The organism is Corallococcus sp. NCSPR001 (assembly GCF_017309135.1).
Lineage (GTDB): Bacteria > Myxococcota > Myxococcia > Myxococcales > Myxococcaceae > Corallococcus.
The window spans coordinates 8,503,788-8,561,458 of the sequence record NZ_JAFIMS010000002.1; the positions used below are offsets into that span (position 1 = coordinate 8,503,788).

Here is a 57,671-nt window from a genome sequence, read left to right on the forward strand (position 1 = left end):
GCAGGCCACGGAGGTCCAGGGCGCGACCACCGTGTCCACCATCTACTCGGTGGGTCTGCACGAGCTGAACGTGGTGCAGAAGCAGCTGCTGAAGACGCACCCCAAGGTCAACATGCGCCTGAACTACCGGCGCAATGATCAGGTCTACGACGACGTGATTCTGGGCGCGGCGGAGATTGGCATCGTGGCCTATCCGCAGCCGCGCGCGGGCGTGGACATCCTGCCGTTCCGCGACGACAAGCTGGCGGTGGTCTGCGCGCCCAACCACTCGTTCGCCAGCAAGGCGAAGGTGAGCCTCACCGCGCTGTCCGGCGTGCCCTTCATCGCCTTCGACCGGGAAGCCCCCACGCGCAAGGCGTTGGACCGCCTGTTCCGCGAGAAGAACATCGACATCAATCCGGTGATGGAGATGGACAACGTGGAGACCATCAAGCGCGCGGTGGAGATGGGCCTGGGCGTGGCCATCCTCCCGATGGCCACGGCCCACGCTGAAATCAAGAACAGCTCGCTGGTGGCGAAGCCCTTCGCGGAGGGGCCCGTGTCGCGCCCCATTGGCCTGCTCATCCGCAAGGGCAAGTACCTGGACCGCGCGTCCGCCGCGGTGCTGGAGGCCTTCAAGCAGGCCGCCCTGATTCCGCAGGACGACTGAAGGCCCCCGCGGCGCTTCAGTAGAGCTTTCGCAGCCGGGCCGCGAAGAAGCCGTCGTAGCCCTCCGGCCCGGGCAGCGTGCGCAGCCAGGCCTGCGCGAGCGGCAGCTTGAGGCCGGGCAGCACGGGCGGCTCGGCCGTCCACTCCGGGTGGCTGCGCAGGAACATGTCCACTTGGTCCTGCCCCTCCTGCGGCTCCGGCGTGCAGACGGCGTAGACGAGCAGGCCGCCGGGCGGCACCGCCTCCTGGCAGTTCTCCAGGATGCGCCGCTGGAGCGTCGCCAGCCGGGCCACGTCCTCCTCCTTGCGGCGGTATCTCAGCTCCGGGTGCCGGCGCAGCGTGCCCAGCCCGGAGCACGGCGCGTCCACCACCACCGCGTGGAACTCGCCCCAGCTCTCCGGGAACGGCTCGGACGCGTCGTGCGCGTAGGCCTTCAGGCGGCCGGACAGCCCCAGACGGTGGGCCTCGGCCTCAATCTTCCGCAGCTTGTTCGCGTGCAGGTCCACCGCGACGACGTCGTGGCCTTCCGCCTGGTGGCAGGCCTTGCCGCCCGGCGCCGCGCACGCGTCCAGCACACGCGCCGTCTCCGGGATGGCGCCATAGACGCCCACCAGCTGCGCGGCCTCGTCCTGCACCTGCCAGAGCCCTTCCGAGTAGCCGTACACGTCCTCCACGCGGCCCACGGGCGGCAGGACGATGCCCACGGGCGAGGCCTCCGTGGCGCGCGCCTCCACGCCCACGTCCTTGAGCTGCGCGAGCAGCGCGTCGCGCGTCACCCTGGCGCTGTTGGCGCGGATGACGACGGCGGGCGGCGTGTTGTTGGCGACGAGCATCGCCTCCGCGCGCTCGCGGCCGAACTGGCGGATCCACCGCTCCACCAGCCAGCGCGGGTGGCTCTCGCGCACGGACAGGTACTCCACCGGGTCCTTCTGGGAGGGCAAGGGCGGCGAGGGCAGCTCGGACAGCTTGCGCAGGATGGCGTTGGTGAAGCCCGCGGCGCGCGCGAGCCCCACGTCCTTGAGGGCCTGGACCGTCTCCGCCACGGCGGCTCTCGCGGGCACGCGGGTGTGGAAGAGCTGGTAGGCGCCCACGCGCAGGGCGGCCAGGACCTTGTCCTCCAGCGCGTCCAGCTTGCGGTCCGCGAAGCGGGTGATGGCGTAGTCCAGCGCGAGCTGCCGGCGGGTGGCGCCGTAGGTCAGCTCGGTGACGAGCGCCGCGTCGCGGGGGTCCTTCGGCGGCGTCTCCGACAGGGCCGTGTCCAGCACCACGTTGAGGTAGGCATCCGTGGCGCGCACGCGCGCGAGGATGTTGATGGCGAGGATACGGGCGTTCATCCTTCTTCCAGCCGGGTCATCAGGTCCACCAGTTGCTCGTCCGACATCCGCGTCGCGGGCAGATGGGACAAAGTGAGGCTCTGGAGGCTGTCCTCCAGGAGATCGCGGTGGCCGCTCTCCGCCGGTTCACCACGCTGGACCTGCTGATACTTCGCGCGGGCCCAGGTGGCCAGCTCCGCTTCACTGAGCCGTCCGGCCAGCCGGTCCGCGATCTTCTGGCGCACGAGCGCCCGGGTGAGCAGGTCCGACGCGGGCGTGGATCCGCCCTTCGCCGCGCGGCCCAGCGTCTTGCCCGGCTTGCCGTCCGCCTTCACGACCGTGGGCACGGACTTGCGGCCCAGCGTCTTCAGCGGTCCCCCGGCCTCCGCCGTGCGCCTGAGCGAGCGCGCGGGCGTGGCCAGCGGCGTGGGCTCCGGCGCGTCGTCCTTCTTGAGCGGGTGCACGCGGCCCACCAGCTTGGGCTTCGGGCGGGAATCGTCGTCCTCCGGCCCGGCGGTCTTCTTGCGGCGGCCCAGCGACTTCACCGGCCCGGGGATGGCGGGGTGGAAGATGCCGCTCGCGAAGGTCTCCAGGGCCTGGATGTACGGGTCGAAGCCATGCAGCCCCAGCACCTGCATGGCGCAGGCTTCGGCCACCACGGACTCGCGCGCGGGTGGCTTGAGCAGGACTTCAATGGCGGGCAGCCCCACCGCCTCCAGCGCCTCCTTCAGCGCGTAGGACGTGAAGTACCCCGCGGGGTTGATGAGGATGCCCTCCACGTTCTTGCGCTCGGCGTGGATCGTGTCGATGAGGACGCCCTCGTGGTTGGACTGGACGATGGTCAGCGTCAGTCCCAGCTCCTTCGCCTTCGCGCGCAGGGCCGCGTCCAGGTCCGTCAGGCGGCCCCCCGCGACGTCCTCGCGCTCGCCCAGGAGGTTGAGGTTCGGCCCGTGCAACACCAACAGCTTCATGCCCATCCGTGAGACTCCATCGCGCTAGGATTCCACATGGCGCTCGATGGCGCGCTAAGACGTGAACGGCTGACTGCCCGGCTGCAATCTGTTTCCGGAGAGGAAGTCCGCCGCGCGCATCACCCGCTTGCCCTCTGGCTGGACCTCCAGGAAGACGACCGAGCCCTCGCCACAGGCGACCTCGATGCCCTCCGGTCCCGCGGACAACACCGTGCCGGGCGCGCCCCTGCCTTCCGCGGCCCGCATCCGGTGCACCTTGAAGACCTTGCCCCCCAGCATCGTGTACGCGCCGGGCCACGGCGTGAAGGCGCGCAGGCGGCGGTCCAGCTCCACCGCGCGCTTCGTGAAGTCCAGCTTGCCGTTCTCCTTGTCGATGATGGGCGCCAGCACCATGCCCTCGGAGGGCTGGGGCTGGGGCGTCAGCTCCCCGTTCAGGTAGCGCGGCAGGGACTCGCGCAGGATGTCGCCGCCCAGCGCGGACAGCTTCGCGTGCAGCGTGGCGCTCGTCTCGTCCGGCGCGATGGGCAGCCGCTTCATGGCCAGCACGGGGCCGGTGTCCAGGCCTTCGTCCATCACCATCAGCGACACGCCCGTCTCGCTGTCGCCATGCTCAATGGCCCACTGGATGGGCGCGGCGCCCCGGAAGCGCGGCAGCAGGGACGCGTGCACGTTCACGCAGCCTTTCACCGGAAGCGCCAGCAGGTCCTTGGGCAGGATCTTCCCGTAGGCCGTCACCACGCAGACGTCGGGGGCGTACTGGCGCAGCTCCTCGGAGAACGGCGGCGTGCGCAGCTTCTGCGGCTGGAGCACGGGGATGCCCTTCTCCAGCGCGCGCTCCTTCACGGGCGGCGCGGTGACGGCGTTGCCCCGGCCCTTGGGCTTGTCCGGCTGGGTGACGACGGCCACGACGTCGCCCACGTCGAAGCAGGCCTCCAGCGAGGCCACGGCGAACTCGGGCGTACCCATGAAGACGATGCGGGGTCGGCTGCTCATGTGAGGGAAGTCTCGTGTGGAAGAAGGGATGGGTCAGGCCACGGACTTGAAGGTGGCGGGCGGCGCGGAGGTGTCCACCGCCTGGCGCTTGCGCGCGCGCAGCGCCTCCAGCGTGGACAGGGCCTCGCGCGCCTCGGGCGTGGTGGCCACGTCCTTGAGCACGTCCAGCGCCTTCTCCAGCGCCAGGGCTTCGTCCGCCTCGCGCTGGCGGATGCGGTCCACCGCTTCGCTGAAGCGCGCGAAGAAGGCGCGCAGCTCGTCCTTGCGCCGCAGGGGGCGCAGGCGCGGATAGCGGCCCGCCGCGAGCGCCGCGACGTAGAGGCTCATCACGTGGACGGGGCCCGCCACACGGTGCGTGAAGAGCAGCCCGAACAACCCGAGCGCGACGCCCAGGCCCACGGTGGCGACGCCGGTGAGCCACCAGAGCGTCTCCTCGCCGGACAGGCCCCCTTCGGCGGACATGCGGTGCACCTGATGGGCGAGCACGCCGAAGAGCAACATGCTCCCGGCGCCCATGCCGGTGAGCAGGAGGATGTATTTGAGCTGGAATTCTCGGTCGAGCAGGTACGTCCGGCGCATGATGGTCGGACGCGACGCGTTACGACTGTCTTCGGCAGGGGCCATGTCGTTGACCAGCGTACCCCAGGAGGTGGAGGAGGTTTGCGTCCTTCGTGTGGACAGGTCTACACCCGACGAAAGCCCAGACGTTCGGACGTAAAGGAGCCCCATGTCCCGCTCATTCGTCGCCCTGTCCCTGGCCGTTTCCTGCCTTGCCCTGGGGGGTTGCAAGAAGGAGGACCCCAAGACGCCGGAGTACTGGCAGTCCAGTCTGGAGGGGGCGAAGCGCCCCGACGACAAGGTGCGAGTGATTGAGTCGCTGCGCACGTCGGGCAACGTGAACGAACAGTTCCTGCCCTTCCTGCACGCGCGGCTGTCCTCGGAGCGCCGGCCGGAGGTGAAGGCCGCGTTGGCCCGGACGCTGGGGGATTTGCACCACCCGACGTCGCTGGAGCCGCTGACGGCGGCGCTGGACCCCGGGGCGTCGGACGTGCCGGCGCAGCAGGTGAACAAGGCGGTGGTGGGCGCGCTGGGGCGGATCGGGGATGAGCGCGCGGTGCCGTCGCTGGTGCCCCTGTTGCGCAGCAAGGACAACTACACGCGCATCGAGGCCATCCAGGTGCTGGGCGCGCTGAAGGCGAAGCCGGCGGTGGAGCCGCTCATCCAGTTGGCGACGGACGAGGCCGCGGAGCCGTTCCTCAACAAGAAGGCCATCGAGGCGCTGGGGCAGATTGGAGACCCGCGCGCGGTGCCGGCGCTGATGCGCACGCTGACGAAGGAGCGCCGGGGCGTGTCCTTCTACGTGGAGAGCAGCTTCGCGCTGTTCCAGTTGGGCGCGCCCGCGGCGGACGCGCTCCTGCCGGTGCTGGAGGGCAAGGACGCGGAGCTGCTCACGTGGGCGAAGGCGCAGGGGGTGAACCCCGCCAGCTACCCGATGAAGGCCGCGCAGGTGCTGGGCGACCTCCGGGAGAAGCGCGCGGTGCCCATGCTGTTGAAGCAGCTGTCGTTCACGCACTCGGATCCGCAGATCCAAGCGCTGGTGCGGATGCAGGCGGCGGACGCGCTCGGGAGGATGCGCGCGCAGGAGGCGGTGAAGCCGCTCGCGGCGCTGGTGGGCGAGCCGGATCCGACGGTGCGCGACGCGTACGTGCGGGCGCTGGCGCTGCTGGGCAGCCGGGACGCGCTCCCCGCGCTGGAGAAGGCGGCGGGCACCGGCGACTGGTACTCGCGGGAGATCGCCGTGAAGGGCATCGCGCTCCTGGGAGATGCGCGGGAGCAGCCGGTGCTCGCGAAGCTGGCGGCGGCGGAGCCCGCGCGCACGGCGGCGGACTGCCAGGAGACGGGCGAGGACGGGTGCCAGGACGCCGCGGCGCTGGGCAAGAAGCGCGCGGATCAGGTCCAGGGATATGGCGCCGTGCTCGAAGCGGCGCAGGCGTGCAGCGGCAACGCGGGCTGCTGGTCGCAGCGGCTGCCCAAGGCGGACGCGGTGCTGTTGCAGCGCGCGGCGCTGGAGCTGGGGCGCTCCGGGGCGGCGGACCAGGGCCCGACGCTGGCGGGCCGGCTCAACGAGCGCGACACCGAGGCGCGGGCCACGGTCATCCAGGCGGTGGACTGGCTGGCGGACGCGCCCGGCGCGGCGAAGAAGCTGCGCGAGGCGTCCCTGCCCGCGCTGAAGAAGCAGCTGGAGGACGAGAAGGGCAACTCCAACTTCGTGCGCGTGAACGAGGACCTGCGCCGGCTGATGGTCAAGCTGGAGCGGGCGTAGCCCCATCCTCCGAGGCACGCAGCGCGGGCGGCATCCGCTCCACCGCGTGGTGGAGCACGCCCAGTTGACGCACCAGTCGCGACAGTTGCGTGCGCGCCAGCGCGTCCGTGCCCTCCAGGCCCGGCGCCTCGCGCTTGAGCGCTGACGGCACGCGGCGCGCCACCAGCGCCGCGGACAGCTCCTCCAGCGCGTCCGATGCGTAGCGCACCACCGGCCCCACGTCCGAATCCTGATGCCAGGTGCGACTCGCCGCCAGCGCCGTCACGGCCGCGGTGAAGCGGCGCGCGTAGGTAATCAACGCCATCCCCGGCTCCAATTCCTTCGCCGGGCCCTTCCACTCACTCAGCAGGCGCTGGAACGACGCCTCCGCGGACAGCAGCGCCACGCCCACCTTGCGGCGGGCCTCTCGCAGCGCCGGCTCCGTGGCCACCGGCGTGCGCGCCACCTCGCGCAGGTAGTGCTGGTCCGCCTTCAGCACGCAGGCCACCGCCTCGGCGAAGCGCGCGTGCTCGGGGCTCGGCCAGAGCAGCCGGATGCCCACCAGCGCCAGCGCGCCTCCCATCAGCGTGTTGAGGATGCGCACCCCCGCGAGCCGCCAGTCCCCCGTTTGAATCTCCGCGAGCAGCACCAGCGCTGGCACCAGCAGCACCTGGTACACCGTGAAGTTCAGCGGCCGCACGCTCACCGACACGCAGACCAGCAGCACGATGGCCACGAGCATCATCCCCGTCGTGGGCAGCACGTGCACCAGCCCCATGGCCAACACGCTGCCCAGGAACGTGCCCGCCACACGCTGAAGCCCCTTCTCCGTGGTGAGCCCCGAGTACGGCTGCAACACGACAATCACCGTGATGGTCACCCAGTACCCGTGGTTGAGCCCCAGCCCCTCCGCCAGCGCCGTCGCCACCGTCGCGGTGAGCCCCAGCCGCAGCGCGTGCCGGAAGACCACCGACTCCGGCGTCAGGTGGTCGCGCAGCACCTTCCACCCCGAACGCCCGCGCCCCGGCTCCACCCCCAGCGGCTTCATGTCCCGCTCCGGCAGCGGCTCGCCGCTCTCCAGCCGGGACGCCACGTCCAGCGCCACCCCGCTGTACTCCCGCAGCCGCCCCAACAGCCCCGCCACGTGCGAGTACTGCGAGCGCGCAGGCTCCGGCGGCCCCCCGTCCGCCTGGAGCACCCGCGTCACCCGCTCCGCGTCCCACGACGTGGGCGCCGGCACCGTGCCCCGCACCAGCGCACCCACCACGCCCCGCAGGTCCACCGCCAGCGCGCCCAGCGCGTGCTGCGCCTCGATGCGGGCCGTGCGGCACGCGCCCTGACGCGGCGCCTCGTCCAGCGCCTCCGACATCGCCGTGAGCAGGAGCGACAGCGCGTCCGCGTCCTCCAGCAGCACCAGCAGGTGCTCGCCCCGGCCGCTCTCCTCCTGTCGTCCCTGGCGCGTGGCGCCCAGCGTCGCGCGCGCCGTCTCCAGCGACCGCCGCATGCGCGCGGCCCGCTGCACCGCCTCCCACGTCCCCACCCGCGAGGGCCCCTCCATGGGCCAGCCCGCGACCGCGTCCGCGGCGTCCGCCAGCTCCTCGTAGCAGGCCGCGATGGCCAGCCGCGCCGGGCGGTAGGGCCTGAGCGGCCACAGCACCAGCGCCAGGAACATGGACCACAGGCCGCCCGCGACGAAGTACGCCGCCTGCATCAGCGCCGCCTCCGGCCCCCGCTGCGGCAGGGCCAGCGACACCACGAACAGGTTCGCCAGCAGCATGCCGACGATGCCCGGCGTGTCCCCGAAGCTGCGCGCGAAGCCGCACGCCGTCACCCAGAAGAGCGTCAGCGCCACGTCCACCCAGAAGGGGCTCGGCAGCGCGATGACGAGCCCCACCAACGCCCCCAGCACCGTCATCGCGCCCATGGCCCGGGCGCGCGTGCGGTACGGCCCGCCCTTGTCCACCAGCGCGACGAAGAGCCCGGCCATGCCCGCCCATGACGCCATCGGCTGCGACAGGAGCGCGGAGAGCAGCAGCGGCACGCCCAGCGCCAGCCCCGTGCGCAACCCCGAGGCCACCGCGGGCCGGCCCGGCTGGAAGCGGAAGAGGCCCGCGACGTGGCGGGGCAGGTGTCCCCGGGCCGCGCTTCCCCGTGGCGCCACCCAGCCCTCCGCCACCGTCTCGCCTCCGTCCCCGCGCATCCCCGAATATGGGGTGCGCGAGCGCCGGATTCCTCCCCTGCCCGCCCGCATGCACGGCGGACGGGCGGAAGGCGGCCAGCGTTCAGCTGCGCTGCGCGTAATACTCGACGATGAACGGCTCGTTCACGTCCACGGGGATCTCCTCACGCTCGGGCAGCCGCACGAAGCGCATGCCCTCCCCTTCGCCCAGGACCTGCACGTACGCGGGCACCTGGCGGGACTTCATCCGCCCGAAGGCGTCCTGCACCACCGCGAGCTTCTGGTGCGCCGGGAAGAAGCGCACCTCGTTGCCCGGCTTGAGCCGGAGGCTCGGGATGTCCGCGCGCTTGCCGTTCACCTGGAAGTAGCCGTGGCGCACGAACTGGCGCGCCTGCCGGATGCTCGTGGCCAGCCCCGCGCGCAGCACCAACGCGTCCAGCCGGCTCTCCAGCAACTGCAACAGCACCTTGCCCGTGTTGCCGGGGGCCTTGCGCGCCTCCAGGAAGGCGCTGCGGCACTGCTTCTCCAGCAGCCCGTAGTACAGCTTCAGCTTCTGCTTCTCCCGCAGCCGCTGCGCGAAGTCGCTCACCGACACGCGCGCCGTCGCCCCATGCTGGCCCGGCGGATACGGCCGGCGCAGCACCGGATCCTTGTCCGGGTCCTTCGCGCTGATGCGCGACAGGGGGATGCCCAACCGCCGACACAGCTTCCCTCGGGGTCCCAGTTCACGTGCCACGGTGCGTTCCTCCGGCCTTCCTGTTGGGTCGAGCCAAGTTGAAGTTGATAATCACTATCAATTTCAATACCCGCAAGGCGAGCAGCCGGTCAAGCTTCCAGACACGGCGTGTGGGTGGACGGGCGTGCACAACCAGGGTGAAAATGAACGGAAATACAACCCCGCGCACCTGCCTACCTACCGGTCGGAATGTGTTTCCGGAGCGGATGTAGGACGAAAACTTCACCTGTGAATTCATGAGGTTGAACCCACTCATGACCGTGTAAGCAGCCACCCACACGCAACAATGGGACGGCTGACACGAGAATCAATTTGTCCGCTGCACCTGCCCCCGAAAGCACGCCCCCATGGCCCTGCGCACCGACCTGTCGAAGCCCGTCGTCGCCACCCAGAACCGCACCGACACGAAGCCCGTGAACACCGTGAAGCCCCAGGGCCCGGTGGGCATGAGCTCGCAGTCCAGCTTCAGCGCGGGCGCGCCCTCCAAGGCGAAGGCCACGGTGGCGCTGAACGGCGTGGGCCAGAAGCTGACGCCGGGCCCGGTGGACCTCACCAGCCCCCAGGCGCAGCAGGCCATCCAGCAGACGGTGGCGTACGTGAACCAGAAGAACCCGCAGCTGTCCGGCGTCACGGGCGGCACGTCGTTCTCGCCGCGCACCGTGGAGCGCGACCAGCTGGGCATGACGCACGTGCGCATGGACCGCATGCACGAGGGCGTGAAGGTCGCCGGTGAGCAGATCATCGGCCACCTGGACGCGAAGGGTCAGTTCGACAGCCTGACGGGCAACGTGTCCGACATCCCCGCGGGCATCGGCAAGGCGCCCACGAAGCTGACGGCGAAGGACGCGCTGGCCGTGGCGCAGAAGGACTTCAACAGCGGCACGACGCGCGCCCCCACGTCGGAGAAGGTCATCGTCAAGGGCAAGGACGGCCAGTACCACGCCGCCTACCACGTGACGCTCACCGACACGTCCGCGGCCAACGGCAAGGAGCCGCGCTCGATGAACTACTTCATCGACGCGAACACCGGCGCGTCCATCAAGCAGTACAACACCATCAGCCACTGGAGCCGCGAGGGCGCCAAGGCCACCCCCACGAAGCCGGGCACGTCCACCCAGGCCCCCTCCACCCCGGCGACGCCGGCCCCGACGACGGGCGGCGGCGCGGCCCGCGTGGCGGACGACCAGACGATGTACAGCGGCAAGGTGGACCTGCAGACCACGAAGAACAAGGACGGCACGTACTCGCTGGAGGACAAGACGCGCGGCAAGGGCATCGTGACGTACGACGCCAAGAACCGCCCGGAGGCGTCCGGCACCACGGCCATCACCGACAAGAACGACGTCTGGGGTGAGAAGGGCGACCCGGCGCGCGCCCAGGCGGGCGTGGACGCGCACTACGGCGCGGCCATGACCTACGACTTCATGAAGGACGTCCTGGGCCGCGACTCCATCGACGGCAAGGGTGAGAAGCTCATCAACTACGTGCACACCGACAACAACCTGGTGAACGCGTTCTGGGACGGCGAGAAGATGCAGTACGGCGACGGTGACGGCGTGGACTCCGGCCCGCTCACCACGCTGGACATCGCCGGCCACGAGATCGCGCACGGCCTCACGGAGCGCACCGCCGGCCTGGAGTACGAGGGCGAGTCCGGTGGCCTCAACGAGTCCTTCAGCGACATCATCGGCACGGGCGTGGAGTGGTACGCGAGCCAGAAGAACGGCGCGGTGAAGTTCGACTGGGCCGTGGGTGAGGACGCCTGGACGCCCAAGAACGGCGACAACACGGACGCCCTCCGCTACATGAACGACCCGACGGCGGACGGCTACTCCATCGACAACTACAAGAACTACCCGAAGATGACGGAGGTCCACGGCTCCAGCGGCATCGCGAACAACGCCTTCTTCCTGCTCACCGAGGGCGGCAAGAACCGCACCTCCGGCATCGAGGTGAAGGACGGCATCGGTATGGACAAGAGCCTCAAGGTCTTCGGCCGCGCGCTCACCACGTACATGACGCCGCAGACGAACTTCTCCGAGGCCCGCGCCGCCACCATCAAGGCCGCCACGGACCTGTACGGCAAGGACTCCGTCGAGGCGAAGAAGGTCGCCGAGGCCTGGACCGCCGTCGGCGTGACCAAGTAATCCCCTGAAGTCTCCAGGCCCGGATGGGAGCCCTTCGCGCTCCCATCCGGGCCTTCTTCATTTCACTGCTTCGCCAGGGCGGCCTTCTGCTCGGCCTTCGTGTCCCGGACGTGCTCGCCGACGACGTCGACCGTCACCTCGTGGAGCGTGCCGGTGAACTCGAAGGGCGCGGCGTAGCGCTGGCTGACGGAGGAACACTCGTCCCGGCCGCAGGTGAGCCCCTCCCCCAGGCTGATGGCCAGCGGCATGGTCGCGTCGATGGTGCTCTGCGCCACCAGGTCGCCGTTGATGTAGAGCCGGCCGCGTCCGGGAGCGCCCCGCCCCACGCTCAGGTCGGGCTTGCCGGTGGGCTCGAACTCGAACCTCAGCTCCGAGCGCCCCTCCGGCACGTCCACCGCCGACTCGATGTGGAACTCCTGCTCCCCCAGGTAGTTGTAGACGTAGTGCAGCTTGCGGTCCTGGATGAAGAACGAGTAGCCGCCGGTGAGGCCGCCGTGGCACAGCAGCACGCCCTGCGTGTCCCGCGTCACCTCCGCGTCCGCGGTGAGGGTGTGGGGCCGGTTGAGCACGTGCACGGCCGCGTTCTCCGGCGCGGGTGACGTGTGCGGGCGGTACACGTAGCGCGTGCGGTCCTTGGTGAGCTGCGGGCGCTCCAGCGCGAACACGGCGCGGGTGGGCGACGCGAGCGGCAGCACCTGGTAGCGCCCGGCCTCGGCGTACCAGAGGGCGATCATCTCGATGAGCTTGCCCCGGTTCTCCTCCGCCACGTTCTTCGTCTCGGAGCAGTCCTCCGCCACGTGGTACAGCTCCCAGCCGCGCGAATCCAGCTCGCGCAGCCGGTCCTCATCGAGCTGCGACTCACCGAAGCCCTCTCCGGCCTCCGTGAAGGACGGGCCGGGGAACGGGCACACCGCGCGCCAGCCGTCGTGGTAGATGGCGCGCGAGCTGAACATCTCGAAGTACTGCGTGCGGTGGCGGCTCTCCGCGTTCCCGTCGTTGAACGTGTGCTTGAAGCTGACGCCCTCGATGGGTGACTGGGTGACGCCGCGGATCTCCGCCAGCGGCTCCAGCCCCAGGCAGTCCAGCACCGTGGGCACCATGTCAATGGCGTGCGCGTACTGCGTGCGCACCTCGCCCTTCGCCTGGATGCCCCGGGGCCAGTGGACGAGGAACGGGTCGGTGGTGCCGCCGCGGTACGTCTCCCGCTTCCAGCGGCGGAACGGCGTGTCCCCCGCCCAGGCCCAGCCCCACGGGTAGTGGTTGAAGTGCTTCGGGCCGCCCAGGTCCTCCATGGCCGCCAGGTTCTGCTCCAGCGACTCCGGCGCGTTGTTGAAGAACTTCAGCTCGTTCACGGAGCCGTGCGGCCCGCCCTCCGCGCTGGCCCCGTTGTCGGACAGCACCATGATGAGCGTGTTGTCCAGCTCGCCGGTGTCCTCCAGGAACTTCAAGAGCCGGCCGATGTGATGGTCCGTGTGCTCCAGGAAGCCCGCGAAGACCTCCATCATCCGCGCGTAGAGCCGCTTCTCCTCCGGGGGCAGCGAGTCCCAGTCCTGCACGTCCGGGTCGTGCCGGGACAGCCGCGTGCCCTGGGGAATCACGCCCAGCTCCAGCTGCCGCTGGAACACCTTCTGGCGGTAGGCGTCCCAGCCGTCGTCGAACTGGCCCGCGTAGGCGTCCGCCCACTCGCGGGGGACGTGGTGGGGCGCGTGCATGGCGCCCGTGGCGAAGTAGAGGAAGAAGGGCTTGTCGGGCGCGACCTGCTTGGTGTCCGCGACGCAGTCGATGGCGCGGTCCACCAGGTCCGGCGTGAGGTGGTAGCCCTCTTCCGGCGTGGCGGGCGGGCGGATGGCGTGGTTGTCGTGGATGAGGTCCGGGTAGTACTGGTGCGTGTCCCCCCCCAGGAAGCCGTAGAAGCGCTCGAAGCCGCGGCCCAGCGGCCAGCGCGAGTACGGCCCGGCGGCGCTCGTCTGCTCCGCGGGGGTCAGGTGCCACTTGCCAATGGCATACGTGTTGTAGCCGGCCTCCATCAGCATCTCGGAGAGCAGGCCGTTCTCGAAGGGGATGGTGCCGTTGTAGCCGGGGTAGCCCAGCGACGTTTCGGTGATGGTGCCCATCCCGTTGGAATGGTGGTTGCGGCCGGTGAGGATGCACGAGCGCGTGGGCGAGCACAGCGCGGTGGTGTGCATGTTGTTGTAGAGCAGCCCGCCTCTGGCCAGCCGGTCCAGGTTCGGCGTGCGGATGGGCGAGCCGTAGCAGCCCAGGTGCCCGAAGCCCGTGTCATCCAGGATGATGAACAGGACGTTGGGCGCGCCGGGCTTCGAGCGCAGGGGTGAAGGCCACGCGGGAGACGACTGCTCCCAGGTGCGGCCGATGACGCCAGGGAAGGGACTGCCAGGCTTGTATTCTTTGAGGGACATGGGCCTGAGGTGCATCGCCCCGGAAGACAGCGAATCTGCCCCCAGGACGGAGGCGGCCGGCCCCAGGCCCTGGCCGCCTCCTGCTTCACACCCGGCTCACGTCACGGGGAACGGGTTGCGCTCGTGGAACTGGCGCTGGTGGAAGTACGGGTAGGGCCAGGGCGTGGCGCTGGCGGCGTCCAGCGTGGCCACCTGCGCGGGCGTGAGGTTCCACCCGATGGCGCCCAGGTTCTGGCGCAGCTGCTCCTCCGTGCGCGCGCCGATGATGACGTTGGACACGGTGGGCCGCTGGAGCAGCCAGTTGAGCGCCACCTGCGGCACCGTCTTGCCCGTCTCCTGGGCCACGGCGTCGAGCGCGTCCACGACCTTGAAGAGGTACTCCTCCGGCACCTGCGGGCCGCCGGCCGCGGTGGCGGGGTTGTTGAGGCGGCTCAACTCCGGCTTCGGCGCGCCCCGGCGCAGCTTGCCGGTGAGCCGGCCCCAGCCCAGCGGGCTCCACACCACCGCGCCCACCTTCTGGTCCTGCGCGAGCGGCATCAGCTCCCACTCGTAGTCGCGGCCCACGAGCGAGTAGTAGGCTTGGTGGGCCACGTAGCGCGCCAGGTTGTAGCGCTCCGACACGGCCAGCGACTTCATCAGGTGCCAGCCGGAGAAGTTGGAGCAGCCGAGGTAGCGGATCTTCCCCGCGCGCACGAAGCCGTCCAGCGTGTTGAGGACCTCCTCCACGGGCGTCACCGCGTCGAAGGCGTGGAGCTGGAACAGGTCGATGTAGTCCGTCTTCAGCCGGCGCAGCGAGGCCTCCACGGCGCGCGTGAGGTGGAAGCGCGAGGAGCCCACGTCATTGGGGCCCGGGCCCGCGCGGAAGGTGGCCTTGGTGGAGATGATGGCCTTGTCGCGCCGGCCCTCCAGCGCCTTGCCGAGGATCTCCTCCGCGAGCCCCCCGGAGTAGCCGTCCGCGGAGTCGAACATGCTCACGCCCGCGTCCAGCGCGATGTCCACCAGCCGCGTGGCCTCCTTCACGTCGCTGGAGCCGAAGCCCTTGAAGAAGTCACCCGCGCCGCCGAACGTGCCCGTGCCCAGGCTGAGGACGGGGACCTTGAAACCAGAACCACCCAGCTGCCGGTATTCCATGACGTTCACCTCGTGACGAAACAGGAGGAAAGGCGGCCCACGTAACGGGCCGTGGCGCGGCGCGCAACCGTCTTTGCCCGGGTTGCGCGAAGTGCTTGATGCGGCGCGAGGGGCCGCCCATCATGCGCGCGCCTTCCCGGGCGGGGAGGCAGGGGTCCAGGTTCCACGTGAGCACATCCGCGACACCCGCATCCGGCCGCCCCCCCATCCTGCGGGCGCTGGGCTATCTGCGCCGCTACCGCCTGGAGGCGATGGGCGCGCTCGTGTCGCTGCTGCTCGTCTCCGTGGCGAACCTGGGCGCGCCACAGATGATCCGCATCGCCATCGACCAGGGGCTCGCGCGCGGGGAGGTGCGGCCCGTGTGGCTGGCGGTGGGAGGCCTGGTCGCCATCGCGCTGGGGCGCGGCCTGTTCAACTTCCTGCAGGGCTACCTGGCGGAGCGCGCGTCGCAGGGCGTGGCGTTCGACCTGCGTGACGCGCTCTTCGCGCGCATCCAGCGGCTGTCCTTCAGCTACTACGACCAGGCGCAGACGGGGCAACTGCTCACGCGGCTGACGAGCGACGTGGAGGCGGTGCGCAGCTTCGTGGGCGGCGGCATCGTGCAGTTCGCCGCGGCGGCGGCGATGCTGCTCGGCTGCGCGGGGCTGCTGGTGTACCTGGATCCGGTGCTGGCGGTGGCGGCGCTCGCGACGGTGGCGCCCATCCTGGTGGTGATGCGCACGTTCATCCGGCGGATGCGGCCGATGTACGGCCAGCTCCAGGCGCTGCTGGGCTCGCTCAACAGCACGCTCCAGGAGGACCTGCGCGGGCTGCGCGTGGTGCGCGCGTTCTCCGCCGAGGCGCGCGAGCTGGCGCGCTACGGGAAGACGAACGCGGAGCTGAAGGAGACGAACCTGAAGGTGGTGGACGCGCTGGCCAGCAACTTCCCCTTCATCACCTTCTTCGCCAACCTGGGCACGCTGGTGGTGGTGGGCGTGGGCGGCTGGCGCATCTTCCACCAGCGGCTGACGCTGGGGGAGCTGGTGGCCTTCAACAGCTACCTGGCCTTCCTGCTGATGCCCCTGATGACGCTGGGCTTCATCGCGGCCAGCATGTCCCGGGCGAGCGCGTCCGCGGCGCGCCTCTTCGAGTTGCTCGACACGGCCGTGGAGGTGTCCGACCGTCCGGGCGCATCCGCGCTGCCGCCGCTGCAGGGCCACATCGAGCTGCGCGACGTGCGCTTCCGCTACGCGGGCGGCGAGCGTGAAATCCTGCGGGGCGTGAGCGTGACCCTGGAGCCCGGGCAACTGGTGGCGGTGCTGGGCACCACCGGCTCCGGCAAGAGCACGCTCATCAACCTGCTGCCGCGCTTCTACGACGTCACGGGAGGCGCGGTGCTGCTGGACGGGCATGACGTGCGGGACGTGACGCTCGCGAGCCTGCGCTCGCAGATGGGCGTGGTGCTTCAGGACGCGCTGCTGTTCTCCGGCACGGTGCGGGAGAACATCGCCTACGGACGCCCGGAGGCGACGCAGGCCCAGGTGGAGGCCGCGGCGGAGGCGGCCCAGGCGGCGGAGTTCATCCGCGAGCTGCCCCAGGGCTACGACACGGTGGTGGGCGAGCGCGGCGTGGGGCTCTCCGGCGGGCAGCGGCAGCGCCTGGCCATCGCGCGGGCGCTGCTCACCGATCCGCGCCTGCTCATCCTGGACGACAGCACGTCCGCGGTGGACGCGCGCACGGAGACCGCCATCCAGGGCGCGCTGGACGCGCTGATGCGGGACAAGCGCCGGACGGCCATCGTCATCGCCCAGCGCATCAGCACCGTGAGGGACGCGGACCTCATCCTCGTGCTGGACGAGGGGCGCATCGCCGCGAAGGGGCGCCACGAGGAGCTGAAGGCCACCAGCGAGCTGTACAACGACATCCTCGGGTCGCAGCTGCTGCCCCCGCGTCAGGAGGGAGCGGCATGAGGCGGCCGGGGAGCCTGGAGTCGATGGTGGAGCTGGAGGCCGGCCACGCGAACCAGCGCGGCAAGGTCCTGCGCCGGCTCCTGGGCGAGCTGCGTCCGCACACGCGCACGCTCACCTCCGCGCTGGTCTTCATCCTGGTGGGCGCGGCGTGCCAGGCCCTGGGGCCGTACCTGGTGAGCCGGGCCATCGACCGCGACATCGGCGCGGGGGACGGCTGGGGGCTCGCGCGGACGCTGGCGGTGCTGTTCGCCGTCTACGCGGTGGGCGCGCTGTCGCAGCAGGCGCAGACGCGGCGGGTGGGCCACACGGGGCAGCGCGTGCTAGCGGACCTGCGCCAGCGCCTCTTCGAGCGGCTCCAGCGGCTGCCGCTGGCGTGGTTCGACCGCCGGCCCCTGGGCGACCTGATGAGCCGCCTGCTGAGCGACGTGGACACGCTCAACCAGCTCTTCACGCAGGGGCTGACGCAGCTGTTGGGGTCGGTGCTGGGGCTGGTGGGCGTCATCGTCGCGATGTTCGCGCTCAACGCGCGGCTGGCGCTGGCGTGCTTCTCCATCCTCCCCGCCGTCGTGCTCACCACGTGGTTCTTCGCGTCGCGGGCGCGCAATGCCTACCGCAAGACGCGGCAGACGGTGGGCGACGTGACGGCGAACCTCCAGGAGGAGATCGGGGGCGTGCGGCAGGCCCAGGCCTTCAACCGCACGGAGAAGAACATCGAGCGCTTCCGCGACCGCAACGCGGCCAACCGGGACGCGAACGTGGCGGCGGTGGGCATCACGTCCGCGTTCTCGCCGGCCATCGACCTGCTCTCCACGCTGTCCATGGCGCTGGTGATTGGCTACGGCGGCGTGCTGACGCTGAGCGGGCGGCTCACGGTGGGCGGCGTGGCGGCGTTCCTCATCTACGTGCAGCAGTTCTTCCGGCCGGTGCAGCTGGCCGCGTCCGTGGCCGCGCTGATGCAGTCCGCGCTGGCGGGGGCGGAGCGCATCTTCGCCATCCTCGATGAGACGCCGGAGCCGCCGGACGCGCCGGGGGTCGTGGAGCTGGGGCCGCTCCAGGGACAGGTGGTCTTCGACAGCGTGTCCTTCGGGTACGACGCGGCGAGGCCGGTGCTGCGCGACGTGTCCTTTCACCTGGAGCCCGGCCAGACGCTGGCGCTGGTGGGGCGCACGGGCGCGGGCAAGACGACGGTGGCCAGCCTGGTGCCGCGCTTCTATGACGTGACGGGCGGCACGGTGCGCGTGGACGGGCACGACGTGCGCCAGGTGACGCGCGGCAGCCTGCGCCGTCAGATGGCCATGGTGCTGCAGGAGCCGTTCCTCTTCAGCGGCAAGGTGGCGGACAACATCGCGTACGGGAAGCCGGACGCCACCCGCGAGGATGTGGAGGCGGCGGCGAAGGCGGTGCACGCGCACGACTTCATCACCCGGCTGCCGCAGGGCTACGACACCGTGCTGGGCGAGGGCGGCGCGACGCTCAGCCAGGGGCAGCGGCAGTTGCTCGCGTTCGCTCGCGCGGTCATCGCCAATCCGCGGGTGCTCATCCTGGACGAGGCGACGGCGAACATCGACACGCGCACGGAGGCGCTCATCCAGCTGGCGCTGGGGCAGCTCTTGTCCGGCCGCACGAGCATCGTCATCGCGCACCGGCTCAACACCATCCGCCACGCGGACCTCATCCTGGTGCTGGAGCACGGCACCGTGGTGGAGCGCGGCAACCACGCGGAGCTGCTCGAGAAGGGCGGGCTCTACGCGGAGCTGTATCACCAGCAGTTCCGCGACGCGCCGGAGCCGGCGGTCAAGTCGCTGGGCTGAGCGCGCGCGGGGCGGCTTTCCGCGCCTTGATTCCCGTCAGGGCCGTCTCTTGCTTGCACGGCCGGCCGCCCTTCGTTACCCAGCGGCCGAGGGTGCGGCCCCGGCGGCGTGCGCTTCGCGGGGGCGGTCCCCATCTCCAGCATTCATTGCGTCGGAGTCGGGCGCGTCCTCTTCACCCCCCTTTTCGGGAGCAGGCATGGCAGGCAGTCGAGGGACAGCGTTGGTGACGGGCACGTCCGCGGGAATTGGCGCGGTGTACGCGCGGAGGCTGGCGGCGCTCGGGTATGACCTGGTCCTCGTCGCCCGGCGGGAGGAGCGGCTGAAGGCGCTGGCGGCGGAGCTGACGGCGGCGCATGGCATCCGCGCGGAGGTGCTGCGGGCGGACCTCACGGTGCACGCGGACCTCCAGCGGGTGGCCGGGCGCGCGGCGGGCGAGGACCTCACCCTGGTCATCAACAACGCGGGCGTGGGCGGCTATGGCCCCTTCGCGCAGGTGGAGCCCGCGGCGCTGGAGGGGCTGGCGAACCTGCACATGATGGCGCCGATGCTGGCCACGCGCGCGGCGCTGCCCGGCATGCTGGCGCGGGGCAGGGGCGCCATCATCAACGTCGCCTCCCTGCTCGCCTTCTCCGGCGCGATGCCGCCGGGTCCCCTGCCCCACCGGGCCACCTACGCGGGCGCGAAGGCGTTCCTCGTCCACTTCACCCGCACGCTCGCGGGAGAGCTGCGCGGCACGCCCGTGGTGGCGCAGGTCGTCTGCCCGGGCATGACCTTCACGGAGTTCAACGGCGGCTATCCCGGCACCATGTCGCCGGAGGACGTCGTCACGGCCTCGCTCGTCGCGCTGGAGCGCGGTGAGACGGTCTGCGTCCCGGGGTTGGAGGCCGCGGAGGCCCTCACGGCCCTGGAGAAGGCGGAGGCCGGGCTCTTGCGTGGGGCGACCCACGCCCTGGCCGGGCGGTACCGGACGGCCTGAAACGCATGGGCCGCCCATGCATCGATTTGGGCATTCATCTGCACGGAGGAAGCACTCATGAGCGGAACCTCGACGCGACCCGCGGAGAAGAGCGGCACCTTCAAGCTGGGCGGCGATTTGCCCGTCCACCGGCTGGGCTACGGCGCCATGCAGCTCACGGGCCCTGGCATTTGGGGTCCGCCCAAGGACCGGGCGGAGGCGGTGCGCGTGTTGCGCCGCGCGCTGGAGCTGGGCGTGGACTTCATCGACACGGCGGACTCCTACGGCCCCTACATCAGCGAGGAGATCATCGCGGAGGCCCTGCACCCCCATGCCAAGGGCGTGGTGGTGGCGACGAAGGCGGGCCTGGTGCGCACGGGGCCCAACGAGTGGCATCCGGTGGGCGCGCCGAAGTACCTGCGCCAGGAGCTGGAGATGTCGCTGCGCCGGCTGAAGCTGGAGCGCATCGACCTGTACCAGTTGCACCGCATCGACCCGAAGGTCCCGGTGGAGGAGTCGCTGGGGGAGCTGAAGGCGCTGCAGAAGGAAGGGAAGATCCGCCACATCGGCCTGTCGGAGGTGTCGGTGGAGGAGATTGAGCGGGCGCGCAAGGTGGTGGACGTCGTGTCGGTGCAGAACCGGTACAACCTGACCGACCGCGTGCACGAGAAGGTGCTGGACTACTGCGAGAAGGAGAACCTGGGATTCATCCCGTGGTTCCCGCTGGCGACGGGAGGCTTGGCGAAGCCGGGGAGCACGCTCGACTCCGTGGCGAAGAAGCACGACGCGACGCCCGCGCAGATCGCCCTCTCCTGGCTGCTGGCGCGCTCGCCGGTGATGCTGCCCATCCCGGGCACGTCCTCCGTGAAGCACCTGGAGGAGAACGTCGCGGGCGCGGAGGTGAAGCTCAGCAAGGAAGAGCTGGCCGCCGTGGACGCCCAGGCGTCGGGGCGCTGACGCTTCCGCCCGGCTTCGCTTGAAGCACCCCATCGACCCACAAATGGATGGGGTGCTCGCGGCACCTCAAGCGGGAAGCGTCCGCCGGCCACGAATCTTCGTGAACGCGTGCGAGCTCAGATAGGCGTAGCTCTGGGGTGCGCGCAGCTCCGGGGAGATGTCCCCCAGCGGGAAGGGCTTCGCGAAGACGTGGACCTTCCCCACCTGGATCGCGACGCCGCCCTCGCACCGCGAGAAGTAGCGGTCGTAGTCCTCCTTCAGGATGCCCCCCACCCTCGAGTAGCGGCGCCAGAGCTGTTCGGGAGGGGCCTCGTCGATTCCAGCGATGTCGAAGAAGCCGACGACCTGCTTCACCGGGCTGGAGGAGTAGACGACGACATGTGAGACCTCCCGGCGGAAGGCGCGCTTGCGGAATTCGACGCGCTTGAGCCCTTCCAGGATGGGCGTCGCGTACCGGGGCTGGATGGGCAGCAGGACTACAGACCGAGGCGTTGGCGAAGCCACTCACGACCTCCCTGCTGGACCGTGGTGATGGACTGCGGAGCGCCGTTGAGCACTCCATGACGACAGAGGTCACCGAGAGGGATGGGCTCCTTCAGGATGGCCGCTTGTCGGAAGAGGATGGCGAGCACCTCGCCATTCGAGCACAGCGTCTGCATGTCGCGAAGGGAGAACACCGTGCGTTTTCCCACCGTGGCTGCAATCTCTTCGGCATTCGTGGACACCAGCGTCTGCTCGGCGATGCCCACGACCGTCACGGCCTTCTGGGAGTGGCTCAAGTAGAACAGCAGTGACGCACCGGGCTCTATCTGCCGGATCAACGCCCGGCACAGGTACGCCTTCCGCAGGCCATTTCCAAAAGGATGGAGGCCGGGCTCCAGCGACAACTGCGAGTCCGCGTCCGGGAAGAGCAGGTGATGGAACCTGGGCTCAATGGGGATGATGAAGGACGGCACATCGAACTTCATCGCGGGCGGACCGTGGCGCACGTGAAAGTCGAGCGGTGAAAGCGCTTCAGGCGCATCCCCCGCACGCATTCGTTTCACGAGAATGAGCTCGCCGGACTCCGTACGCCCTTCCACCTGGAAGCCGAAGTCCTCGAACACGGCGATGAGCGCGCCCTGCCGCTCGTAGGCCGTCACATAGACGAAGTCGTGCCCGTTCTTCGAGACGTGCTCGAAGACGCTCTTGAGCAGAAGCTCCCCCAGGCGGCGTCCCTGATGCTCAGGGGCGACCTTGAACGTACAGAGCTTCAGCGTGCGTCCCTTGAGGTCCAGGACGCCCTCTTCATCCTTGATGAGGCACAGCGCGGCCAGCTGACGCCCCTGTCCCCGCACCACCCAGCATCGTCGGTGCTCCATCTGGCATCGGCGCAACCAGCCATCGAACGGTGGGTAGTCCCCTCGGAGGCTGTCGAAGAACGGGTCTTCCGCGTCGACGTCATGCGCGAACGTGAACTCCACCGCGGGCGGAGGCCGGGCGAACCTGGCTCGCAAGCCCTGCACCATGGCGAGGGCTTCGCTGACCGTGACAACGCGCTCCTTCAGTCCGACGCGCTTTGCCTTCCGGTGGATGCGCAGGTCTTCAGTCACCAGGACGCCCACTGCGTTGGACCGAACGGCGGCCAACAGCTGGTGGTCCACCCAATCATTCGAGTGGAGCTCGGGGCGTCCCAGGATCTCGTCCCAGCTTCCGGGGACGGGAGGCGGCGCGGGAAGTGGGAGGTACTTGCCGAGCAGCAGCTCGCGAAGCCGGCGGCGCGCCTCGTCGCGATCCCGCTCGACATCCACCTTGATGGCTGGATGGATGAAGAGTTGATAGCCAGCCTCTTCAATGGCTCTCACCAGCCGGGCCGCGGGCTCCATCATCGCCTCAACCTGTTCAGGCGAGGTGGGCTCCAATGGAATCAAGACATTCGTATCGATCAAGAGCTTCGTGACATCCCCCTCACTGCTGTCATGAGGCGTGAAGCCTACTCACGCGTCTGACACCCGTCACTTCCGCTTCAGGTAGCGCAGGAGGAGTGTCACCAGCTCCTCCTGGAGCAGCCCCTGGGACAGGGACTCGGGGCGCTCCACCACGGCCCGGTGGATGACCGCGTGGGCCACCGTGTCGATGAGCCACAGGGCCAGCTCCGGATCCGGCACGTCCGTCTTGAATTGGCCCAGGGCCTCCAGCATGGGCGCGTCGTCCTTGTCCCACTTCCTGGCCGGACGCGCGGGCATTTCCTCCGTCAGCGCGTGGTGCAGCTTCGGATTCACCGCGTGCGCCGCGAAGCCCATCGCCACCAGCGTCCGGATGAGGTCTTCCAGCGTGGTGAACTTCCGCGTCGCCAGCACCTCCCTCGTGGCGGCGCGCTCCTTCTTCACGTGACGGCGTAACACCTCCGCCATCAGCGCCTCCTTGCCTGGGAAGAACTGGTACAGCGACGCCACATTGACGCCCGCCCGCTCCGCGATGCGGTTCGTCGTCAGCTTCGCGTAGCCGTCGCGCACCAGAATGTCAGCAGTCGCCTGCACCAACGCATCCACTGTCGCGCGTGAGCGCTCCTGCGTGGGCGTCTTCCGAGGGGAAAGCTTCGCGCGAGGCATGCCGGACTCCTGGGACGGGAACGCAAGCTGACAACATAAGCACTCCCTTACATTCTTGTCTCCGTCGCCGCTGGCTCGCGACAGGAGACCTTCCATGTCCCATGACATCCTTCCGGTGCTCGTCATCGGCGCGGGGCCCACGGGCCTGACGCTCGCTTGCGACCTGGCTCGCCGGGGCATTCGCGTGCGTATCGTGGACGCGGCCCCGCGCCCCTTCGCCGGTTCTCGCGGCAAGGGGCTTTCGCCTCGCACGCTGGAGGTGCTGGACGACCTGGGCGTGCTCGATGCCGTGCTGGCCGCCGGTACTCCCTACCCCAGCCTCCGCCTCCACTGGCGGCGCTTCGTCGTGGGTCGGTGGACCATGATGAAACGCCGCACGCCGACGCCGGACGTGCCCCACCCCAATCCCTGGCTCGTGCCCCAGGCCCGCACCGAGGGCATCCTGCGCGATCGGCTGACGTCGCTGGGCGTCACGGTGGAGTTGGGCACCGCGCTCACCGGCTTCACCCAGGACGACACCGGCGTCACCGCCACCCTCACCCGTGACGGCGTGGAGGAGACCGTCCGCGCGCGGTACCTGGTGGGCGCGGACGGCGGACACAGCCGCGTGCGCAAGGACCTGGGCCTGACCTTCCACGGCATCACCCACGAAGAGGAGCGCATGGTCGTGGGCGACGTGAGCGTGGACGGCCTGGACCACACGCACTGGCACATATGGCCCTTCGCGAAGGGCGGCGTGGTGGCGCTGTGCCCGCTTCCCGGCGCGGGCCGCTTCCAGCTCGCCCTCCAGGTGAAGCCCGGTGGCGTCGTGCCGGAGCTCACCGAGGCGGCTCTCCATCAGCGCATCCAGGAGGCCGCTCGCCCGGGCCGAAACTTGCGCCTGCATGACGCGAGCTGGCTGTCCCTGTACCGCCCCAACGTGCGTATGGCGGACCGCTATCGCGTGGGCCGCGTCTTCATCGCGGGCGACGCCGCGCACGTGCACCCGCCCTCCGGCGGCCAGGGGCTCAACACCGGCGTGCAGGACGCCTACAACCTGGGCTGGAAGCTGGGCCACGTGCTCCAGGGCGCGGACCCCGCCCTGCTCGACACCTACGAGGCGGAGCGGTTGCCCGTCGCGGCCCGGGTGCTCGGGCTGTCCTCGAAGCTGTTCGACGGCATGCGGCAGGGGCGCATGAAGGCCCTGAACCGCGGCGAGGAGCTGCTGCAACTGGGCTTGAGCTATCGCGGCGGTCCGCTCGCACCCGAGGCCCCCGGCGACACGGCCCGCGTGCAGGCCGGAGACCGCGCCCCGGATGCCCCCTGCGTGGACGCCCACGGAAAACCTGTCCGGCTGTCGGACAGGTTTCGCGGCCCCCACTGGACGCTGCTCGCCTTTGGGAACGCGCACACGGATGCCGGCGCATGGGCTGGTGATTCCGTGCGCGTCGTCCGCGTCCTCGGGAAGAGCAACGCCCCCGTCCCCGAGTCCCTGAACGACGTGGAGGGCCACGCGCACCGCGCCTACGACGTGGCCCCGGGCAGGGACGCGCTCATCCTGGTGCGCCCGGATGGCTACGTGGGACACGCATCCCGGCCCGGCGACCTCGCGGCGCTGACCGCGTTCCTCACGCCGCTCCTGCCCGCCCACGCGGAGGCCGCGCTGGATGTAACCGCCGTCAACCTTCCTGCGTAGAGGGAGCAACACCCCCGGGCTTCGCATTCAGGCGAGGCCCAAGGAGACTCCCGCCATGTCCATCCGCTCCTTCCGTGTTGGCGCCGCCCGAGCCGCGCTGGGCCTGCTCACCCTGTCCGCCTGCGGCTCCGGCGACGACACCGACCCGTCCTCCCGGCGCTTCCGCGTGCGCATTGAGAACGTGGCGCCCTTCCAGAACCTCAAGTCCGGCCGGTTCGACACGAAGGTGAGCGGCACCTCACCGGGCCCGCTGGCCCCGGGCGACACCTACGAGTTCAGCTTCACCGCGGGCGTCAACCACCGGCTCTCCTTCGCCGCCATGTTCGGGGCATCCAACGACTGGTTCTTCGGCACGGAGCCCCAGGGTATTCCCCTCTACTCCGCCCTCGGGCAGCCGCTGACCGGCGACATCACCTCGCAAATCCTCCTCTGGGACGCGGGCACGGAGGTGAACGAGGAGCCCGGCGTGGGCGCGCACACCGGTCCGAAGCAGGCCACCTCCACGGACGGCCCGGGCATCAACGACTTCAACTCCAGCAACGTGCGGCGCGTGGGCACGCAGCCCGTGCTCAGCAGCGGCCTGCCGTTCAATCTGCCCCCGCTCGCGTCGATGATCCGCGTGCAGTTGGCCCACGAAGCGGCCACGAACCGCTTCACCGTGCGCATCGAGAACGTCTCCGACGACCGCAACACCCTGAGCACCTCCGAGGGCATCAAGCCCGTGCGCATCTCCCCGGGAGTCTGGGTGGTGTCCGCGGGCAATGAGCCCCTCTTCACGGAAGGCCAGCCGGACCGGGGCCAGGGACTGGAGACGCTCGCGGAGGGCGGCGACGCCACCGCGCTGGACACCTGGCTCAAGCCGCTGAACGGCGTGGCCACGCCCCTGTCACCGGGCGTCTTCGCCGTGCACACCGCCGCCTCGCCGCTGTTCACCGAAGGCGCGCAGGACCGGGGCCAGGGACTGGAGGCGCTCGCGGAAACGGGGGATGCCTCGCGGCTGGCCAACGCCCTTACGTCGACGCCGCCCGCGGGCGTGAGCAAATCAGGCACCTTCAACACGCCCGTGGACGCGTCCGCGCCCGGTCCCCTCCTGCCGGGCCGTGCCTATGAATTCACCGTCAACGCCAGCCCCGGCGACCGGCTGTCCTTCGCGACCATGTTCGGCCAGTCCAACGACTGGTTCTTCGGCCCCGACGAGCAGGGCATCGCGCTCTTCGACAAGGCCAATGCCCCCGTGACGGGCGACATCACGTCCAGGGTGTACCTGTGGGACGCGGGCACGGAGCTGGACGAGGAGCCCGCCGTGGGCCCGCACCAGGGCGCGCCCGAGTGGACCGTGGACACCGACCAGACCGTGCGCCGGGTGCCCCCATCGCGCTACGGCACGCCGCTGACCCAGCACCTGCGCGTCACCCTCACGGCGGAGTAGTCCCGCGCCGCGCGTCCCACGGGGGCGTCAGACGGCCTCGCGCTCCAGGGTGTCCTCGTCGTCGGAGGCGTCCACCGCGGGGCCGTCCTGGAAGGCGCTGGGCAGCAGGCTGAAGGGCAGCACCTTCGCCAGCGCCGCCAGCAGCAGGATGCCGCCCGGCGCGGCGAAGATGGCCAGCGCGGGGATGGCCTTCGCCACGTCGATGAGCTGCGCGCGCATGCGCTGGCGCTCGTCGGCGGTGAGCTTCTGGCGCCGCGCCGCCTTGGTGAGCAGCACCGCCAGGTCGCCCGTCTCGCGCGCCTCCTGCATGAGCCGGTGGAAGTTCTTCTCCAGCGTCTCCTGCATGCCGCCCATGAGCTCCTCGCCCATGGCGCCCGCCGCGTCCGACACGGTGAAGACATCCACCAGCGAGCGGTGCCGCGCGTAGAACTCCGCCATCTCCAATTCCAGACGGCGCAGCTCCGCGTGGGGCACGTGCAGCGCGCCCGCCAGCGTGTCGATGAAGGCCCGCTCCCGCCGCGTCCGCCGGCCGTCCACCAGCGCCGCCAGCAGCGCCTGCTCCAGCAGCAGGTGGCGCATGTCCACGCTGCGCACGCGGCGCACCACGTCCCGCACGTCGCGCTTGCGCTCGAAGGACTGGCGCACCGCGGCCTTCACCTCGCCCTCCAGCGCGTGCGGCAGCTTCAGCCCCTCCACCTGCCGGAGGATGGCGCGGCGCGCGGGCGCGCTGGGTTCTCGGTCCACGCACGCGAGCGCCGTGAGCACGTCCACGAGCAGCGCCTTCTGCCGCGCCGCGAAGTCCCGCCGCCGCTCGGCCGTCGCGCGAGACAGCCGCCCGCTCGAGAACAAATCAATGGCCTGCCGGCAGAACAGCTGCGCGTCCGCGTACTGCGCGCCGTTGTGCAGCACCAGCCCGTACACCGGATCCCCGGCCAGCGACGGAGCCCGCTTGTCGAGCGCATCCTCCACCCGGCCCACCATCCGCCGGGGCACCGGCAGCCCCGCCTGAAGCCGCGCGTCCAGCGCCATGGCCAGGTCCAGCTCGCCCGCCAGCACCGCGAAGAGCACCAGCAACTGCTCCACCCGGGGGCCCTCCGGCGCGTCCATCACCCGCGCCAGGTCCAGCGCCATGCGCGCCAGCGTGCGCACCACGGCATGGAACAGCTCGTCCTCCACCGCGCGAGCGGGCACGTCGAAGGGCTCACCGCCGTCCACTGGCGACGGCAGCGGCACGGGCGTGCCGTAGACGAGCCCGGACGCGCGCAGCGTGCGGCGCAAGAAGGCGCGGCCCCGGGCCCGGCCGGAGGAGGCGGCGTCCGGAAGCGGAGGGGCAGGGACGGGCGAAGGGGAGCGCGCATGCGCGGCGACCACGTCCGTCAGGAGCGCGGCCAGCCAGGTCCCCCTTCCAAAAACCAGCACCGACACCGGTACACCCCTCGAAAGCGCGCGGCCGGAGCTTCCCCCTCGGGCGCGCTGAGGCGGGGAATAACCCAGCCGCCTCCGGGATGCCACTCGACCCCGGGCGCACGCAGGCGTCCGGCAACGGATGCTGATGCCTGGTGGAAAAAACAGAGCGCCCGTCCACCCAGGGCGGACGGGCGCTCGAAGTGAACCCGGAAGGCCTACAGCGCGGTGGCCTTGCCCGGCTCCAGGGTGAGCACCTTGGTGGAGGCCCGGGTCTTCTTCAGCTCGGTGGTGAGCGCGTCCGGGGTGCCGGCCAGGGCGGGGAAGGTGCCGTAGTGCATGGGCACCACGGTCTTCACCTTCAGCAGCTTCGCGGCGACGGCGGCCTGCGCGGGGTCCATGGTGAAGTGGCCGCCAATGGGGAGCAGGGCCACGGTGGGCTTGAACTGCTCCGTGATGAGGGCCATGGACTGGAAGGCCCCGGTGTCACCCGCGTGGTACAGCGTGGGGCCGTTGGCGATTTCGATGACGAAGCCCAGGGGCGCGCCCGCGTACTGCGACGCGGCCTTCGGGTCCGCCTGGTAGCTGCTGGAGTGGACCGCCTCCACCAGGTGGATGGTGGCGTCCTTCACGGTGAACGTCCCGCCCGCGTTGGCGCCCACGGCCTGCGCCTCCGGCAGCCCCAGGAGGTTCACCAACTCGAAGGAGCCGTACACCTTGGCGCTCGTCTTCTGGGCCAGGGCCTTCGTCTCACCCACATGGTCGAAGTGGCCGTGGGACACGAGGATGGCGTCCACCGCCTCCGGCCAGGTGGCGCCCTGCGGCGCCTTGGGGTTGGTGAACCACGGGTCGATGGCGATGGTCGCGCCGCCCGGCGTCTTCAGCACGAAGGCGGCGTGGCCCCACCACGTCACCTCCGTCTTGCCCGCCGTGGCCGCCGCCTTGCCCGCCGCGGCCTTGACCTGCGCCTTGGCGTCGGCCTTGGGCGCCGCCGGGGTCGTCGGCGTGCCCTGCGCGAAGGCCGCGCCCGCGACGCCCAGCACCGCGCTCACCACCACTGCCTTCAGCTTGTTGCCCATCGTTGTCCGCTCCAGGAGGAAGGAAAGAGACGACATGTCGCCGTGCCGCCCGGGGGCGCCGCACGGCCGGGGCGCGACATACCACCCCGCCAGGGAGGCGGAAGGGGGCTGGCGCGTCCGGTTGCCTTGGGAAGGACACATGCCTTCATCCACCCACGGCGGGGGATTGTGGCCCCGGGGAGGATGCAGCGCGCTACGCTCGACGGCCGCGTGGACCATCGATTCCAAGTCAGCCTCCGTGGGGTCATCGACCTCCTGTCCCACCACCTGTACAGCTCGCCCGGGGTCTACGTGCGGGAGCTGCTCCAGAACGCCACGGACGCCATCCGCGCCCGCCAGCAACTGGAGCCCCAGGTCACCGGCGCCGTGGGGCTGGAGCTGCGGGAGAAGCAGGACGGCGGGCCGCCCACCCTGCTCTTCATGGATGAAGGCGTGGGGCTGACGGAGGAGGAGATCCACCGCTTCCTGGCCACCATCGGAGAGTCCTCTAAGCGCGAGCAGCTGGAGGCCCGCCGCAACGACTTCATCGGACAGTTCGGCATCGGCCTGCTGTCGTGCTTCATGGTGTGCGACGAGCTGCTGGTGGTGACGCGCTCGGCGAAGGGGGACGGGCGGACGCTGGAGTGGCGGGGCCGGCACGACGGCACGTACGACGTGCGCGTCTCCGAGCACCCGCTGGACGCCCCCGGCACGCACGTCTACCTGGTGGCCCGCCCGGACATGGTGGAGTGGTTCACGCCGGAGCGGGTGCGCCAGCTGGCGAAGCACTACGGAGGCCTCTTGCCCTTCCCCGTGCGGCTCACGGTGGATGGACGGACAGAGACGCTCAACCCGGACGGGCCGCCCTGGCGCCGCGTCTACGAGACGCCGGGAGACCGGCGGCAGGCGCTGCTCGCGTACGGGCGAGAGGTGTTCGGCACGGACTTCCTGGATGTGATTCCGCTGCGCTCGGAGGCGGGGGACGTGGACGGCGTGGCGTATGTGTTGCCGGCGTCGCCGCACTTCAACGCGAAGCAGAAGCACCGCGTGTACCTGAAGCAGATGCTGCTGTCGGAGAGCGCGGAGAACCTGCTGCCGGAGTGGGCGTTCTTCGTGAAGTGCGTGGTGAACGCGAACGGCCTGCGCCCCACCGCGAGCCGCGAGTCCTTCTACGAGGACACGGTGCTGGCGAAGGCGCGCGAGGCCCTGGGGCAATCCCTGCGCAAGTACCTGATGGACCTGGCGAACGACGACCCCCGGGCGTTGCAGCGGTTGATTGCGTTGCACGGGCTGTCGGTGAAGGGATTGGCGCTGGATGACGACGACTTCTACCGGCTCGTCATCCACTGGCTGCCTTTTGAAACATCGCTCGGGGTGATGACGCTGGCGGACTACCGGCGGTCCTGGCCGGTGGTGCGCTACACGCCGACGTTGGACGGGTTCCGGCAGGTGGCGCGGGTGGCGGCGGCGCAGGGGCTGTGCGTCTTGAACGCGGCGTACACGCACGACACGGCGCTCTTGGAGAAGCTGCCGCACGTGGTGCCGGAGGCGCAGGTGGCGCCGTTCTCGTCCGCGGACCTGCCGCAGAGCTTCGAGGAGCTGACGCTGGACGAACGCGAGGCCGTCTACCCGCTGCTGCGCCTGGCCGAGCGGGTGCTGGCGCCGTTCCGCTGCGGCGTGGAGGTGAAGAAGTTCTTCCCGGCGGAGGTGCCCACGCTCTACAGCTCGGACGCGGAAGGCGCGTTCAAGCGGGACGCGGAGCGGGCGCGGGAGGAGTCGGATGATTTGTACGCGGGCGTGCTGGACGGGGTGATGGCGGGCACGGGCGGACAGGACCGCGCGCTGCTCTGCCTCAACCTGCACAACCCCGTGGTGCGCCGGCTGGCGGCGGTGGAGGGGCGGGAGTTGCTGAAGCTGTCGGTGGAGATGCTCTACGTGCAGGCATTGCTGCTGGGTCAGCACCCGCTCAACGCGCAGGAGATGGCGCTCTTGAACCACGGACTGCTGGGGCTCATCTCGGCGCGGCTGGATGACAGTGGCGGCGGCGGAGGTGGGTCGTCGGGCCCGGGCTCGCGGGGGATGCACTGATGGCGGACTGGCGCCAGCAGGTGGAGGCCCTGCGAGGGCAGGCGGAGGAGCTGCCGGAAGGCGACGCGAAGGTGCGCGCGCTGGAGGAGGCGGTGCGGCTGACGGACGCGCACGGCGACGTGCCGCTGGGGTACGAGCTGCGGGACGCGCTCATCGACGCGGCGACATTCGGGGGCCATCCGGACAAGGCGCTGGTGGCGTTCGCGTGGTGCCGGGGGCAGCAGAAGAAGGACCCGCAGCGGTTCGACCCGGAGGACATGCTCTGGAAGCAGAAGTGGGTGGTGGGCCGGCTGGACGAGTTCCCGCACATCAGCCGCAAGCAGATTTCAGACGCGCTGGATGACGTGGACCAGAGCTTCGCGAAGCTGGACGCGGGCAAGCGGGCGGCGCTGAAGCTGCGCTACCAGATGGCGCGCGACATGGGCGACACGGAGGACGCGGAGCGCCTGTGGGAGGCGTGGCTCGTCGCGCCCAGGGACCACCTGACGGACTGCCGCGTCTGCGAATTGGACGACGAGCTGGACCACCACGTGGACAAGGGCGAGTGGGAGCAGGCCATCCAGAAGGCGAAGCCCATCCTGGATGGAAGGCAGTCCTGCGCGGAGATTCCACACCTGACGTTGGGCACGCTGCTGTATCCGTTCTTCAAGCTGGAGCGGATGAAGGAAGCGCGGGACTGCCATGTGCGCGGCTACGCGATGGTGGCGAAGAACCGCGAGTTCCTCGCCACGGTGGGAGAGCACCTGGAGTTCCTGGCGCTGACCGGCAACCTGTCGCGAGGGCTCACGCTGCTGGAGAAACACCTGGGCTGGGCGCTGGAGCACTCCAGCTACCGGGACCGGTTCAGCTTCTACACGGCGGCGTCATTCCTGGTGGGCCAGGTGGTGGCGGACGGCCGCGACGAAGTGAGCCTGCGCCTGCCGCGAGCGTTCCCGCTGCACGCGGTGGACGGGGGCTACGGGACGCGAGCCCTGAAGGATTGGCTGGAGTCGCAGGCGCGCGATATCGCGGCACGATTCGACGCGCGGAACGGGACGAAGCGGTTCACGGGATTGCTGGCGCGCAATGAAGTGCTGGCGAAGGAAGCGCGGCTGTTCCCGCTGGATTGAGCAGTTCAGTACCCGGTGATTGGAAATCCGAGGGCCTTGAGGGCCTTGAAGTAAGGCATGGAGCGCATCTCAGGGCATTTGAGGACTGCGTCCTGAAACTCTCCTGGCGGCACGTACCCGTGCGCGTCGATGTAGTGGACGATCATCGTCGGAGCGATGAAGACCTTCGTCTCTCCGGGGATAAAGACGTTCGCTGTGCCGGCGGCGCCCCCCGCACCAAAATAAGACGTGCCCGCGATCCGTCCCCCGAACTGGCAAAGCGAGCACACGTGGATGCCTGCGGACACCACCGGAGGCTGCCAGGGCTTCCCACACAGGCGGAGCAGCGCCTCGAAGAACTTCTCGTCCACGGTGCCCTGGGGATATGCGTGTCCCCTTTCGAGCCAGCCCACCGCGAGCGACGACTGCTCCCACTCGCGCAAATAGCCGCAGGGGGTCAGGTCTTGAAAGTGGGCCATGTGCGTCAGCGCTTCAACTTCGAGAACGGGTTGTTGAACGGCTCCGGCTTCTTCTGCGGCGGAGCCTGCGTCGCGGGCTTCTGCGCGGGCCGCTGCTGCTGTGCCGGTGCGCTCGCGGGCTTCGACTGCGCCGGCCTCCCGGACGGCTGCGCCGCCCCACCCTCCAGCACCGCACGCACCGACAACGCCAGACGCTTGCGCGCCAGGTCCACGGTCAAGACCTTCACCGTCAGCCGGTCGCCCACCTTGGCCACCTCCGATGGGTCCTTGATGAAGCGCGCCGCAAGCTGCGACACGTGCACCAGGCCGTCCTGATGCACGCCCACGTCCACGAACGCTCCAAACGCCGTCACGTTCGTCACCACGCCCTGCAACACCATCCCCTCCTTCACGTCCTCCAGCGTGCGCAGGTCGTCCCGCGTCGCGTGCGCCGTGAAGTCTCCTCGCGGGTCCCGGCTCGGCTTCTCCAGCTCCGCCAGGATGTCCTTGAGCGTCAGCTCTCCCAGCTCCGGCCCCAGGTAGCGCTTCGCTTCAATCTGTCGCACCAGCGCCGCGTTCCCCACCAGCGACGCCACGTCCACGCCCAGGTCCTTCGCCATCCGCTCCACGACCGTGTAGCGCTCCGGGTGCACCGCGCTTGAATCCAGCGGCTCCGGCCCGCGCACCCGCAGGAAGCCCGCCGCCTGCTCGAACGTCTTCGGCCCCAGGCCGCTCACCTTGAGCAGCTCCCGCCGCGTCGTGAAGCGCCCCTTCGCCGCCCGGTGCGCCACCAGCTTCTTCGCCAGCGACGGCCCCACACCCGACACGTGCTCCAACAGCTGCGGTGACGCCGTGTTCACGTCCACGCCCACCGCGTTCACGCACGAGTCCACCACCTCACCCAGCTTCTTCTTCAAGAGCCCCTGGTCCACGTCGTGCTGGTACTGCCCCACCCCGATGCTCTTCGGGTCGATCTTCACCAGCTCCGCCAGCGGATCCTGCAAGCGCCGCCCAATCGACACCGCCCCGCGCAGCGACACGTCCAGCTCCGGGAACTCCTCTCGCGCCACCTCCGACGCGGAGTAGATGGATGCGCCCTGCTCGCTCACCGACACCACCGGGACCTGCACGCCCATCGCCTTCAGCGTGTCCCGCGTGAAGACCTCCGCCTCGCGGCTGCCCGTGCCGTTGCCCACGGCGATGAGCTCCGGCTTGTGCTTGCGCACCACCGCCTCCAGCAGCTTCGCCGCGCGCGCCCGCTCGTCCGCGCTCCGCTCCGAATAGAGCGTCGTCGTCTCCGCCACCGTCCCCGTCGCGTCCAGCATCACCAGCTTGATGCCCGTGCGCAGCCCCGGGTCCAACGCCAGCACCGCCCGAGCCCCGGCCGGCGCCGCCAGCAGCAGATGCCGCAGGTTCTCCCCGAACACCCCGATGGCGCCCTTGTCCGCGCGCTCCTTCAGCTCCGCGCGCAGCTCCGACTCCAGCGACGGCCCCATCAGCCGGTCCCAGCCGTCCTCCACCGCCGCGCGCAGCTCGCCCGCGAACAGCGACTGCGGCCGCGTCACCACGCGCGCGCTGAAGAGCCCCTTCACCTCGTCGTCCGGCAGGCCCAGCTTCACCTTCAGCACGCCCTCCTCCTCCCCGCGCAACAGCGCCAGCACGCGGTGGGACGGGGCCTGGGACAGCGGCTCCTCGTGGCCGTAGTAGTTCTCGAACTTGGTCGTCTCGCCCTTCTTCGCGGGCACCACGTCCGAGCGCAGCGTGCCCCGCCGCGTGCAGAGGTCGCGGGCCTCGCGGCGCAGCTTCGCGTCCTCCGCCACCCGCTCCGCGCAGATGTCCCGCGCGCCCGCCAGCGCCTGCGCCACGTCCGCCACGCCCTTGTCCGCGTTCACGTAGGGCTTCACGCGCGCGTCCAGGTTCTCCCCGCGCTGGCCCTCCTGCTTCCACACCAGGTCCGCCAGCGGCTCCAGCCCCTTCTCCCGGGCGATGGCCGCGCGCGTGCGGCGCTTGGGCTTGTAGGGCAGGTACAGGTCCTCCAGCTCCGCGCGCGTGCGCGCCGCCTGGAGCGCCTTCTTCAGCTCCGGCGTCAGCTTCCCCTGCTCCTCGATGCCGCGCAGGATGGTGTCGCGCCGCCCGTCCAGCTCCGCGCGCTCCGTGGCCTTGTCCAGGATGGACTGGATTTGGACTTCATCCAGCCCCCCCGTGGCCTCCTTGCGGTAGCGCGCGATGAAGGGGACCGTGCCTCCCTCTTCGTGCAGTGCGAGGGTCCGGTCCACCTGCTCCGGCTTGATGCCCAGCTCCTGGGCCAACGCGGCGGCATAGACGTGCATGGCGCCCGTCTATACCCCGGTCCGCCCGCGCCTCCCAGAGACGCGCCGCTCGCCTACTGCCGCACCAGACGGATGACGTCCAACGCCACGTTGTAGCCCGTGCTCGCCGCGTTCTTGCCCACCGTCGTGAACGTGAACGCCTGAGGCTCCAGGTCCGTGAACGTCACCGTCCCCAGCTCCACCTCCACATACTGCGTGGTGGCGGAGTACTCGTCCCGCGTCCCGCCCACCGCCACCCCGTTCACGTCCAGCCGGTACTGCCCCCGCCCGTTGTTGCGCTTGGTGCGCACCCGCACCGCGAACGTGCCCACCGTGCGCGGATACAGCGTGTACGTCACCTTCGCGCCCACGGCGCTCGTGTTGTGGTAGCGCACCCCGCCCAGCTCCGGCCCGGCCTCCACGCCGGTGGACGACGGGTCCGGGGTGCTCGTCGGCTTCAGGTTCTCCGCCTGGTACACCAGCACCCGCGCGTCGTGCTCCACCGCGCGCCCCAGCCGCCTCTGCACCTGGTCCACGTAGAGCGACTGCGGCACCAGCTCGTTCCCGGACTGCGCCACCTCCACCAGGTCCGCGGGGGCCGTCTTCGTCGTCACCACCGCGTTCACCTCCGTCGCGCTGCCGCGCATCCCAATCACATACCCCTGCCCGTACTGCTGCGAGCGCACCACGCTGTTCCCACCGTACGGAGGCGGCTTCGCCCCGTTGGTGTTCCAGAACACGCTCTCCGTCGTGGTGACGCCGTGGCTCGTGGTGCCGTAGGGCGAGCGGTCCGCCGCCTCGAAGCGCTCCAGGTACAGCGTGGTGTTGTCCACCAGGTTCGCCGCGCTCAGGTGCATGTGGAAGTCAGACACCTTCTCGCCATTGGACACGCGGTTGTTGAACAGCACGTTGCCGGTGGTGTGCATGGAGCGGAAGTCGAAGTTGTGCCGCCCGCCGTACGCCACGCTGTCCTTCACCAGGCTGTCGCTGCCCCGGATGGAATACAGGTAGCCGTTTCCGCCACCGCCCTTGTACTGGGGCTTGTCGACTTCACACCCCTCCACCGTGACGTTGCGCGCGTAGTTCAGGTCGATGCCATTGGACGTCACGTGCACGTCCTGCGTGTTGGACGGCGGCCGGTAGGAACTGACGCCGCGCACCCACCCGTCCACCACGTGGTTCATCAGGAGCGCCGTGGACTCGTGCACCTGGTACGCGCCCGTGCCCGGCACCGAGTAGTCCTCCTCGGCCAGGCCCGGCGTGGGGTTCTCCCGCATGCCGATGGCCAGGTGCTCCACGCCCACCTCCGACAGGTGCGCGGGCACGCGGTACACCCGCGCGTTGTCGCGCATCAGCAGCCCCTGGCGCAGCGGGATGTCCAGCGTCAGCATCCGCGTGGCCGCGTCCACCGCCACCACCTGCCGGTAGAAGGACGGGCCGGGCAGCGACGTCCACTCCGTGCCCATGTTCAGCTCCGCGCTGCGCGTCGCCGTCAGGTCCGCCCGCACCACCACCCACGTGCCCACGGTGTAGCCGGACACGCTCGCCACCTGGATGCGCGTGGCCTGGTTGGGCGCGTCCTGCGTCAGCGCCACCGACGCCGTCGAAGCCGACGTCCAGGACACCGTCGTGTCGCGCGGGCTCACCTGAACCACGCGCTTGCTGCGCATGTCCGTGGCGGAGTTGTAGAGGAACGTGGACGTCGCGCCCTGCCCGCGCAGCACCACGTTGCTGTACCGGATGAGCAGCGCGTACGGCTTCCCCGCGGGCGGTGCCACCCGGTACGTGCCCCGGGGCAGGTACACCACCCCGCCCCCCGCCACCGCCCCCGCGTCATCGAGCGCCTGCTGCAACACCGCCGTCACGTCCGACGCCCCCGTGTTGTCCGCGAAGTACGGCGCCTGCGTCACGTCCAGCACCCGGTCCGTGCGCACTGGCGGCTCCGCCTGCCGCATCCGGTAGCCCGCGTAGGAGAAGTCATGCAGGAACCGCGACGCGTTGCCCGGCTGCGAGTACCCCGGCGTCCACGTCTCCGGGTACAGCACGCTCCGCCACGGCGCCGCCTCCGCCGCTCCCACGGCCATCATCAGCCCTGCGCCCAGCACTCCCTGCCATCCCTTGCGCGCGCCCACGGTGTGCTCCTTCCCGGTGTCCCAGACTCCCTAATGGGAGCCCTGTCCAAGAAAAACAGCACAAACCTGTAAAATCTCAAAATCCCCCAGCCACGAAAAAGGGCCGCGCGGGGAGCACCCCCACGCGGCCCTTCCTCTTCACCTCATGACCGTCCAGCTCAGGCCGGCTGGATGTCGCTGTTCTTCACGCGGAAGGTCTTCGAGGTGAACTTCGCCTCCAGCTCGCTGTCCGCGCGCTTGGAGTAGTCCTTGGCCACCTCCGCGGCGGGGATGAGGTGGAAGGTGGCGAGCGTCTCATCCGCCTTCACCTCCACCATCACGAAGCCGTGCGAGTCCGCGTCCGCGAAGCGCAGGCCCGGGTTGGACGCCTGGAGCGTCTTCTCCATCTCCACGACGGCGTGCTGGTACACCGGCGCGCCCGCGGCGTAGCCCGCGCCAATCAGCGCCAGGCTGGCCAGGCTCTTGATGGAGCCGGAGGTGATGCCCGGCGCCGTCAGCACGGGCACGCCCTCCTCCACCGACGCGAACGACGCGTGGATGTCCCCGGAGATGAACAGCGTGTTCGTCACGCCCGCGGCCTTCAGCGTGTTGAGCATCACCTTCTTCTTCGTGGGGAAGCCGTCCCACTGGTCCACGCTGAAGTAGAAGCGCTGGCGCAGCGTCGGGTCGCTGATGTCCGCCTGCTGCCGGAAGTCCCAGATGAGCGCCGACAGCGACGTGGAGCTCACCACCATCTTCCACGTGTTCGTCGCCGTGGTGAGGGTCTGGTTGAACCACGCCTCCTGGTCCGGGCCGAACACGTCCTCGCTCTTGCCCTTGGACAGCTGGAACTTCACCGCCGCGAACAGGTCGAACGTGTCCTTCACCACCACGTAGCGCGAGCCCTGGATGTTGAAGAGCGCCGCCTTGCCCATGTGCGCGTATGCCAGGCCCCGGGGCTTGCCCGCGGGGGCAATCACCAGCGCCTTGTTCACCGCCGCCAGCACCTGGTTCACGTAGTAGAGCGCCACGGGCCCGGCCACCCACTTCGCGGCCTTCTGCGCGGCCTCCTCGTCCGTCAGGCCCGCGGCCTTCGCCTGGCTCAGGTACACGCCCTGGAGCACCTGCTTGTGGTTCGCGTACGCCGCGTCGTCGATGTTCACGTACGCGAACGTGTCCGTCTGGAACGTGGCCTTCACCGCGTCCGGCTGGCCCTGGAGCGCCGCGCCCAGGAGCGTCTCGTCCAGCACCACGCCGCCCGGATACGCGTCCTCCGGGATGAGGTGGTCCGGACGGTAGCTGCGGTAGTCCGTCACCAGCAGCTTCAGGTGCTTGCCGTACTCGAAGTCGCGGTAGATGCGCGAGTTCGGGAAGCGCGGCTCACTGCCCACGTCGATGGCGCCCTCGGGCGACTGCGCCGTGTCCAGCGGGATGTACTCCAGGAAGGCCTGCTCCGCGTTGAGCTTGCGGTCCAGCTGCGTCTCGTCCCGCTTGCCGTCCTCGTACGTGGCCACGTCCTGCCAGCAGTCGTCGGAGAACTCGTGGTCGTCCCAGACGATGATGAACGGGTAGCGCTCGTGCACCGCCTGCAACTGCTTGTCCGTGCGGGTCGTCTTGTAGAGGTCGCGGTAGTTGGACAGCGAGTTCGCCGCCAGGTACGCGGTGAGGCCCGCGCCCTGCGGCAGCGCCTCGTCCGGCGCGCTGAAGCGAATGGCCCGGCCGCCGTCGCCGGACTGGAAGGACGTGTCGCCCGTCGTCTCGTAGACGTAGTCGCCCAGGAACACGATGAAGTCCAGGTCCGCGTCCAGTTGCAACAGCCGCTGCCAGGCGTTGTAGTAGCGGCCAATGAAGTCCTGGCAGCTGGCGAAGACGAACTTCACCGGCACGTCATCCCCCGCCGCGGGCGCGGTGCGCGTGCGGCCGGTGCGCGTGGTGTGCTTCTGGCCGTCCTTCTCGTAGGAGAAGCGGTAGTAGTACGTCGTGCGCGCGGACAGCCCGGTGACCTTCACCTTCACCGCGTGGTCATGCGCCGCCAGCGCGGACAGGTCCTTCTTGTCCAGCACCAGCGTCTTGAAGTCCTCCGTCGGGGAGACCTCCAGGCGCAGCGGCAGGTCCGACCCGGCGCGGTCCTTGTCCTCCACGCGCACCCACAACACCACGCTGTCCGGACGCGGATCCCCCGACGCCAGCGACTGCGGGAAGTAGGGCGAGCCATCCGACGCGTCCGTCGACTCGTCGTCGGAGCATCCAAAGGTCGTCGTCGCCGCGACAGCAACCACGGCTTGCAGGAACGTGCGGCGTTTGAAGGGGTTGAACAAGGCGATGGACTCCAGCGGGGAGCAGGGGTGAAGGGGCTCCCAGGTCGCGAAGTCTAGAGGCGCTCCTCCCTCCACACGAAACATCCCGGCGACAGGCCGGTGATGACGGTGCGCGTCACGCGCCCAATCCCTCTCACGGTGAAGAAAAAGGGGCCGGCCCCATCGCTGGAGACCGGCCCCTTCTCTCTGCTTCACCCGCCGCGCCGCTCCCCCCGGAGGTGCGCGGCGGGCCCTTCCACGAAATGCCCGGAGGGCTACTTCACGGCCTTCACGCGCGGGCGCTTCTCGCCTTCCGCCGGCTCGCTTGCTTCCGCCGCGGGGGCCGCCGCACCGGCCGTCTTGCCAATGCCGTACTTCTCCAGCACCAGGCTCTCGACCTCCTTGTAGGTCTCCGGGTGCTCGCGCAGGTACTCCTTCGCGTTCTCCCGGCCCTGGCCGATGCGCTCTCCCTTGAAGGAGAACCAGCTGCCGCTCTTCTCGATGATGTTCTCGTTGGAGGCCAGGTCGATGAGGTCGCCCTCCTTCGAGATGCCCGCGCCGTACATGATGTCGAATTCGACTTCCTTGAACGGCGGCGCCACCTTGTTCTTCACGACCTTCACGCGGGTGCGGCTGCCCACCACGTTCTCGCCGTTCTTGATGGCGCCCACGCGGCGGATGTCCATGCGCTGCGACGCGTAGAACTTCAGCGCGTTGCCGCCCGTCGTCGTCTCAGGGTTGCCGAACATCACGCCAATCTTCATGCGGATCTGGTTGATGAAGATGACGCACGTCTGGCTCTTGGAGATGGTGCCCGTGAGCTTGCGCAGCGCCTGGCTCATGAGGCGGGCCTGCACGCCCATGTGCGCGTCGCCCATCTCGCCTTCCAGTTCCGCCTTCGGCACGAGCGCGGCCACCGAGTCCACCACCAGCACGTCGATGGCGCCGGAGCGCACGAGCATCTCCGCGATTTCCAGGCCCTGCTCACCGGTGTCCGGCTGGGACAGGAGCAGGTCGTCGGTGCGCACGCCCAGCTTGCGCGCGTAGCCCACGTCCATGGCGTGCTCCGCGTCGATGTAGCCGCACACGCCGCCCTTCTTCTGCGCCTCCGCGACGATGTGGAGACACAGCGTCGTCTTGCCGGAGGACTCCGGCCCGAAGATTTCGATAATGCGCCCGCGCGGCACGCCGCCCACGCCCAGGGCGATGTCGAGCGAAGTGGACCCCGTCGAAATGGCCTGGACGTCCTTCATCATGGGCTCGTCGTTGCCGAGCCGCATGATGGACCCCTTGCCGAACTGACGCTCCACCGCCGCCAGCGCCAGCTCGATCGCCTTTTCCTTCTCCTGATTCACGGCCATTTCTCGTCGCTCCTTGGAAGAGTGGACCACCCCGGTCCACCTGAACGCGCTTTTAGTACGCGATGGGTAGACCCTAGTCCACCCCTCTGACATCCGTTTCGGGTCCTGGCGGTCAGCTCTTGCGCAGGGCAGCCAGGAAGGCGGCCACCAGCCCGCCCAATCCGGCCGCCCAACCCGCCGGAACCTCTGGCACCAGCACCATCCCCAACCCGACCCCGGACACCACCGTCAGCAGCGCCAGGGCTCCGCGATACAGGGGAGAGCCCACGGAGGCAACCGTCAGCACGGTCAGGGACAGCAGGGTCAGGAGCCCCTGCAGGATGAGCAGCCCGCCAGGCACGACGACGCCTGTGAGTCCCAGCACCACCTGCAACGCCAGCGCCCCCAGCCCCACCGCCAGGGCCGGGAAGGGGCCTCCCCGGGGGGGCGTCAGCCGCGTGCCCGGGGCGGGGGCGTGGGTGAGGTGCTCCAGGTCCTCCGGGCGCACCTCCAGCGCGTAGGGGAAGCCCAGGGACAGCAGGGACTCCACCGCCGTGGCCCGACAGGAGCGCCCGTCCGAGTCCACCAGCCCGTCCAGGTTCCCCCCCTCCAGCAGCCGCTGGAAGGCGTCCGCCTCCGCCCGGCCTCCGCCCTGCGCCGCCATCTCCTCCAGGAGCTGGTTGAGGTTCCAGGCCAAGCGCTTCTGTTCGTCGCCCTGGGCGCGCCGGGCCTGCTGCGCCAGCAGGTACATGGGCAGCGGCGAGTCCGTGGGAGGGGTGGGCGTGCCGCCCTGCGCCAGGGGCTCCGACGCAGGCTCCCAGGCCGCCAGGTCCGACGGGGGCTCCGCCTCTCCTCCCGGGTGGGGGGCCGGTGTGCGCGAACGTGGGCGGAAAGCATCGGACACGGTGGCGAAACTGTAACCGGGGCGCCCCGTGGGGTTCAAAGTGGGGGTGGCCCGCAACTTCCAGCGGGCAACGGGGTTTGGGGCCTCACGGATGGATTGGGACCCGGACACGCAGGCGATGCTGAAGGTGGCGGCGGGCGACAAGCAGGCCTTCGCCTGGCTCTTCGACCGGCACCACGCGAGCGTGGCGCGCTTCGCGTTCCGCTTCGTGGGGGACGCGGCGCGGGCGGAGGAGCTCACGCAGGACATCTTCGTGAAGCTCTACCGCCACGCGCGCTCCTACAAGCCCACGGCGAAGTTCAAGACGTTCCTCTTCCGGGTGGCGACGAACCATTGCCTCAACGAGATGCGGCGCGGCGAGTACCGCGTGGCGCGCCTCACGGCGGAGGCCCCGGCGGAGGAAGACGTGGGGGCGATGCGGATGCCAGGGCCCGACGGAGACAGGCCCGACCAGGCGTTGAGCGGCCGCGAACTGGAAGCGGCGGTGGGCCTGGCCTTGAAGGATTTGAGCGACCGCGAACGGGCCGCGTTCACCATGTGCCGCTTCGAGGGCATGGCGTACCGGGACATCGCCGAGGCGCTGGAGGCGAGCGAGGCCGCCGTGAAGAGCCTCATCCACCGGGCCACCCTGGCGGTGGCGCGCAGGATTGAAGCGTTGCAGGCGGGCACCGTGCCCGCGAGGAGTCGGGCATGAGCTGTTCCTACGAAGAAGACCTGACGGCCTGGGTGGACGGGGAGTTGCCGCCCCCGCACCGCGCGCGCATGGAGGCCCACCTGGGCACCTGCGTGGAGTGCCAGGCGACGGAAAGGCTCCTGCGCCTCACGGTGGCGCGGATGGCGGAGCTGCCCGCCTTCACGCCCTCCCCATCCGCCCGGCGCGAGCTGCTGGCCCGGGTGGACGCGCTGCCGCCCACCTGGCGCGAGCGGTTCGCGCACCTCTTGAGGCCCGGCGTGCTCGTGCCCTCCGCGGGCGTGGCCGCCGCGGTGGCGCTGACGCTGCTCGTGGCCGGGCGCACGCGCGTGGAGGCGCCCGCGCTGGAGGAGTGGGACCCGGGCGCGCTGGAGGTGGCGGCGAACCTGGAGCTGGTCGAGGACTACGAAGTGCTGGGGCTGGACAGCTCCGAAGACCTGGAGGTCGTCGAGAACCTCCACGAACTGGGGGTGCCGTGATGCTGGGAAGGATGACCGCCGGCGTGCTGGCGGTGGCGCTGCTCTTCGGCATGCCCGCCCGCGCCGCCAACGCCCCCGCGCCCACCGCCGCGGAGCGCTTCGAGAAGCTTTCGCCGGAGCAGAAGGAGGCCCTGCGCGCGAAGCTGCGCGAGTTCAAGGCCCTGTCCCCGGACGAGCAGGCCCGCGTGCGCGCGAACCTCCAGCGCTGGCGGCAGCTGCCCCCGGAGGAGCGCGACCGGCTGAAGACCAACCTGCGCGACTTCCAGAAGCTGTCGCCCCAGGAGCGGCAGGCGGTGCGTGAGCAGGTGCGCGAGCTGCGCGGCCTCACCCCGGAGCGCCGCGCGGAGCTGCGGGGCCGGATGCGCGCCTATCTCAAGGAACACCCGGAGCGCCGCGAGCAGATGCTGGAGAACATGCGCCGCTGGCGGCGGATGTCCCAGGAGCAGCGACAGGAGGCACGCGAGCGGCTGCGCGAAAGGCGGCGCGACAAGTGAGGCCCGCGCCCTGTTGGCTGCTGCTGTTCGCGCTCGCGGCGGGCGTGCCCGCGTCCGCCCAGCAATCCCCGCCCGACGAGGCTTCCCCGCCCGCGAAGGCCGTGCACCCGGAGGCCCCGCCCCCGCCCGCCGAGCCCCGCCGCCCCCAGCCCCCGCTCACCGACGAGGATCGCGAGGTGGTGGAGAACCTGGAGCTGCTGGAGTCGCTGGACGCCGCCGCGGACCTGGAGGTGCTCCTGGAGCTGGCGGACGAGCAGTAGCGGAAACGAAGAAGCCCGGGCCCCCTGGTGAAGGGAGTCCGGGCTCTTTCGCGTTCAGGCGTGGAAGCCGTGAAGCGCTACTCGACGGTCACGCTCTTGGCCAGGTTGCGCGGCTGGTCCACGTCGTTCCCGCGCATCTCCGCCACGTGGTACGCGAGCAGTTGGAGCGGGATGGTGGCCACCACCGGCGCGAGCAGCGCGCAGGCGGCGGGGATGCGGATGACGTGGTCGGCCAGGGTGTCCGCCTGGTTGTCGTCCTCGTCGAGGATGGCGATGACCTTGCCGCCGCGCGCGCGGACCTCCTCGATGTTGCCGATGATCTTCTCGTAGGCGATGTGCGGCTGCTTCGGCGCGATGACCACGACGGGCATCTTCTCGTCGATGAGCGCGATGGGGCCGTGCTTCATCTCACCGCCCGCGTAGCCCTCCGCGTGGATGTAGGAGATCTCCTTCAGCTTGAGCGCGCCCTCCAGCGCCACCGGGTGCATGGGGCCGCGGCCGAGGAAGAGGAAGTCCTGCGCGTTCATGAACTCGCGCGCCACGCGCTTCACCTGCGGCTCGCACTTGAGGACCTCTTCAATCATCTTCGGCACCTGGGTCAGGTGCGTCAGGTGCTCCTGCGCGCCCTCCACGGACAGCGTGCCGCGCATGCGGCCCAGCTTCACCGCCAGCAGGTACAGCGTCACGAGCTGCGTGGTGAACGCCTTGGTGGACGCGACGCCAATCTCAGGGCCCGCGTTGGTGAGGACGTGCAGGTTCGCCTCGCGCGTCATCGCGCTGCCGATGACGTTGCAGATGGCCATGGTGTGCGCGCCCAGCCGCTTGGCCTCCTTGAAGGCCGCGAGCGTGTCCGCCGTCTCGCCGGACTGGCTGATGGCGATGACCAGGTGGCTCTTCTCCACGATGGGGTCGCGGTAGCGGAACTCGCTGGCGAGCTCCACCTCCACCGGCAGCCGCGCCAGGGATTCAATCATGTGCTTGCCGGCCACGCCCGAGTGCCAGGACGTGCCGCAGGCCAGGATGGTGACCTTGGTGAAGGTCTGGACCTGCTCCTGCGTGAGGTTCCAGGTCTCGAAGTGGACGTCGCCTTCGGTGAGGAGCATCCGGCCGCGCAGCGTGTCCGCGATGGCGCGGGGCTGCTCGTGGATCTCCTTGTGCATGAAGTGCTTGTAGCCGCCCTTCTCCGCCATCATCGGCGTCCAGTCGATGCGGCGCGTGGGGCGGTTCACCAGCTTGCCCTCGCGGTTGAAGATATCGACCTTCGCCGCGGTGACGACCGCCAGGTCGCCCTCCTCCATGTAGACGAAGTCACGCGTGTGCTCGAGCAGCGCGGGCACATCGCTGGCGATGAAGTTCTGGCCCTGGCCCAGGCCCAGCACCATGGGCGACGCGTCCTTCGTGCACACGATGCGGCCCGGGTCGTTGGAGCACACCACCACCAGGCCGTAGGTGCCCTTCACCTGCTTGATGGCCGCGCGCACCGCGTCCGGCAGGTCCACGCCGCGCTCCACCTCCGCGGAGATGAGGTGCGCGAAGACTTCAGAGTCCGTCTCCGAGGAGAAGACGTGGCCGCGCGCGCGCAGCTCCGCCTTGAGCGCCAGGTGGTTCTCGATGATGCCGTTGTGCACCACCGCGACGTTCTTGTACGTGTGCGGGTGGGCGTTCTCGTCGGAGGGACGGCCGTGCGTGGCCCAGCGCGTGTGGCCGATGCCCGTGGTGCCCCTGGGCAGGTCCTGCACCACGCGGTTCTCCAGGTTGCGCAGCTTGCCCGTCGCGCGCACCACGTTGAGCTGGTTGCCGCCGACCACCGCGACGCCCGCGGAGTCGTAGCCCCGGTACTCGAGCTTCTTCAGGCCCGACACCAGGATGGGAGCAGATTCCTTGTCACCGACGTAGCCAACAATCCCGCACATGTTCTTCCCTGCCTCTTTCTCGTCCCGCGGCGCCGGAGCAAACCACGGGCAACCCGTTCACGCCCAACACGCCCAACCCCGCCCCGCCGACCGACCAGCAGGCGAGCACTCTTGCTAACCAGCCTTCACCTTCACCTGCCGTGCCTTCTTCGCCGCCACCCACCCCTCCTTCACGACCTGTGGCGCGCGGGACACAGCGAGGCTCCCAGGAGGCACATTTTTCGTCACCGTGGTGCCCGCGCCGACATACCCGCCGTCCCCCACCTTCACCGGCGCCACCAGCTGGCTGTCCGAGCCGATGAAGACGCCATCGCCCAGTTCAGTCAGGTGCTTGTTCACCCCGTCATAGTTACAGGTGATGGTGCCCGCGCCGATGTTGCAGCCCGCGCCGATGTTCGCGTCGCCCAGGTAAGTCAGGTGGTTGGCCTTGCTGCCCTTGCCGATGCGGGCCTTCTTCGTCTCCACGAAGTTCCCCAGATGCACTTCCTCTGCCAACTCCGTGGCGGGGCGCAGCCGGGAGAACGGGCCGATGATGCAGCGCTCGCCCACACGCGCCTCCTCCAGCACGGAGTAGGGCTTGATGTGGGTGCCATCCGCCACGTGGGAGGCCGTGAGCACGCTGCCCTGGCCGATGATGACGCCCTTGCCGATGACGGTGCCGGCCATCAGCGAGACGCTGGGGCCTACTTCCGTATCAGTACCAATGGTGATGCCCTCTTCGATGTACGCGGTGGCGGGGTCCTGGATGGACACACCCGCGCGCATGTGGGCTTCGTTGATGCGCTGCTGGAGGACGCGGGCGCGCGCCGCCAGCTCCACCTTGTCGTTCACGCCCGCGGTCTCCGTGGCGTCCGCGTCCACCGCGCCCACGGGGCCCACCTTCGCGGCCATCTCCACCAGGTCGGTGAGGTAGTACTCGCCCTGCGCGTTGACGGGCTTGATTTCGGCCAGCGCCTTCCAGAGGAAGGCCGCGTCCACGGAGTAGATGCCCGCGTTGCACTCCTTCACCGCGCGCTGCTCCGGGGTGCAGTCCTTGTGCTCCACGATGCGCGCGACCTTGCCGCCCTCGCGGATGACGCGGCCGTAGCCGGTGGGGTCCTCCAGCGTGGTGGACACCAGCGCCAGCACTCCGCCCGCGGCGTCATGCGCGGCGAGCAGCGCCTGGAGCGTCTCCTTGCGCAAGAGCGGCACGTCTCCGTAGAGGATGAGCACGCGGCCGTCGTGGCCCTTCAGCGCGTCTTCCGCGGCCTTCACCGCGTCCGCGGTGCCCTTCTGCTCCTTCTGGAGCGCGAAGCGCAGGGGCGCGTCCGGGAAGTGGGCGCGGATGGACTTCTCCACCTCCGAAGCCTGGTGGCCCACCACCGGCACCACGTGCGTGGCGCCCAGTTCCAGGGCCCGCTTCAAGGGATAGGCGCAGAGGGGACGGCCGAGGATGGGGTGAAGGACCTTGGCCTTCTCCGACTTCATCCGCGTGCCCTTGCCCGCGCACAGCACAACCGCCGCCAGAGCTGTCATATGCGGCGGAGAATTAGGGACCGCCGATCAACTCGTCAACCGCGCCCGGACGGCAAAACAGATCGCGGGGCATCCGGAGGGGGCCGTGCGCTGACTGCTACACACAACGTGTTGCATTGGACCGTGATGCCGAAGCGCGGCTTCAGGAACGTCGTCAGCCGTGCCGTCGTGGGGACCGGAGTCGGAACCGACGCCGGGTTTTCCACGGGGTTCGGAAGACTCATGAGCACCGCCAGTTGCTGCGCATTCCCCGAGAGTGCCCCGCCTTCGCTCACAATCCAAGGAAAAAAATGTTGCCCAGTTGAAACCCTGGTCCGGGCGCGGCGCATGGTGCATTAGGGAACGGCCGGAAATCACAAGGAAAGGCGTCCAGGTGGGGAAAGCACACATGGGAGCCGTGGGACGGAAGTCGTTCCGCGCGCTGGGACTCGCGGTGTTGCTGGTGGCGACTCAGGCGGGTGCGGCACGTCCCTACCGGGGAGGTGCGGTGGCCACGGCGTATCCGCCCGCGAGCGAGGCCGCGCTCCAGATGTTGGACAAGGGCGGCAACGCGGTGGACGCGGCGGTGGCGGCGGCGTTCGCGGCGGCGGTGGTGGGCCCCTACCACTCCGGCGTGGGCGGCGGCGGGTTCGCGCTGGTGCATGACGCGAAGTCGGGCGGCACGCAGGTGCTGGACTTCCGGGAGGTGGCTCCGAAGGGCGCCTCCCGCGACATGTACCTGAAGGACGGCGCGCTGGTGCCGGGGCTGTCCACGGACGGCGCCCTGAGCGTGGCGGTGCCGGGCGCGGTGGCGGGCTACCTGGAGCTCTTGTCCAAGCACGGCAAGCTCAAGCCCGCGGTGGTGCTGGCCCCGGCCATCCGGCTGGCGAAGCAGGGCTTCTGGGTGACGCCCAAGTACCAGCAGATGGCGAAGGGCCGCGTGCAGTGCCTGAGCCGGGACGCGGAGGCCGCGCGCATCTTCCTCGTGCCCAACGCGCAGGGCACGCCGGACGTGCCGCCGGTGGGGCACCTCATCAAACAGCCAGACCTGGCGCGCACGCTGGAGCGCATCGCCAAGGGGGGCGCGAAGGCCTTCTACGCGGGCCCGGTGGCGCAGGCGGTGGTGAAGACGGTGCGGGACGCGGGCGGGCTGCTCACGCAGGAGGACCTGACGAACTACCGCACGCGCCCGGCCACGCCGCTGGAGACCACCTACCGCGGGCACCGCATCCTCACCATGCCGCCGCCCAGCGCGGGCGGGCTGGCGGTGGTGCAGGTGCTGGGCATGCTCCAGCAGCTGCGGCCGCAGGGCGTGCCGTACCGCGACCCGGAGTCGCTCCACCTCTACGTGGAGGCCGTGCGGCGCGCGTACGTGGACCGCGCGAAGTACCTGGGCGACCCGGCCTTCGTGCAGGTGCCGCTGGAGCGGCTGACGTCGCCCGGCCACATCGCGGACCTGGCGGGCGGCATCGACCCGAAGAAGGCCACGCCCAGCGCGTCGCTGCTGGCGCCGCTGAAGGGCGGCCCGGCGTCCACGCTGAGCAAGGACGCGCAGCCCCTCACGCCGGAGCCGGAGAAGAAGAACACCACGCACATCTCCGTCATCGACAAGGACGGCAACGCGGTGGCCATGACGACCACCGTCAACTACAGCTTCGGCTCGTGCCTGGTGGCGAAGGGCACCGGCGTGCTCCTCAACGACGAGATGGACGACTTCGCCGCGCAGCCGGGCGTGCCCAACGCGTACGGGCTCGTCACGGGGGAGCCCAACGCCATCCAGCCCGGCAAGGTGCCCCTGTCCTCCATGTCGCCCACGCTGGTGTTCTCCAAGGAGGACCCCAAGCGGGTGATGCTGGCGGTGGGCAGCCCCGGCGGCTCCACCATCCCCACCACCGTCATCCAGGCCATCAGCAACGTGCTGGACCACGGCATGGACGTGACGCGCGCGGTGGGCGAGGGCCGGCTGCACCACCAGTACCTCCCGGACGAGCTGTGGGTGGACAAATGGGGGCTGGAGCCGGCGACGCTGTCCACGCTGGAGGCGAAGGGCCACAAGATTCGCCGGGTGGACGCATGGGGCGACGCGGAGGCCGTCTACAGCGACCCGAGCACCCACCTGCGCTATTCCTCCAGTGACCCGCGCAATGAGGGCGCCGCGACGGGCCAGGACTGAAACGAAGGAGAGACACTGCCCGTGGCCGAGCCGCTCCCGCTCTTCGATGCGCACCTCCACCCGGAGGCCCTGACGGACCAGGACCTGGAGTCCATGCGCTTCTTCGGCGTGGAGCGGGCCCTGGTGGTGGCGCACCACTTCCCGGAGCCCACGGCCAAGGCGCTGCGCCAGCACTTCGACCAGCTGGTGGAGAAGCAGCTGCCGCGCCTGGAGCGGCTGGGCATCCGCGCCTGGGCCGCCCTGGGCGTGCACCCGCGCTGCATCCCGCGCCGGGGCCTGTCGGAGGTCCTGAGCCACCTGCCGGACTACTTCGAGGGCGGCCGGGTGGTGGCCCTGGGAGAGACGGGCCTGCACGCGGGCGGCGAGGAGGAGGAAGAGGCCTTCCTGGAGCAGCTGGCCCTGGCCCGTCAGCTCAAGCTGCGCGTGGTGGTGCACACGCCGCTCAAGGACAAGGAGCGCCACACGCGGCGCATCCTCACGCTCCTGCGCCAGTCGGGGCTCGCGCCCTCGCGCGCGCTGGTGGACCACGCCAACGCGCGCACCGTGCGGACCATCCTGGAGGTGGGCCACTGGGCCGGCCTCACCCTGCACCCGGAGGCCCTCCAGGCGGACCGGGCGGTGGCCCTGGTGCGGCGGCTGGGCAGCGAGCGGCTGGTGCTGGACTCGGACGCGGGCGACGGCGCGGGGGACATCCTGGGGCTCGCGCGCACGGCGAACCTCCTGGGCAAGGCGAAGCTGTCCGAGCGCATCGTCCGGCGGGTCACCCGGGACAACGCCGCCCGCTTCTTCCAGATCCACGACTGAGCGCGGCATCCACGCGCCGTGCGGGTGGCGCGCGGTGCGTTGAAAAGTGGACGCAAGGCCCGAGCTGTCAGCGCTGTAAATGCGACGGGCCCCACGCCGTGAAGCGCGGAGCCCGTGGCTCTACAGCCTGTGTCCCTGGAGGGGGGCCTAGTTCAACGAGACGGAGACCTGGGCCTCCGGGTGCAGGGTGAGCCCCTGCGCGTCCGGCGCCAGCCGCACCTGCACGGGGACGCCCTGGGAGCGGTACTCCGCGAGGGAGTCCGCCGCCTCGTCGAGCAGCTGCTGATAGCGCTCCTCCAGCTCCACCGCGATCAGGAGCATGGTCTCGCCAGCGTCCGTCACGCCCGGCCGGTACACCTGGCACCGCTGGAATCGCGCCCAGCGACCGTTCTGCATCTTCACAAGCTCGCCGTCGTAAGCCATGCGCAGCACCCTCTTGAGTGAAATCCGACGGACGCAATGTAGAGGCGAATCCCCGCGCTGTCATCCCCCCGCTTGAAAATTCGTAAACCCATCGGGATTACAGGAGGTTGCCAACGCTCAAGGGCGTGCCCAGGGGTGCCTCGGGGGCGGGGCCGGCGCAAAATGTAAACTGGAACACTGTCAACGCCGTTAACCCGACCCTGGGGGCGATGGCGCGTCGCGCTGTCAACACTGTGTGAACCGGGCGGCCCGGGGAGGGGCGGCCAGGGGACGGGGCGGGACTGACGCGTGGCACCCCGGTGGGGCATCCCTTAGATTCCAGCGAATGAAGTTGCCCCTGCCGTTCCGTCGCGACCGTCCCATCATTCCGTCCGCCAACGCGCAGGATCACGCGGAGCGGTTGATCGCCGAGTCCCTGCGCATGCTCGGCCAGGTGTGCTCGAAGGTCGCGGACGCCATCGAGGCGCAGCGGCTGGAGCGCCAGGGCTACGCGCACAACAGCTACCTGCGGCGCCTGGACCTGGACCCGAACGAGGACGCCGACGCGAAGAAGCCCTCCGGACCGGGCACGGGCGGATGACGGTCCGCCAGGAGCCTCCTGGAGCGCACGCCCACCCCGGACACGAGGACGCCGACGCGCCAGCGCCGTGCCTGGCGTCCTCGCCGGCCGCGACCTGGCGGGAGCAGGGCATCCAGATGCCCATGCCCGCGCTGGCGGACGAGGAGGGGCCCCGCGTGGACCCCGGCCTGCCGCCCGTCGTGGACGCGCACGTGCACCTGTTCCCCGATCGCGTTTTTGAAGCCGTGTGGCGCTGGTTCGATCGCTACGGCTGGCCCATCCGCTACAAACTGCACACCCCGGGCGTGCTGTCGTTCCTCCTGTCCCGGGGCGTCGAGCGCGTGGTCGCCCTGCACTACGCCCACAAGCCGGGCATGGCGCGCGCGCTCAACGCCTTCATGGCGGAGGTGGCGAAGGCCGAGCCCCGCGTCATCGGGCTCGGCACCGTGTTCCCGGGCGAGCCCGGGGCCGTCGCCATCCTGGAGGAGGCGTTCGCCCTGGGGCTGAGGGGCGTGAAGCTGCACTGCCACGTCCAGGCCTTCGCCCCGGACGCGCCCCCGTTGCACGAGCTCTATGAAGCGTGCGCGCGGGCGGGCAAGCCGCTCGTGATGCACTCGGGGCGGGAGCCGTCCAGCTCCCAGTATCCGGTGGATCCGTACCAGCTCTGCGCCGCGGAGCGGGTGGAGCGCGTGCTGAAGGATCATCCCACGCTCAAGCTGTGCGTGCCGCACCTGGGAGCCGACGAGTTCGACGCGTACGCGCGCCTCCTGGAGCGCCACGACACGCTCTGGCTGGACACGACCATGGCGGTGGGCGGCTACTTCCCCGTGCCCCTCCCCCGGAAGGCGCTGGAGGTCCGCCCCGGGCGCATCCTCTATGGGACGGACTTCCCCAACATCCCCTATGCGTGGGACCGGGAGCTGCGGGCGCTGGCGGGGCTGGGGCTGGACGAGGCCGCGCTCGCGGGGGTGCTGGGCGGTAACACGCTGTCGCTGTATGGGGAATGTTGAAAAGAAACGCAGGCCCTTCCGCAATGGAAGGGGCATTCCCATCTTCGACCCCATAGAATCGCGGTCCCCAAGCAGACGCCGCCACTCCAGAGGCTCAAGCCCATGTCGAACTTCATCCTGGTCGTCGACGACGACGCGAGTCACCGCACGCTCATCTGCGATGCCCTCCAGGAGATGGGCTATGCCACCATCGAGGCCAAGAACGGCCGTGAGGCGCTGGATCTGTTGGAGGACGACATCCCGGGCGCAGTGCTCCTGGACCTGCGCATGCCCGTCATGAGCGGCTGGGGCCTGCTGGACGCGCTCAAGAAGATGCCCCGGGCGCGCAACCTGCCCATCATCATCATCTCCGGCTACGGCTTCGAGTGGGAGGCGGAGCTGGTGGGCGCCGCCGGCTACATCTCCAAGCCGGTGGACCTGGACAAGGTGCGCACCACCGTGCAGCAGATCGTCGGGCCGCCGGAGGTGGCCATGGTGCACTGAGTCGGGAAGCGCCGGCGGGCCGCACCATCCGTCAACCCGAGGATTGTGGGCAGCCCCTGGGTGCATGGTGTGATGGCGTCCTTCATGACGCCCCCCTCTTCAGAACCGGCCGGCTCCGAGCTGGCCATCGACGCTCACGGCCTCGTCAAGCGCTTCGGTACCTTCACCGCGCTGGACGGCCTGGAGCTTCAGATTCCACGGGGCGCCTTCTACGCGTTCCTCGGCCCCAACGGCGCCGGCAAGTCCACCTCCATCGCGTTGCTCACCGGCGTGTACGGGCCGGACCAGGGCACCATCCGCATGCTCGGCGTGGACGCCGTGGCGAAGCCCCTGGAGGTGAAGCAGCGCGTGGGCGTGGTGCCGGAGGAGCTGAGCCTCTTCGAGCGCCTCACCGGCCGCCAGTACCTCACCTTCTGCGCGCGCATGTACGGGCTGGACGGCGCCCAAGCCGCGTCGCGCGCGGTGGAGCTCCTGGAGCTGACGGAGCTCACGTACAAGGCGGGCGCGCTGGTGGCGGAGTACTCCAAGGGCATGCGCCGCAGGCTCGCCATCGCCGCGGCGCTCATCCACGCGCCGGAGCTGGTGCTGCTGGATGAGCCCTTCGAGGGCATCGACGTGCTCGCCGCGGGCGTCATCCGCGAGCTGCTTCGCGAGCTGTCCCGCCGGGGCGTGACGCTGCTGCTCACGACGCACGTGCTGGAGATCGCCGAGCGGCTGGCCACGCACGCGGGCGTCATCCGGGGCGGGCGCATGTTGGATCAGGGCCCGGTGGAGCAGCTGCGCCAGCGCCACGGCGTGTCCTCGCTGGAGGCGGTGTTCGAGAAGCTGATCGCCGTGCCCGCCGCGCGCAACGCGAAGCTGTCGTTCTACGGTGAGCCCGCGCCGAACGTGGTGCCGCTGCGCCGGGAGTCCGCGTGAGCACCCCGCGTCCGAGGGTCCCCGGCTTCTTCCAACACCTGCTGCTGCTCTGGGGCCTGCGCCTGCACCTGGGCCTCAACCAGGGCCCGGGCAAGAGCCGCCTGCTCGCGGTGGCTGCGTTCGTGGGCTCCAGCGCGCCGGGCGTGCTCCTGGGCCTGAGCTTCTTCAAGCTGATGCGGCTGCCGCTCATCGTGCACAGCAACGTGTGGCCGTACTTCATCCTCAACCTGTTGTGCTTCGTCACCGCCGCCACCTGGGTGACGTGGCCGCTGTTGTCCGCGGGCGTGGATGACCACTCGGAGCTGTCGCGCTACGCCGCGTTCCCCATCTCGCCGTTCCGGCTGCTGATGGGCTCCACGGTGGCGAGCCTCTTCGAGCCGCGCGCGCTGGTGTTCTACGCGCCCCTCACCGGCGCGGCGGTGGGCTATGCGTCGCGGCACCGGCTGGCGTCACCGTGGCTGGCCGCGGTGCTCTACGTGCTGTTCGCGCTCTTCTGCGCGGCGTGGAGCCGGGTGGGCCTCTACACGGTCATCAACGTGCTACGGGCGAAGCACAGCGCGCGCATCATGGGCGGCGGCATGGTGGCGTTCCTCGTGGCCGCGTCGTTCATCCCGCCCATCGACACGTCGTGGCTCACCAGCGTGGGCGAGACGGGCGTGGGCGCGCTGGACATGAGCCTCATCATCAACGCGGCGGTGGCGCTCAGCCAGGTGCCCCCGGGCTTCTTCGGCGACGGGCTGGGGCAGCTGGCGCACGGACGCGTGGGCATCGCCATGCTGGAGGCCTTCGGGCTCCTGTTCTTCACCGCCATGGGCATGGTCGTGGCGTACGCGCTCCTGATGCGCTTCCACCGGCAGGCGGGAGGCCGCTCCGGCGGCGACCGGGGGGACGGCAAGGACAGCGATCCATTCGCCACCACGGGCTCGCGCTTCGACACGCTCCTGCGCCGCGAGGTGCTGGACTTGTGGAACAACCCGCGCGCGCGGCTGCTGGCGGCGGTGCCCTTCATCCTGGCCATCCTGCTGAAGCTGCTCTCCGGCCGGGACCTCTTCGTGTACCTGCTGGGCGGCAGCGCGGACGCGTGGGTGATGGGCGGCCTGAGCATCTACGGCGCGGTGGTCATCGCGTCCACGTTCTCGCAGAACACCTTCGCGTACGACGGGCACGGCTTCGCGGTGTTCCTGGCGGCGCCCATGAACCTGGCGGACGTGCTGCGCGCGAAGAACCGGGTGCAGGGCGTGGCGGCGCTGGGGATGGCGGTGCTGGTGGGCGCCTTCTACCGGGTGTACTTCGGCTCGGGGACGCTCGTGGACTTCCTGTGCGCCATGGCCTCGGTGGCGGCGGTGGTGCCCATGCTGCTGGCCGCGGGCAACTTCCTGTCGCTGTACTTCCCGGTGAAGTTCCACGCGAGCTTGAAGCGCCGCGACCGCATCCCCCTCACCGCGTCCATGCTGGGCATCCTCGCGGCCAGCGTGGGCTGCATGCCGTTTGGCCATGCGCTGCGGGCCGCGGGGAAGGACGGACCGGGCTGGGGGTCCGTGGCCTTCATCCTCGGGTTCGCCGTGCTCCACTTCGGCGTGTACCTGCTGACGCGCCCCTGGGCGATGCGGCTGTTGGATCAACGCCGGGAGATCGTCCTCCGGGCGGTGACCCGCGAGTAGCCCGGGCTCAGTACGCGACGCCGAACTTCGCGGCCTGCGTCTTCACGCTCTTCATCACATTGGCGTCGAAGGCGTCCTCCTTGGCGGGGGCGTTCTTCGCGAGCCACTGGTCGCGCTCGGCGGCGAGCTTCGCGACCTTCTCCTCCAGCACCTTGCGCTCGGCGGACAGCTGCTTCACCTTCGCGGCCTGCGCCTCCTTCTTGAGGCCCTTGAGTTCCTGGGGCAGCTCGTCGTCCTTGAGGGTGTCGAGCGCGGCCGGCTGCTCCAGCAGGTCCACGCCGCCCGCCACGGCCGCGGGCGCGCTGCTCACCGCCCCGGCGCTGGCGGCGCTCTTCCCCGCACCCCGGCTCTCCTTCATGAAGCTGATGCGGTCCGCGACGGCCTCCGCCGCCATGCCCTTGGTGGCCTCCGCGCGGGCGACATTCATGGCCCGGGCCTCCGCGCGGCCTCCGTACAACGTCTTGGACGCCAGCTCCGCGTTCACCCGGGACAGCTCCGCGTCATAGGGCGTGGCCACCGCCACCATGCCGCCCGCCGCGTCGATGGAGTCGAAGGTGCCGTCCGTCAGCTTCGCCACGTAGCGCCAGGACTCCTCGGTCGTCGGATCCGCGCCGCAGCGCACCGTGTTCACCACGATGTGGCGCTCCTTCGCGCGCTTGGACCACATCTTGAAATCCCAGGCGGCCTCGCGCTGGGCGGGGGGCGCGTCGCCCACCAGGAAGATGACCTTCATCACCTCGCGGTCCTGGCTCCACTTGAGCAGCGACACCGCTTCGCCCAGGCCGCGCCCCACGTGCTCGGGGAAGTCCCCGCCCCCGTTCGCGTCCAGCTTGCGCAGCTCCGCGAACATGGAGTCCATGTCGTCGCTCAGGTCGAAGCGCTTCGTCACGTATGCGTCCCCCTGGTCGCGGTACGCCACGAGCGCCACCTTCAGGTGCGGCGTGGGCTTGCCCTTCGCGATGCGCGACGCGATGGAGAAGATCTTCTGCTTGGCGCCCTCCAGCAGGCCGCCCATCGACCCCGTCGTATCCAGCACGAACGCCACCTCGATTTCAGGCCGGGCCCCCTGCGGCTGGGCCTGCACGTCCTGGCCCTGGGACTGAGCCTGCGTCCCCTGCCCCGTGGGCGTTTGGGGTCCGGTGGCCGGTGTGTCCGTGGGCTTCGTGGGCTTGATGGGTGTCCCCTCCACGAAGGGCTTCTCGGCCGCGACGGGCTTCGCGGTGGACGACGGCTTGCTGACGGGCGTGACGGCCCAGGCGGAGGGGGCGGACAGACCGGTGGCGAGCGCGGCCGTCAGGACGGCCCGCGAGAGGGGCTTCAGGTTCATGGGTGGGCTCCGGGTGACGGACTTGCGAGGGCGGGCACCTTCGCGCCGCCTGCTCCTGTAACGGACAGGCCCGCGGGAAGTTCTACGCCCCCGGTTGCACCCCTCGAGAACGGGCGTTACGCCCCGGGTCCGTGCGCGTCTTCCACATCGACAGGTACCTGGTCCCCCTGCCCGACGGGCACCGCTTCCCCATGGAGAAGTACCGCGTGCTGCGCGAAATCCTGCTCGAGCGCGGCATCCTCCCTCCCACCGCCTTCCACGAGGCCCCCCGCGCCGGGCGCGACGAACTGGAGCGCGTCCACACCCCGCGCTACCTGGACGCCTTCTTCGGAGGCACCCTCACCGACGCGGAGGTGCGCCGGCTGGGCTTCCCCTGGTCCCCGCGGCTCGTGGACAACGCGCGCGCGTCCGTGGGCGGGACCCTGGCCGCCGCCCGCGCCGCGTTGGAGGACGGCTTCGGCGCGAACCTGGCCGGCGGCACGCACCACGCCTTCCCGGACCACGGGGAGGGCTTCTGTGTCTTCAACGACATCGCCGTGGCCATCCGCGTGCTCCAGGCCGAAGGGACCATCCGCCGCGCGGTGGTGGTGGACCTGGACGTGCACCAGGGCAACGGCACCGCGGCCGTCTTCGCGGGCGACCCGTCCGTCTTCACCTTCTCCATGCACGGCGAGCACAACTTCCCCTTCCGCAAGCACGCCTCGCACCTGGACCTGGGGCTGGAGGACGGCGCGGGGGACGCGGAGTACCTGGCCGTGCTCGACGCGCACCTGCCCCACGTCCTGGAGTCCGCGCACGCCGACCTGCTCTTCTTCCAGGCCGGCGTGGATCCGCTGGAGGAGGACACCCTGGGCCGGCTGTCGCTCACCCACGCGGGGCTCTTCGAGCGGGACCTGCGCGTCATGCGCGCGGCGAAGGAGCGCGGACTCCCCGTGGTGCTCACGCTGGGCGGTGGCTACGCGCGGCCGCTGGCGCCGTCGCTGGAGGCCCACGTCGGGACTTATCTGGCCGCCGGTTCGTTGTTCCGCTGACGCCCGCCTTCCCCGGAGCCGCTTGCGGGCGCTCGCGCCCCGGCCCCATGCTCAACCTTCGCTTCGCCACCCCTGGAGCCCTCCCATGCCGCGTTCCCTCCCCCGTCTCGCAGTCCTCATCAGTGCGCTGGCCCTGGGGTGTGGCGGCAACACGCCCTACTACCACCTGGATTGGGGAGGCCAGGACACCGTCACCGTCGCGCCCGGCGACTCCGTCCCCTATGACATCGCCATCCAGCGCATCGCGGACAACCTGGGCGAGGTGCGCGTGAGCGCGTCGATCACCCCCGAGGGCGTCACCTTCGGCCCGCCCTTCATCCTCCCGGAAGGGGAGACCATCGCCAGCACCACCGCCACCATCACGGTGGCCCCCAGCGTCACGAGCTACGGCGTGAACGCGCTGCAGCTCATCGCGGAGGACCCGGCCAACAACGTCACCGCCCGGGGCAACATCTCCCTGGTCATCCTGGAGCCCCCGGAGCCCAACGAGGCCTTCTCCATCTCCGTGGAGCCCCGCCAGGTGAACGTGACGCCCGGCCAGTCCGGCCAGACGACGGTGACGGTGACGCGCGCGGAGGGCTTCACCGGCGCGCTCACCCTCTCGCTGGAGACGCCCGGCACGACGCGGCTCGGCTCCGACCCCGTCACCCTGGCCCCGGGCGAGACGACCACGCAGGTGCGCGTCACCAC

General features: G+C 70.2%; 47 protein-coding genes (2 of these 47 cut by a window edge). 24 read left to right on the plus strand and 23 right to left on the minus strand.

What is annotated here, in order from left to right; translation table 11 throughout:
• Positions 1-649, plus strand: partial view of a LysR family transcriptional regulator gene (locus JYJ93_RS36225; RefSeq protein ID WP_014394155.1) — the 3' portion only. 251 nt of this gene lie to the left of the window's left edge; only the last 649 of its 900 coding nucleotides appear in the window; its start codon lies beyond the left edge, outside the window; it ends in the stop codon at positions 647-649.
• A gap of 16 nt (positions 650-665) precedes the next feature.
• On the opposite strand, the gene rsmB is transcribed toward JYJ93_RS36225, so the two are convergent.
• From rsmB to JYJ93_RS36245, 4 genes are read right to left on the minus strand one after another with little or no spacing between them, the layout of a single operon-like run.
• Entirely contained in the window at positions 666-1,982 is a 1,317-nt protein-coding gene (gene rsmB, locus JYJ93_RS36230; RefSeq protein ID WP_206799175.1) for a 16S rRNA (cytosine(967)-C(5))-methyltransferase RsmB, read from the minus strand.
• The gene (locus JYJ93_RS36235) at positions 1,979-2,938 is read right to left on the minus strand and encodes a type II 3-dehydroquinate dehydratase (RefSeq protein ID WP_206799176.1); all 960 of its coding nucleotides are present in this window, start codon (positions 2,936-2,938) and stop codon (positions 1,979-1,981) included. Before JYJ93_RS36235 ends, rsmB begins: the two co-directional genes overlap by 4 nt.
• A 48-nt stretch (positions 2,939-2,986) precedes the next feature.
• Positions 2,987-3,925: a methionyl-tRNA formyltransferase gene (fmt, locus tag JYJ93_RS36240; protein ID WP_206799177.1), complete on the minus strand. Its 939-nt coding sequence runs from the start codon at positions 3,923-3,925 to the stop codon at positions 2,987-2,989.
• Between the two features lie 33 nt (positions 3,926-3,958).
• Entirely contained in the window at positions 3,959-4,549 is a 591-nt protein-coding gene (locus JYJ93_RS36245; protein ID WP_206799178.1) for a signal protein, read from the minus strand.
• A 103-nt stretch (positions 4,550-4,652) separates the two neighbouring features.
• On the opposite strand from JYJ93_RS36245, the gene JYJ93_RS36250 reads away from it, so the two are divergent.
• The gene (locus tag JYJ93_RS36250; protein WP_206799179.1) at positions 4,653-6,248 is read left to right on the plus strand and encodes a HEAT repeat domain-containing protein; all 1,596 of its coding nucleotides are present in this window, start codon (positions 4,653-4,655) and stop codon (positions 6,246-6,248) included.
• Here JYJ93_RS36250 and JYJ93_RS36255 read toward each other — a convergent pair.
• On the minus strand, positions 6,229-8,427 hold the full coding sequence (locus tag JYJ93_RS36255; RefSeq protein ID WP_206799180.1) for an FUSC family protein: 2,199 nt from the start codon (positions 8,425-8,427) through the stop codon (positions 6,229-6,231). The genes JYJ93_RS36250 and JYJ93_RS36255 overlap by 20 nt on opposite strands.
• A gap of 82 nt (positions 8,428-8,509) precedes the next feature.
• Positions 8,510-9,142, minus strand: a complete 633-nt coding sequence (gene rpsD / locus JYJ93_RS36260; protein WP_206799181.1) for a 30S ribosomal protein S4 — start codon at positions 9,140-9,142, stop codon at positions 8,510-8,512.
• Positions 9,143-9,489: 347 nt separating this feature from the next.
• Here rpsD and JYJ93_RS36265 point away from each other — a divergent pair, with 347 nt between their 5' ends.
• Positions 9,490-11,289, plus strand: a complete 1,800-nt coding sequence (locus JYJ93_RS36265) for a M4 family metallopeptidase (protein WP_206799182.1) — start codon at positions 9,490-9,492, stop codon at positions 11,287-11,289.
• 62 nt (positions 11,290-11,351) lie between these two features.
• On the opposite strand, the gene JYJ93_RS36270 is transcribed toward JYJ93_RS36265, so the two are convergent.
• On the minus strand, positions 11,352-13,706 hold the full coding sequence (locus tag JYJ93_RS36270) for an arylsulfatase (RefSeq protein ID WP_206799183.1): 2,355 nt from the start codon (positions 13,704-13,706) through the stop codon (positions 11,352-11,354).
• Between the two features lie 96 nt (positions 13,707-13,802).
• Positions 13,803-14,837 (minus strand): aldo/keto reductase, encoded by a 1,035-nt coding sequence (locus JYJ93_RS36275; protein WP_206799184.1) that lies wholly within the window; start codon positions 14,835-14,837, stop codon positions 13,803-13,805.
• Between the two features lie 167 nt (positions 14,838-15,004).
• Here JYJ93_RS36275 and JYJ93_RS36280 point away from each other — a divergent pair, with 167 nt between their 5' ends.
• From JYJ93_RS36280 to JYJ93_RS36295, 4 genes are all read left to right on the plus strand, one after another.
• Complete coding sequence (locus JYJ93_RS36280; protein WP_206799186.1) at positions 15,005-16,786, plus strand: ABC transporter ATP-binding protein; 1,782 nt, start codon at positions 15,005-15,007, stop codon at positions 16,784-16,786.
• A complete protein-coding gene (locus tag JYJ93_RS36285; protein WP_206799187.1) occupies positions 16,783-18,597 on the plus strand; it encodes an ABC transporter ATP-binding protein in 1,815 nt (604 codons plus the stop codon). Before JYJ93_RS36280 ends, JYJ93_RS36285 begins: the two co-directional genes overlap by 4 nt.
• Positions 18,598-18,793: 196 nt before the next feature.
• A complete protein-coding gene (locus JYJ93_RS36290; RefSeq protein WP_206799188.1) occupies positions 18,794-19,573 on the plus strand; it encodes an SDR family NAD(P)-dependent oxidoreductase in 780 nt (259 codons plus the stop codon).
• A gap of 57 nt (positions 19,574-19,630) precedes the next feature.
• A complete protein-coding gene (locus tag JYJ93_RS36295) occupies positions 19,631-20,509 on the plus strand; it encodes an aldo/keto reductase (protein WP_206799189.1) in 879 nt (292 codons plus the stop codon).
• Between the two features lie 66 nt (positions 20,510-20,575).
• Here the strand turns inward: JYJ93_RS36295 and JYJ93_RS36300 are convergent, their stop codons facing one another.
• The 3 genes from JYJ93_RS36300 to JYJ93_RS36310 form a co-directional block, all read right to left on the minus strand.
• Positions 20,576-21,013, minus strand: a complete 438-nt coding sequence (locus JYJ93_RS36300) for a hypothetical protein (protein ID WP_206799190.1) — start codon at positions 21,011-21,013, stop codon at positions 20,576-20,578.
• Positions 20,986-22,377, minus strand: coding sequence for a GNAT family N-acetyltransferase (locus tag JYJ93_RS36305; RefSeq protein ID WP_206799191.1), 1,392 nt, complete (start codon positions 22,375-22,377; stop codon positions 20,986-20,988). Before JYJ93_RS36305 ends, JYJ93_RS36300 begins: the two co-directional genes overlap by 28 nt.
• Positions 22,378-22,503: 126 nt before the next feature.
• Positions 22,504-23,100: a TetR/AcrR family transcriptional regulator gene (locus JYJ93_RS36310; RefSeq protein ID WP_206799192.1), complete on the minus strand. Its 597-nt coding sequence runs from the start codon at positions 23,098-23,100 to the stop codon at positions 22,504-22,506.
• Positions 23,101-23,194: 94 nt separating this feature from the next.
• Between JYJ93_RS36310 and JYJ93_RS36315 the strand changes: the two genes are divergently transcribed.
• The gene (locus JYJ93_RS36315) at positions 23,195-24,775 is read left to right on the plus strand and encodes an FAD-dependent oxidoreductase (protein ID WP_206799193.1); all 1,581 of its coding nucleotides are present in this window, start codon (positions 23,195-23,197) and stop codon (positions 24,773-24,775) included.
• 55 nt (positions 24,776-24,830) lie between these two features.
• Positions 24,831-26,204 carry a spondin domain-containing protein gene (locus JYJ93_RS36320; RefSeq protein WP_206799194.1) on the plus strand — a complete coding sequence of 458 codons (1,374 nt, stop codon included), beginning with the start codon at positions 24,831-24,833 and terminating at the stop codon, positions 26,202-26,204.
• Positions 26,205-26,231: 27 nt separating this feature from the next.
• Here JYJ93_RS36320 and JYJ93_RS36325 read toward each other — a convergent pair whose 3' ends face one another.
• Positions 26,232-27,629: a TerB family tellurite resistance protein gene (locus JYJ93_RS36325; RefSeq protein WP_269012999.1), complete on the minus strand. Its 1,398-nt coding sequence runs from the start codon at positions 27,627-27,629 to the stop codon at positions 26,232-26,234.
• 197 nt (positions 27,630-27,826) lie between these two features.
• Entirely contained in the window at positions 27,827-28,687 is an 861-nt protein-coding gene (locus tag JYJ93_RS36330; RefSeq protein WP_206800630.1) for a metal-dependent hydrolase, read from the minus strand.
• A gap of 210 nt (positions 28,688-28,897) precedes the next feature.
• On the opposite strand from JYJ93_RS36330, the gene JYJ93_RS36335 reads away from it, so the two are divergent.
• Both JYJ93_RS36335 and JYJ93_RS36340 read left to right on the plus strand, forming a co-directional pair.
• The gene (locus tag JYJ93_RS36335) at positions 28,898-30,754 is read left to right on the plus strand and encodes an HSP90 family protein (protein WP_206799195.1); all 1,857 of its coding nucleotides are present in this window, start codon (positions 28,898-28,900) and stop codon (positions 30,752-30,754) included.
• Positions 30,751-31,863: a hypothetical protein gene (locus JYJ93_RS36340; RefSeq protein WP_206800632.1), complete on the plus strand. Its 1,113-nt coding sequence runs from the start codon at positions 30,751-30,753 to the stop codon at positions 31,861-31,863. Before JYJ93_RS36335 ends, JYJ93_RS36340 begins: the two co-directional genes overlap by 4 nt.
• A 5-nt stretch (positions 31,864-31,868) precedes the next feature.
• Here JYJ93_RS36340 and JYJ93_RS36345 read toward each other — a convergent pair whose 3' ends face one another.
• The 6 genes from JYJ93_RS36345 to JYJ93_RS36370 form a co-directional block, all read right to left on the minus strand.
• On the minus strand, positions 31,869-32,321 hold the full coding sequence (locus tag JYJ93_RS36345; protein WP_206799197.1) for a hypothetical protein: 453 nt from the start codon (positions 32,319-32,321) through the stop codon (positions 31,869-31,871).
• A gap of 5 nt (positions 32,322-32,326) precedes the next feature.
• A complete protein-coding gene (locus JYJ93_RS36350) occupies positions 32,327-34,630 on the minus strand; it encodes a Tex family protein (protein ID WP_206799199.1) in 2,304 nt (767 codons plus the stop codon).
• Between the two features lie 53 nt (positions 34,631-34,683).
• Positions 34,684-36,741, minus strand: a complete 2,058-nt coding sequence (locus JYJ93_RS36355) for a right-handed parallel beta-helix repeat-containing protein (protein WP_206799200.1) — start codon at positions 36,739-36,741, stop codon at positions 34,684-34,686.
• A gap of 158 nt (positions 36,742-36,899) precedes the next feature.
• Entirely contained in the window at positions 36,900-39,122 is a 2,223-nt protein-coding gene (locus tag JYJ93_RS36360; protein ID WP_206799201.1) for an alkaline phosphatase D family protein, read from the minus strand.
• Between the two features lie 170 nt (positions 39,123-39,292).
• Positions 39,293-40,378: a recombinase RecA gene (gene recA, locus JYJ93_RS36365; RefSeq protein WP_206799202.1), complete on the minus strand. Its 1,086-nt coding sequence runs from the start codon at positions 40,376-40,378 to the stop codon at positions 39,293-39,295.
• Between the two features lie 112 nt (positions 40,379-40,490).
• On the minus strand, positions 40,491-41,261 hold the full coding sequence (locus JYJ93_RS36370; protein ID WP_206799203.1) for a hypothetical protein: 771 nt from the start codon (positions 41,259-41,261) through the stop codon (positions 40,491-40,493).
• 91 nt (positions 41,262-41,352) lie between these two features.
• On the opposite strand from JYJ93_RS36370, the gene JYJ93_RS36375 reads away from it, so the two are divergent.
• From JYJ93_RS36375 to JYJ93_RS36390, 4 genes are read left to right on the plus strand one after another with little or no spacing between them, the layout of a single operon-like run.
• Positions 41,353-41,955, plus strand: coding sequence for a sigma-70 family RNA polymerase sigma factor (locus JYJ93_RS36375; protein ID WP_120576842.1), 603 nt, complete (start codon positions 41,353-41,355; stop codon positions 41,953-41,955).
• Positions 41,952-42,431: a zf-HC2 domain-containing protein gene (locus JYJ93_RS36380; RefSeq protein WP_206799204.1), complete on the plus strand. Its 480-nt coding sequence runs from the start codon at positions 41,952-41,954 to the stop codon at positions 42,429-42,431. Before JYJ93_RS36375 ends, JYJ93_RS36380 begins: the two co-directional genes overlap by 4 nt.
• Complete coding sequence (locus JYJ93_RS36385) at positions 42,431-42,925, plus strand: DUF3106 domain-containing protein (protein WP_206799205.1); 495 nt, start codon at positions 42,431-42,433, stop codon at positions 42,923-42,925. Before JYJ93_RS36380 ends, JYJ93_RS36385 begins: the two co-directional genes overlap by 1 nt.
• Positions 42,922-43,185, plus strand: coding sequence for a hypothetical protein (locus tag JYJ93_RS36390; RefSeq protein ID WP_269012998.1), 264 nt, complete (start codon positions 42,922-42,924; stop codon positions 43,183-43,185). The genes JYJ93_RS36385 and JYJ93_RS36390 overlap by 4 nt, the downstream gene beginning before the upstream one ends.
• 77 nt (positions 43,186-43,262) lie before the next feature.
• On the opposite strand, the gene glmS is transcribed toward JYJ93_RS36390, so the two are convergent.
• Both glmS and glmU read right to left on the minus strand, forming a co-directional pair.
• The gene (gene glmS, locus JYJ93_RS36395; protein ID WP_206799206.1) at positions 43,263-45,098 is read right to left on the minus strand and encodes a glutamine--fructose-6-phosphate transaminase (isomerizing); all 1,836 of its coding nucleotides are present in this window, start codon (positions 45,096-45,098) and stop codon (positions 43,263-43,265) included.
• 114 nt (positions 45,099-45,212) lie between these two features.
• Complete coding sequence (glmU, locus tag JYJ93_RS36400; protein WP_206799208.1) at positions 45,213-46,613, minus strand: bifunctional UDP-N-acetylglucosamine diphosphorylase/glucosamine-1-phosphate N-acetyltransferase GlmU; 1,401 nt, start codon at positions 46,611-46,613, stop codon at positions 45,213-45,215.
• 388 nt (positions 46,614-47,001) lie between these two features.
• Between glmU and ggt the strand changes: the two genes are divergently transcribed.
• Together ggt and JYJ93_RS36410 are read left to right on the plus strand one after the other, a co-directional pair.
• A complete protein-coding gene (gene ggt, locus JYJ93_RS36405; protein ID WP_206799210.1) occupies positions 47,002-48,765 on the plus strand; it encodes a gamma-glutamyltransferase in 1,764 nt (587 codons plus the stop codon).
• Between the two features lie 21 nt (positions 48,766-48,786).
• Complete coding sequence (locus JYJ93_RS36410) at positions 48,787-49,569, plus strand: TatD family hydrolase (RefSeq protein ID WP_206799212.1); 783 nt, start codon at positions 48,787-48,789, stop codon at positions 49,567-49,569.
• 147 nt (positions 49,570-49,716) lie between these two features.
• On the opposite strand, the gene JYJ93_RS36415 is transcribed toward JYJ93_RS36410, so the two are convergent.
• Positions 49,717-49,992 carry a hypothetical protein gene (locus tag JYJ93_RS36415; protein ID WP_206799214.1) on the minus strand — a complete coding sequence of 92 codons (276 nt, stop codon included), beginning with the start codon at positions 49,990-49,992 and terminating at the stop codon, positions 49,717-49,719.
• Positions 49,993-50,317: 325 nt separating this feature from the next.
• Here JYJ93_RS36415 and JYJ93_RS36420 point away from each other — a divergent pair, with 325 nt between their 5' ends.
• From JYJ93_RS36420 to JYJ93_RS36440, 5 genes are all read left to right on the plus strand, one after another.
• Positions 50,318-50,572, plus strand: coding sequence for a hypothetical protein (locus JYJ93_RS36420; RefSeq protein ID WP_206799216.1), 255 nt, complete (start codon positions 50,318-50,320; stop codon positions 50,570-50,572).
• Positions 50,569-51,561 carry an amidohydrolase family protein gene (locus JYJ93_RS36425; RefSeq protein WP_206799218.1) on the plus strand — a complete coding sequence of 331 codons (993 nt, stop codon included), beginning with the start codon at positions 50,569-50,571 and terminating at the stop codon, positions 51,559-51,561. Before JYJ93_RS36420 ends, JYJ93_RS36425 begins: the two co-directional genes overlap by 4 nt.
• Positions 51,562-51,663: 102 nt before the next feature.
• Positions 51,664-52,044 carry a response regulator gene (locus tag JYJ93_RS36430; RefSeq protein WP_014394116.1) on the plus strand — a complete coding sequence of 127 codons (381 nt, stop codon included), beginning with the start codon at positions 51,664-51,666 and terminating at the stop codon, positions 52,042-52,044.
• 84 nt (positions 52,045-52,128) lie between these two features.
• A complete protein-coding gene (locus JYJ93_RS36435; RefSeq protein ID WP_206799220.1) occupies positions 52,129-52,962 on the plus strand; it encodes an ABC transporter ATP-binding protein in 834 nt (277 codons plus the stop codon).
• Positions 52,959-54,623, plus strand: coding sequence for a hypothetical protein (locus JYJ93_RS36440; RefSeq protein ID WP_206799222.1), 1,665 nt, complete (start codon positions 52,959-52,961; stop codon positions 54,621-54,623). Before JYJ93_RS36435 ends, JYJ93_RS36440 begins: the two co-directional genes overlap by 4 nt.
• A gap of 7 nt (positions 54,624-54,630) precedes the next feature.
• Here JYJ93_RS36440 and JYJ93_RS36445 read toward each other — a convergent pair whose 3' ends face one another.
• A complete protein-coding gene (locus tag JYJ93_RS36445) occupies positions 54,631-55,950 on the minus strand; it encodes a vWA domain-containing protein (RefSeq protein WP_206799223.1) in 1,320 nt (439 codons plus the stop codon).
• Between the two features lie 131 nt (positions 55,951-56,081).
• Here JYJ93_RS36445 and JYJ93_RS36450 point away from each other — a divergent pair, with 131 nt between their 5' ends.
• Both JYJ93_RS36450 and JYJ93_RS36455 read left to right on the plus strand, forming a co-directional pair.
• Positions 56,082-56,981: a histone deacetylase gene (locus tag JYJ93_RS36450; protein ID WP_206799224.1), complete on the plus strand. Its 900-nt coding sequence runs from the start codon at positions 56,082-56,084 to the stop codon at positions 56,979-56,981.
• A gap of 85 nt (positions 56,982-57,066) precedes the next feature.
• On the plus strand, positions 57,067-57,671 hold the 5' portion of the coding sequence (locus JYJ93_RS36455) for a hypothetical protein (RefSeq protein ID WP_206799225.1). Its footprint extends 106 nt past the window's final position; 605 of the gene's 711 nt are visible here — the first part of the coding sequence; it begins with the start codon at positions 57,067-57,069; its stop codon lies beyond the right edge, outside the window.

Excerpts from the sequence above, each read along its gene's own strand:
- rsmB (WP_206799175.1), bottom strand. The coding sequence starts at position 1,982 with ATGAACGCCCGTATCCTCGCCATCAACATCCTCGCGCGCGTGCGCGCC.
- JYJ93_RS36235 (WP_206799176.1), bottom strand. The coding sequence starts at position 2,938 with ATGGGCATGAAGCTGTTGGTGTTGCACGGGCCGAACCTCAACCTCCTG.
- fmt (WP_206799177.1), bottom strand. The coding sequence starts at position 3,925 with ATGAGCAGCCGACCCCGCATCGTCTTCATGGGTACGCCCGAGTTCGCC.
- JYJ93_RS36245 (WP_206799178.1), bottom strand. The coding sequence starts at position 4,549 with ATGGCCCCTGCCGAAGACAGTCGTAACGCGTCGCGTCCGACCATCATG.
- JYJ93_RS36250 (WP_206799179.1), top strand. The coding sequence starts at position 4,653 with ATGTCCCGCTCATTCGTCGCCCTGTCCCTGGCCGTTTCCTGCCTTGCC.
- JYJ93_RS36255 (WP_206799180.1), bottom strand. The coding sequence starts at position 8,427 with ATGCGCGGGGACGGAGGCGAGACGGTGGCGGAGGGCTGGGTGGCGCCA.
- JYJ93_RS36265 (WP_206799182.1), top strand. The coding sequence starts at position 9,490 with ATGGCCCTGCGCACCGACCTGTCGAAGCCCGTCGTCGCCACCCAGAAC.
- JYJ93_RS36270 (WP_206799183.1), bottom strand. The coding sequence starts at position 13,706 with ATGTCCCTCAAAGAATACAAGCCTGGCAGTCCCTTCCCTGGCGTCATC.
- JYJ93_RS36275 (WP_206799184.1), bottom strand. The coding sequence starts at position 14,837 with ATGGAATACCGGCAGCTGGGTGGTTCTGGTTTCAAGGTCCCCGTCCTC.
- JYJ93_RS36285 (WP_206799187.1), top strand. The coding sequence starts at position 16,783 with ATGAGGCGGCCGGGGAGCCTGGAGTCGATGGTGGAGCTGGAGGCCGGC.
- JYJ93_RS36290 (WP_206799188.1), top strand. The coding sequence starts at position 18,794 with ATGGCAGGCAGTCGAGGGACAGCGTTGGTGACGGGCACGTCCGCGGGA.
- JYJ93_RS36295 (WP_206799189.1), top strand. The coding sequence starts at position 19,631 with ATGAGCGGAACCTCGACGCGACCCGCGGAGAAGAGCGGCACCTTCAAG.
- JYJ93_RS36305 (WP_206799191.1), bottom strand. The coding sequence starts at position 22,377 with ATGATGGAGCCCGCGGCCCGGCTGGTGAGAGCCATTGAAGAGGCTGGC.
- JYJ93_RS36310 (WP_206799192.1), bottom strand. The coding sequence starts at position 23,100 with ATGCCTCGCGCGAAGCTTTCCCCTCGGAAGACGCCCACGCAGGAGCGC.
- JYJ93_RS36315 (WP_206799193.1), top strand. The coding sequence starts at position 23,195 with ATGTCCCATGACATCCTTCCGGTGCTCGTCATCGGCGCGGGGCCCACG.
- JYJ93_RS36320 (WP_206799194.1), top strand. The coding sequence starts at position 24,831 with ATGTCCATCCGCTCCTTCCGTGTTGGCGCCGCCCGAGCCGCGCTGGGC.
- JYJ93_RS36330 (WP_206800630.1), bottom strand. The coding sequence starts at position 28,687 with ATGGGCAACAAGCTGAAGGCAGTGGTGGTGAGCGCGGTGCTGGGCGTC.
- JYJ93_RS36345 (WP_206799197.1), bottom strand. The coding sequence starts at position 32,321 with ATGGCCCACTTTCAAGACCTGACCCCCTGCGGCTATTTGCGCGAGTGG.
- JYJ93_RS36350 (WP_206799199.1), bottom strand. The coding sequence starts at position 34,630 with ATGCACGTCTATGCCGCCGCGTTGGCCCAGGAGCTGGGCATCAAGCCG.
- JYJ93_RS36360 (WP_206799201.1), bottom strand. The coding sequence starts at position 39,122 with ATGTTTCGTGTGGAGGGAGGAGCGCCTCTAGACTTCGCGACCTGGGAG.
- recA (WP_206799202.1), bottom strand. The coding sequence starts at position 40,378 with ATGGCCGTGAATCAGGAGAAGGAAAAGGCGATCGAGCTGGCGCTGGCG.
- JYJ93_RS36375 (WP_120576842.1), top strand. The coding sequence starts at position 41,353 with ATGGATTGGGACCCGGACACGCAGGCGATGCTGAAGGTGGCGGCGGGC.
- JYJ93_RS36380 (WP_206799204.1), top strand. The coding sequence starts at position 41,952 with ATGAGCTGTTCCTACGAAGAAGACCTGACGGCCTGGGTGGACGGGGAG.
- JYJ93_RS36385 (WP_206799205.1), top strand. The coding sequence starts at position 42,431 with ATGCTGGGAAGGATGACCGCCGGCGTGCTGGCGGTGGCGCTGCTCTTC.
- glmS (WP_206799206.1), bottom strand. The coding sequence starts at position 45,098 with ATGTGCGGGATTGTTGGCTACGTCGGTGACAAGGAATCTGCTCCCATC.
- glmU (WP_206799208.1), bottom strand. The coding sequence starts at position 46,613 with ATGACAGCTCTGGCGGCGGTTGTGCTGTGCGCGGGCAAGGGCACGCGG.
- ggt (WP_206799210.1), top strand. The coding sequence starts at position 47,002 with ATGGGAGCCGTGGGACGGAAGTCGTTCCGCGCGCTGGGACTCGCGGTG.
- JYJ93_RS36415 (WP_206799214.1), bottom strand. The coding sequence starts at position 49,992 with ATGGCTTACGACGGCGAGCTTGTGAAGATGCAGAACGGTCGCTGGGCG.
- JYJ93_RS36420 (WP_206799216.1), top strand. The coding sequence starts at position 50,318 with ATGAAGTTGCCCCTGCCGTTCCGTCGCGACCGTCCCATCATTCCGTCC.
- JYJ93_RS36425 (WP_206799218.1), top strand. The coding sequence starts at position 50,569 with ATGACGGTCCGCCAGGAGCCTCCTGGAGCGCACGCCCACCCCGGACAC.
- JYJ93_RS36430 (WP_014394116.1), top strand. The coding sequence starts at position 51,664 with ATGTCGAACTTCATCCTGGTCGTCGACGACGACGCGAGTCACCGCACG.
- JYJ93_RS36435 (WP_206799220.1), top strand. The coding sequence starts at position 52,129 with ATGACGCCCCCCTCTTCAGAACCGGCCGGCTCCGAGCTGGCCATCGAC.
- JYJ93_RS36445 (WP_206799223.1), bottom strand. The coding sequence starts at position 55,950 with ATGAACCTGAAGCCCCTCTCGCGGGCCGTCCTGACGGCCGCGCTCGCC.